General features: G+C 61.9%; 48 protein-coding genes, 5 tRNA genes and 2 pseudogenes (2 of these 55 only partly in view). 32 read left to right on the top strand and 23 right to left on the bottom strand.

Going from position 1 to position 57,671, the window contains the following annotated elements; translation table 11 throughout:
* Positions 1 to 637: the end of a TonB-dependent siderophore receptor gene (locus tag J3P82_RS08730; protein WP_434562289.1), read on the top strand. It extends 1,835 nt beyond the left edge of the window; the window shows 637 of its 2,472 coding nt (coding positions 1,836-2,472); its start codon lies beyond the left edge, outside the window; it ends in the stop codon at positions 635 to 637.
* Positions 638 to 853: 216 nt separating this feature from the next.
* Here the strand turns inward: J3P82_RS08730 and J3P82_RS08735 are convergent, their stop codons facing one another.
* The 5 genes from J3P82_RS08735 to pvdM form a co-directional block, all read right to left on the bottom strand.
* On the bottom strand, positions 854 to 5,011 hold the full coding sequence (locus J3P82_RS08735) for an amino acid adenylation domain-containing protein (protein WP_434562291.1): 4,158 nt from the start codon (positions 5,009 to 5,011) through the stop codon (positions 854 to 856).
* 37 nt (positions 5,012 to 5,048) lie between these two features.
* Positions 5,049 to 6,707, bottom strand: a complete 1,659-nt coding sequence (locus J3P82_RS08740; RefSeq protein ID WP_434562293.1) for a cyclic peptide export ABC transporter — start codon at positions 6,705 to 6,707, stop codon at positions 5,049 to 5,051.
* Positions 6,708 to 6,784: 77 nt separating this feature from the next.
* Positions 6,785 to 7,660: a dihydropyoverdine dehydrogenase gene (gene pvdO / locus J3P82_RS08745; protein WP_434562295.1), complete on the bottom strand. Its 876-nt coding sequence runs from the start codon at positions 7,658 to 7,660 to the stop codon at positions 6,785 to 6,787.
* A gap of 23 nt (positions 7,661 to 7,683) precedes the next feature.
* The gene (pvdN, locus tag J3P82_RS08750; protein WP_434562297.1) at positions 7,684 to 8,964 is read right to left on the bottom strand and encodes a pyoverdine-tailoring periplasmic protein PvdN; all 1,281 of its coding nucleotides are present in this window, start codon (positions 8,962 to 8,964) and stop codon (positions 7,684 to 7,686) included.
* On the bottom strand, positions 8,961 to 10,331 hold the full coding sequence (pvdM, locus tag J3P82_RS08755) for a pyoverdine-tailoring dipeptidase-like protein PvdM (protein WP_434562299.1): 1,371 nt from the start codon (positions 10,329 to 10,331) through the stop codon (positions 8,961 to 8,963). Before pvdM ends, pvdN begins: the two co-directional genes overlap by 4 nt.
* Positions 10,332 to 10,535: 204 nt before the next feature.
* On the opposite strand from pvdM, the gene pvdP reads away from it, so the two are divergent.
* Complete coding sequence (pvdP, locus tag J3P82_RS08760) at positions 10,536 to 12,152, top strand: pyoverdine maturation tyrosinase PvdP (RefSeq protein ID WP_434562301.1); 1,617 nt, start codon at positions 10,536 to 10,538, stop codon at positions 12,150 to 12,152.
* A 165-nt stretch (positions 12,153 to 12,317) separates the two neighbouring features.
* On the opposite strand, the pseudogene J3P82_RS08765 reads toward pvdP, so the two are convergent.
* The 4 genes and pseudogenes from J3P82_RS08765 to J3P82_RS08780 form a co-directional block, all read right to left on the bottom strand.
* Positions 12,318 to 12,515 (bottom strand): annotated as a pseudogene (locus J3P82_RS08765) (DUF6124 family protein); the annotation flags it as partial.
* Between the two features lie 11 nt (positions 12,516 to 12,526).
* Entirely contained in the window at positions 12,527 to 13,927 is a 1,401-nt protein-coding gene (locus tag J3P82_RS08770; RefSeq protein WP_434562303.1) for an efflux transporter outer membrane subunit, read from the bottom strand.
* A 10-nt stretch (positions 13,928 to 13,937) separates the two neighbouring features.
* Positions 13,938 to 15,908, bottom strand: coding sequence for a MacB family efflux pump subunit (locus tag J3P82_RS08775; protein ID WP_434562305.1), 1,971 nt, complete (start codon positions 15,906 to 15,908; stop codon positions 13,938 to 13,940).
* A gap of 1 nt (position 15,909) precedes the next feature.
* Positions 15,910 to 17,058 (bottom strand): efflux RND transporter periplasmic adaptor subunit, encoded by a 1,149-nt coding sequence (locus J3P82_RS08780; protein ID WP_434562307.1) that lies wholly within the window; start codon positions 17,056 to 17,058, stop codon positions 15,910 to 15,912.
* 420 nt (positions 17,059 to 17,478) lie between these two features.
* Here J3P82_RS08780 and J3P82_RS08785 point away from each other — a divergent pair, with 420 nt between their 5' ends.
* The 10 genes from J3P82_RS08785 (at position 17,479) to J3P82_RS08830 (ending at position 29,122) form a co-directional block, all read left to right on the top strand.
* Entirely contained in the window at positions 17,479 to 17,961 is a 483-nt protein-coding gene (locus J3P82_RS08785; RefSeq protein ID WP_434562309.1) for a sigma-70 family RNA polymerase sigma factor, read from the top strand.
* A 144-nt stretch (positions 17,962 to 18,105) separates the two neighbouring features.
* Positions 18,106 to 19,440: a lysine N(6)-hydroxylase/L-ornithine N(5)-oxygenase family protein gene (locus J3P82_RS08790; protein WP_434562311.1), complete on the top strand. Its 1,335-nt coding sequence runs from the start codon at positions 18,106 to 18,108 to the stop codon at positions 19,438 to 19,440.
* A gap of 200 nt (positions 19,441 to 19,640) precedes the next feature.
* The gene (locus J3P82_RS08795; RefSeq protein ID WP_434562313.1) at positions 19,641 to 22,919 is read left to right on the top strand and encodes a transporter substrate-binding domain-containing protein; all 3,279 of its coding nucleotides are present in this window, start codon (positions 19,641 to 19,643) and stop codon (positions 22,917 to 22,919) included.
* Positions 22,920 to 23,073: 154 nt separating this feature from the next.
* Positions 23,074 to 23,520, top strand: coding sequence for a response regulator (locus J3P82_RS08800; protein WP_434562315.1), 447 nt, complete (start codon positions 23,074 to 23,076; stop codon positions 23,518 to 23,520).
* A gap of 101 nt (positions 23,521 to 23,621) precedes the next feature.
* On the top strand, positions 23,622 to 24,236 hold the full coding sequence (locus J3P82_RS08805) for a response regulator (RefSeq protein ID WP_434562317.1): 615 nt from the start codon (positions 23,622 to 23,624) through the stop codon (positions 24,234 to 24,236).
* A gap of 114 nt (positions 24,237 to 24,350) precedes the next feature.
* Positions 24,351 to 25,217, top strand: coding sequence for a pirin family protein (locus J3P82_RS08810; RefSeq protein WP_434562319.1), 867 nt, complete (start codon positions 24,351 to 24,353; stop codon positions 25,215 to 25,217).
* A 96-nt stretch (positions 25,218 to 25,313) separates the two neighbouring features.
* Positions 25,314 to 26,756 (top strand): mechanosensitive ion channel domain-containing protein, encoded by a 1,443-nt coding sequence (locus J3P82_RS08815; protein WP_434562321.1) that lies wholly within the window; start codon positions 25,314 to 25,316, stop codon positions 26,754 to 26,756.
* Positions 26,757 to 26,892: 136 nt separating this feature from the next.
* A complete protein-coding gene (locus tag J3P82_RS08820; RefSeq protein ID WP_434562323.1) occupies positions 26,893 to 27,333 on the top strand; it encodes a carboxymuconolactone decarboxylase family protein in 441 nt (146 codons plus the stop codon).
* 180 nt (positions 27,334 to 27,513) lie between these two features.
* The gene (locus tag J3P82_RS08825; protein ID WP_434562325.1) at positions 27,514 to 27,936 is read left to right on the top strand and encodes an HPF/RaiA family ribosome-associated protein; all 423 of its coding nucleotides are present in this window, start codon (positions 27,514 to 27,516) and stop codon (positions 27,934 to 27,936) included.
* 10 nt (positions 27,937 to 27,946) lie between these two features.
* Entirely contained in the window at positions 27,947 to 29,122 is a 1,176-nt protein-coding gene (locus tag J3P82_RS08830; protein ID WP_434562327.1) for a hypothetical protein, read from the top strand.
* A 71-nt stretch (positions 29,123 to 29,193) separates the two neighbouring features.
* Here J3P82_RS08830 and J3P82_RS08835 read toward each other — a convergent pair whose 3' ends face one another.
* Positions 29,194 to 30,345 carry an MFS transporter gene (locus J3P82_RS08835; protein WP_434562329.1) on the bottom strand — a complete coding sequence of 384 codons (1,152 nt, stop codon included), beginning with the start codon at positions 30,343 to 30,345 and terminating at the stop codon, positions 29,194 to 29,196.
* A gap of 181 nt (positions 30,346 to 30,526) precedes the next feature.
* Here J3P82_RS08835 and J3P82_RS08840 point away from each other — a divergent pair, with 181 nt between their 5' ends.
* Positions 30,527 to 31,519 (top strand): diaminopimelate epimerase, encoded by a 993-nt coding sequence (locus J3P82_RS08840; protein ID WP_434562331.1) that lies wholly within the window; start codon positions 30,527 to 30,529, stop codon positions 31,517 to 31,519.
* A gap of 58 nt (positions 31,520 to 31,577) precedes the next feature.
* Here J3P82_RS08840 and codA read toward each other — a convergent pair whose 3' ends face one another.
* The 7 genes from codA to J3P82_RS08875 all read right to left on the bottom strand — a co-directional run bounded on the left by codA (position 31,578) and on the right by J3P82_RS08875 (position 37,445).
* Positions 31,578 to 32,825: a cytosine deaminase gene (gene codA, locus J3P82_RS08845; RefSeq protein ID WP_434562332.1), complete on the bottom strand. Its 1,248-nt coding sequence runs from the start codon at positions 32,823 to 32,825 to the stop codon at positions 31,578 to 31,580.
* Between the two features lie 10 nt (positions 32,826 to 32,835).
* Positions 32,836 to 34,107 carry a cytosine permease gene (codB, locus tag J3P82_RS08850; protein WP_434562334.1) on the bottom strand — a complete coding sequence of 424 codons (1,272 nt, stop codon included), beginning with the start codon at positions 34,105 to 34,107 and terminating at the stop codon, positions 32,836 to 32,838.
* Between the two features lie 186 nt (positions 34,108 to 34,293).
* Positions 34,294 to 35,124, bottom strand: a complete 831-nt coding sequence (locus tag J3P82_RS08855; RefSeq protein WP_434562336.1) for an alpha/beta fold hydrolase — start codon at positions 35,122 to 35,124, stop codon at positions 34,294 to 34,296.
* A gap of 92 nt (positions 35,125 to 35,216) precedes the next feature.
* Positions 35,217 to 35,573, bottom strand: coding sequence for a 6-carboxytetrahydropterin synthase QueD (gene queD / locus J3P82_RS08860; protein ID WP_003203918.1), 357 nt, complete (start codon positions 35,571 to 35,573; stop codon positions 35,217 to 35,219).
* 108 nt (positions 35,574 to 35,681) lie between these two features.
* The gene (locus tag J3P82_RS08865) at positions 35,682 to 35,969 is read right to left on the bottom strand and encodes a type II toxin-antitoxin system RelE family toxin (RefSeq protein ID WP_434562338.1); all 288 of its coding nucleotides are present in this window, start codon (positions 35,967 to 35,969) and stop codon (positions 35,682 to 35,684) included.
* Positions 35,959 to 36,246 (bottom strand): type II toxin-antitoxin system Phd/YefM family antitoxin, encoded by a 288-nt coding sequence (locus J3P82_RS08870; RefSeq protein WP_434562340.1) that lies wholly within the window; start codon positions 36,244 to 36,246, stop codon positions 35,959 to 35,961. Before J3P82_RS08870 ends, J3P82_RS08865 begins: the two co-directional genes overlap by 11 nt.
* Before the next feature lie 119 nt (positions 36,247 to 36,365).
* Positions 36,366 to 37,445: a patatin-like phospholipase family protein gene (locus J3P82_RS08875; RefSeq protein WP_434562342.1), complete on the bottom strand. Its 1,080-nt coding sequence runs from the start codon at positions 37,443 to 37,445 to the stop codon at positions 36,366 to 36,368.
* Between the two features lie 141 nt (positions 37,446 to 37,586).
* Here J3P82_RS08875 and J3P82_RS08880 point away from each other — a divergent pair, with 141 nt between their 5' ends.
* The 6 genes from J3P82_RS08880 (at position 37,587) to J3P82_RS08905 (ending at position 43,513) form a co-directional block, all read left to right on the top strand.
* Positions 37,587 to 37,895 carry a PepSY domain-containing protein gene (locus J3P82_RS08880; protein ID WP_434562344.1) on the top strand — a complete coding sequence of 103 codons (309 nt, stop codon included), beginning with the start codon at positions 37,587 to 37,589 and terminating at the stop codon, positions 37,893 to 37,895.
* A complete protein-coding gene (locus J3P82_RS08885; RefSeq protein WP_434562346.1) occupies positions 37,895 to 38,206 on the top strand; it encodes a PepSY domain-containing protein in 312 nt (103 codons plus the stop codon). The genes J3P82_RS08880 and J3P82_RS08885 overlap by 1 nt, the downstream gene beginning before the upstream one ends.
* On the top strand, positions 38,206 to 38,874 hold the full coding sequence (locus J3P82_RS08890; protein WP_434562348.1) for a response regulator transcription factor: 669 nt from the start codon (positions 38,206 to 38,208) through the stop codon (positions 38,872 to 38,874). Before J3P82_RS08885 ends, J3P82_RS08890 begins: the two co-directional genes overlap by 1 nt.
* On the top strand, positions 38,871 to 40,184 hold the full coding sequence (locus tag J3P82_RS08895) for an ATP-binding protein (RefSeq protein WP_434562350.1): 1,314 nt from the start codon (positions 38,871 to 38,873) through the stop codon (positions 40,182 to 40,184). The genes J3P82_RS08890 and J3P82_RS08895 overlap by 4 nt, the downstream gene beginning before the upstream one ends.
* Before the next feature lie 164 nt (positions 40,185 to 40,348).
* A complete protein-coding gene (locus tag J3P82_RS08900; protein WP_434563756.1) occupies positions 40,349 to 41,665 on the top strand; it encodes a Na+/H+ antiporter family protein in 1,317 nt (438 codons plus the stop codon).
* A gap of 168 nt (positions 41,666 to 41,833) precedes the next feature.
* Positions 41,834 to 43,513 carry a methyl-accepting chemotaxis protein gene (locus J3P82_RS08905; protein WP_434562352.1) on the top strand — a complete coding sequence of 560 codons (1,680 nt, stop codon included), beginning with the start codon at positions 41,834 to 41,836 and terminating at the stop codon, positions 43,511 to 43,513.
* 233 nt (positions 43,514 to 43,746) lie between these two features.
* On the opposite strand, the pseudogene J3P82_RS08910 reads toward J3P82_RS08905, so the two are convergent.
* Positions 43,747 to 43,917: pseudogene (locus tag J3P82_RS08910) on the bottom strand (U32 family peptidase); the annotation flags it as partial.
* A 145-nt stretch (positions 43,918 to 44,062) separates the two neighbouring features.
* On the opposite strand from J3P82_RS08910, the gene J3P82_RS08915 reads away from it, so the two are divergent.
* Complete coding sequence (locus J3P82_RS08915) at positions 44,063 to 45,124, top strand: AI-2E family transporter (RefSeq protein WP_434562354.1); 1,062 nt, start codon at positions 44,063 to 44,065, stop codon at positions 45,122 to 45,124.
* Here J3P82_RS08915 and J3P82_RS08920 read toward each other — a convergent pair.
* From J3P82_RS08920 to J3P82_RS08930, 3 genes are all read right to left on the bottom strand, one after another.
* Positions 45,121 to 45,303, bottom strand: coding sequence for a hypothetical protein (locus tag J3P82_RS08920; protein WP_434562356.1), 183 nt, complete (start codon positions 45,301 to 45,303; stop codon positions 45,121 to 45,123). The genes J3P82_RS08915 and J3P82_RS08920 overlap by 4 nt on opposite strands.
* Positions 45,304 to 45,391: 88 nt before the next feature.
* Entirely contained in the window at positions 45,392 to 45,586 is a 195-nt protein-coding gene (locus tag J3P82_RS08925; RefSeq protein ID WP_186614871.1) for a hypothetical protein, read from the bottom strand.
* 248 nt (positions 45,587 to 45,834) lie between these two features.
* Positions 45,835 to 45,910 (bottom strand) — tRNA-Asn (locus J3P82_RS08930).
* 236 nt (positions 45,911 to 46,146) lie between these two features.
* Here J3P82_RS08930 and J3P82_RS08935 point away from each other — a divergent pair.
* On the top strand, positions 46,147 to 46,374 hold the full coding sequence (locus J3P82_RS08935) for a hypothetical protein (protein WP_434562358.1): 228 nt from the start codon (positions 46,147 to 46,149) through the stop codon (positions 46,372 to 46,374).
* Positions 46,375 to 46,603: 229 nt separating this feature from the next.
* Here J3P82_RS08935 and J3P82_RS08940 read toward each other — a convergent pair whose 3' ends face one another.
* Positions 46,604 to 47,800, bottom strand: a complete 1,197-nt coding sequence (locus tag J3P82_RS08940; RefSeq protein ID WP_434562360.1) for an amino acid aminotransferase — start codon at positions 47,798 to 47,800, stop codon at positions 46,604 to 46,606.
* A 331-nt stretch (positions 47,801 to 48,131) separates the two neighbouring features.
* On the opposite strand from J3P82_RS08940, the gene uvrB reads away from it, so the two are divergent.
* The 11 genes from uvrB (at position 48,132) to J3P82_RS08995 (ending at position 56,105) form a co-directional block, all read left to right on the top strand.
* Positions 48,132 to 50,147, top strand: coding sequence for an excinuclease ABC subunit UvrB (gene uvrB / locus J3P82_RS08945; RefSeq protein ID WP_434562362.1), 2,016 nt, complete (start codon positions 48,132 to 48,134; stop codon positions 50,145 to 50,147).
* A gap of 165 nt (positions 50,148 to 50,312) precedes the next feature.
* Entirely contained in the window at positions 50,313 to 51,794 is a 1,482-nt protein-coding gene (gltX, locus tag J3P82_RS08950; RefSeq protein WP_434562364.1) for a glutamate--tRNA ligase, read from the top strand.
* A gap of 146 nt (positions 51,795 to 51,940) precedes the next feature.
* Positions 51,941 to 52,016, top strand: a tRNA-Ala gene (locus J3P82_RS08955).
* Positions 52,017 to 52,095: 79 nt separating this feature from the next.
* A tRNA-Glu gene (locus J3P82_RS08960) sits at positions 52,096 to 52,171 on the top strand.
* Positions 52,172 to 52,223: 52 nt separating this feature from the next.
* Positions 52,224 to 52,299: transfer RNA gene (locus J3P82_RS08965), tRNA-Ala, on the top strand.
* Between the two features lie 76 nt (positions 52,300 to 52,375).
* A tRNA-Glu gene (locus tag J3P82_RS08970) sits at positions 52,376 to 52,451 on the top strand.
* A gap of 178 nt (positions 52,452 to 52,629) precedes the next feature.
* Positions 52,630 to 53,169, top strand: a complete 540-nt coding sequence (locus J3P82_RS08975; protein WP_434562366.1) for a TetR/AcrR family transcriptional regulator — start codon at positions 52,630 to 52,632, stop codon at positions 53,167 to 53,169.
* Between the two features lie 27 nt (positions 53,170 to 53,196).
* Entirely contained in the window at positions 53,197 to 54,030 is an 834-nt protein-coding gene (locus J3P82_RS08980) for an alpha/beta fold hydrolase (protein ID WP_434562368.1), read from the top strand.
* A gap of 44 nt (positions 54,031 to 54,074) precedes the next feature.
* Complete coding sequence (locus J3P82_RS08985) at positions 54,075 to 54,509, top strand: acyl-CoA thioesterase (protein ID WP_434562370.1); 435 nt, start codon at positions 54,075 to 54,077, stop codon at positions 54,507 to 54,509.
* Positions 54,510 to 54,573: 64 nt separating this feature from the next.
* Entirely contained in the window at positions 54,574 to 55,533 is a 960-nt protein-coding gene (locus J3P82_RS08990) for a tRNA dihydrouridine synthase (protein WP_434562372.1), read from the top strand.
* Between the two features lie 119 nt (positions 55,534 to 55,652).
* Positions 55,653 to 56,105 (top strand): Hsp20 family protein, encoded by a 453-nt coding sequence (locus J3P82_RS08995; protein ID WP_434562374.1) that lies wholly within the window; start codon positions 55,653 to 55,655, stop codon positions 56,103 to 56,105.
* A 231-nt stretch (positions 56,106 to 56,336) separates the two neighbouring features.
* Here the strand turns inward: J3P82_RS08995 and J3P82_RS09000 are convergent, their stop codons facing one another.
* On the bottom strand, positions 56,337 to 57,671 hold the end of the coding sequence (locus tag J3P82_RS09000) for a PAS domain S-box protein (protein ID WP_434562376.1). It continues 1,944 nt past the right edge of the window; only the last 1,335 of its 3,279 coding nucleotides appear in the window; its start codon lies off the right edge, out of view; its stop codon occupies positions 56,337 to 56,339.

The following is a 57,671-nucleotide window of genomic DNA, read 5'->3' on the forward strand; positions in this document are numbered from 1 at the left end:
CCTAGATCCTAGCGGTTCGGTGCTCAAGCCCATCGTTGGTACCAACTATGAGGTCGGCCTCAAGGGTGAGTTGATGGATGGTCGGGTCAACACTTCGTTGGCTGTCTTCCGCTACGATCATGAAAACCGTGCCGTCAGAATTCCAGGCTGTACTGACTTGAACTGCTCCAGTGCCTCTGGGACCGTGCGCAGCCAGGGTATCGAGGCTGAAATCAGCGGTGAAGTGGTAGACAACTTGCAGTTGTTCGCCGGCTACACCTACAACACCACCAAGTACCTGAAAGACACCGCCAGTAACGAAGGCAAAGTCTTCAGCACCTGGACGCCAAAACACATGCTGCGCGTGTGGGGCAACTACCAGTTCACCGGCGACTGGAGCCGTGTCAGCACCGGCTTGGGCTTCACCACCCAAAGTCACACACTGGTTTACGACTATGATCGTGAAATCCCAGGTTACACCGTATGGAACGCCCGTGTCGGCTACAAGTTGACGTCGGAAATCGATCTGGCGCTCAATGCCAACAACCTGTTCGACAAGACCTACATCACGCCGGCTTACAACCAGCTCAATGGCAACAATAACTTTGGTGATCCGCGTAACTTGATGTTCACCGTGAAGTACACGCCGCAGTTCTGATCATCGCGAGAACAAAAAAACCGACCCGCCATGTGCGGGTCGGTTTTTTTATGGGGTTAGTCAGCCCGTCCAGCAAGTTGCCGGGAGAACGCAAAACCCTGTGGCGAGGGAGCTTGCTCCCGCTTGAGTGCGAAGCGCTCACAAAAAGGGCTGCTGCGCACCCCAGCGGGAGCAAGCTCCCTCGCCACGGGTTATGTGCTGTTCTTCTTTGCGGTGCTATGGCTGTTGTGCCGTGCCGGCCAAAAACACCTCGACCAACGAATCCAGCAACCCCTCATCAAAGATCATGCCCCGATGGCGCAACGGCGAATGCACCGAGCACTGTAACTCGCCAGTCAAGCTATGTTCCCTGACCAACGCCTCGCAAAACGCCAGTTCCTCCGGCGTCTTCTCCGCCTGGGTCCACCAGCAGCTCGGCCTTACCCGTACCGGCTTGAAAGTGAACCCCTCAAAGGCCTCCAGCAACCGATCATGCACCGAGAACGCCTGGGCGTTCATGACCTCTTCCTTGACGCTCTGCACGATCGACAGCAAGTCGCCTCGCTCAGGCTCGATCTGGCCGGCGGCCCACTCATGGAAGGCCTTGACCGAGCTGTCAGGGTGTTCCCGTCGATAGGTCGCGGTACGTTCCGTAAGGGCAGGAAACAGCAGGTCGAAATACTCAATGGCCTCATGCAGATCCTGCGAAGCCGGGTCGGTTTTTTCCTGCGCAAGCAATTCCCGATGACGTTGCAACGTCACGGGATACAGCTGTTCCGGAATCGTGCTGTCCACCAGCCCCAGGAAACCCACCGTGTAACCCTGGCTTTCCAGCGTCGCCGCGATGTCCAGCGCAATCGTTCCACCCAAGGACCAGCCCATCAAGTTATACGGGCCCTGTGGTTGGGTCGCGAGGATTTCCCGGCTGTAGTCGGCGATCATTTCGTGCCATGCCTCGGGGCCTGCATGGGGTTCGCTGAAGCCGCGGTGCATGACGCCGAAGGTGCGCGCGCGGTTTTGCAGTTTGCGCGCCAATGGCTGGTAGCAGAACACAATGCCCCCGCTGGGGTGCAGGCAAAACAGCTGCGGGGCGCTGACGGGGGCGTTGTTCAAGGCGACCAGGCATTGTGTTTGTTCGCGGTGTTTGTGCGAGATGAACAGCGCCAGTTTGGCGACGGTCGGGTTGGCCAGCAGTTCTTGCAGGCGCACCGTGATATTGAGCTGTGCCTTGAGGTTGGCGATCAGTTCGATTGCCAGGATCGAATGCCCGCCAAGCTCAAAGAAACTGTCGTCGATGCCTACGCGCTCGACCTTGAGGGATTGTTGCCAGAGCTGCGCCAGGGCTTCTTCCAACTGAGTGCGCGGCGCCAGGTAATGCGAACGCCAAAGATGGGCACCAGGTTCCGGCAGGGCCTTGCGGTCGAGCTTGCCATTGGCGTTGAGCGGCAAGCGATCGATGAACAGCAGGTGGCTGGGCACCATGTAGTCTGGCAACTGCGCCTTGAGCGCGACCAACAGTTCATCGCGCAGCTCGGCGGTGGACGGTTGCGCTGCGATCACGTAGGCGATCAGTTGCAAGCCGCCCGCGCCTTCATGGGTCAGCACCACGCAATCCTGAACCGCTGGCAATGTTTGCAGGCGCGCCTGGATTTCCCCCAGTTCGATGCGGAAGCCGCGGATCTTGACTTGATGGTCCAGGCGCCCGATGTATTCGATGCTGCCGTCGCTGCGGTAGCGCGCCAGGTCTCCGGTGCGATACAGGCGGCCACCCGGCAGCGGGTCGAACGGATCGGGGATGAAGCGGCTGGCGGTGAGGTCGGCGCGCTGATGATAACCACGGGCCAGGCCGGCTCGGCCGACATGCAACTCGCCGGTGCAGCCCTTGGCGACCGGATTCAGATGCGCATCGAGCAAATACCAGGACAGGTCGATGATGGGCTCGCCGATAGGGCTGGCGGCCTCGCTGTGCAAATCGTTCATCGTCAGCGGACGCCAGGTGACATGCACCGTCGTTTCGGTGATGCCATACATATTGATCAACCGTGGCGCCTGGTCGCCGAAACGTTCGAACCAGGGGCGCAGGCTCTGCACATCGATTGCTTCGCCGCCGAAGATCACCTGCCGCAGCCGGTGGACGAGAGGCTGCCGAGGCGCGCAGGCGACCTGCAACAGCGACCTGAAGGCCGAGGGCGTCTGGTTGAGCACCGTGACGTTTTCCTGGCAGAGCAGGGCATAAAAATCTTGCGGCGAACGGCTCACGGCGTGGGGCACGATGACCAGCCGTCCACCGTGCAGCAGGGCGCCGAAAATCTCCCACACGGAAAAGTCGAAGGCGTAGGAATGAAACAGGCACCACACGTCCCGGTGATCGAAATTGAACCAGTGCTCGGTGGCCTGGAACAGTCGGCTGACGTTGTGGTGCGCGAGCAATGCGCCCTTGGGCTTGCCGGTCGAGCCCGAGGTGTAGATGACATACGCGAGGTTATCCGGATCCATCGGCACATTCGGATTGTGCTCCGGGTAGGCATTGTCGGTATCGAGCGGATCCAGCAGCAGGCACGTCACGCCAGCGGGCAGCGCCAGTGAATCGCGCAAGTGAGCCAGGGTCAGGACTAGCGTGACACCACTGTCCTGGATCATGTAGGCCAGGCGGTCGGCCGGGTACGCCGGGTCCAGCGGCACGTACGCGCCACCGGCCTTGAGAATCGCCAGCAGGCCAATGATCATCTGCGGTGTTCGCTCGACGGCAATGCCGACCAGTACGTCTGGCCCGACGCCTTGTTCGATCAGCCGATGGGCCAATCGGTTGGCCTGTCGGTTGAGCTCGGCGTAGCTGATGTGCTGCTCTTCAAAGGTCAGCGCGATGGCGTCGCCGGTGCTGGCGGCGTGGGTTTCGATCAACCGGTGCAGGCACTGTTCGCTGCGCAGTTGGCTCGGCTGGCGGTTCCAGTCGGCCAGGGTTTTTTGGTGTTCGTCGGCGCTCAACAATTGCAGTTCGCCAAGGGCGCATCCGGGCGTCTCGATCAGGCCTCGCAACAGGTTCTGCCAGTGCTCAGCCATGCGCTCGATGGTTTCTGCGCGGTACAGGTCTCGGCTGTATTCGAACGTTGCCAGCACCTGTTGCTGGGAATAATCGACGTCCAGCGACAGGTCGAACTTGGCCTGGTTGTCACCGGTATTCAAAAACTCCAGCGCCAGTTGACCCAAGCCTGGCGCCGACGGTGAGGACGAGCCCGTGCGCCAGTTGAACAAGACCTGGAACAGCGCACCGGCGCCCTGTGCACCGGGACGTTGCAGCTGATCCAGGATCAGCTCCAGCGGATAGTCGGCATGTTCCAGCGCGGCGAGCGACTGGGCGCGCAGGTCCCTGAGGAAATCCCGCGCGCCGCGGGTCGAGTCGATCCGCGCCCGATACACCTGGCTGCTGACGAAAAAACCCACCAGCTCCTGGCTTTCGTGGCTGTTGCGGTTGGCGTTGGGAACGCCGACGGTGAAATCGTTCTGGTTGCTGTACCGAGCCAATAACAATTGCCAGGCCGCCAGCGCCACGACAAAAGGCGTAAGCCCCTCTCGCTGACAGAACGTATCCAAGGCCTGGACCATCGCCGGGGTGAGAGACGCCTGCACGCGTCCGGCCATGTGTTGCTGATTCGCGGTGCGCGCAACGTCATGAGGCAGTTCCAATGCCGGCAAGTCATGGCCGAGGTAGTCGCTCCAATAGGCGCCACTGCGCTGGCAGGCTGGGCTGCGCACATAGTCGCCGCGCTGCCAGGTCGCGTAGTCGGCATATTGCAGGGGCAACGACGGCAGCGGTGACGGATCGCCCCGCAAGGCCTGGGCATAGGCCTGGGTCATGTCCTGCATCAGGATCGTGTTGGACCAGGCATCGGAAACGATGTGGTGCATGTTGAGCAACAACACATGCTCATCACTGCCCAGCCTGAGCAACGTTGCCCGCATCAGTGGCGCCTGGGTCAGATCGAACGGTTGCCGGGCGTGCTGTTCGATGCGCTGTGAAAGCGCCTGGTCCCGTGCCGGCTGATCGAGCGCGGCGAGGTCCTCCCGGTGCAGGGGCAGGCGGGCGTTACGCTCGATTACCTGGGTGACGGCACCGTCGATTTCAGTGAATGCGGTGCGCAGGATGTCGTGCCGGTCGATGACGCGGTTCAATGCCTGTTCCAAGGCGTCGGCATTCATTTCGCCGGTCAGGCGCAGGGCACGTGGCAGGTTGTAGGCAGATCGGAGCGGATCCCGCTGTTGCTCCAGCCACAGGCGTTGCTGGGCGAAAGACAAGGGCGCGCGGTCCAGCCTGCGGCGGTTGGACCGGGCGTGCATGTCATCAGCGGCCTCGTCGAGCAGCAGTGCCAGCAGATCATCGTCTAGCAGTTCGTTCATGGTGTTCTCGCGGTCAACAAACATTGCGTCGGCAGGTTCAGGCGAAGGCTGCCGGGGTCTTTTCACTGATGACCTGGCCGGCCTGCATCCGGACCAGTTGGTCGGCGATGTCGAAGTAACGATCATCGTGGGAAATGACGATGATGGTTTTGCCCAGGGCCTTCAGCTCCGGCAGCAGCTCGGTGTAGAAAACCCGCCGGAACACCGGGTCCTGGTCGGCGGCCCATTCGTCGAAGACCAATACCGGGCGCTCTTCCAACCAGGCGTTGAGCAGTGCCAGGCGCTTGCGCTGTCCGGTGGAAAGATCGGTGGTGCTGAACACGCCGTCGTGAATGCTGACCTTATGGGCGATCTCCAGGCGCTGCAGGTAGCGGTTGGCGTCTTCAGGCACCTGTTGATCGCCTTGCACCAGTTCATCGAACAGGTAGTAGTCGGCGAAAATCGTCGTGAACAATTGGCGGTAATCGTCGCGGCCGGCAGCCAGTACCGGCTTGCCGTCCAGGAGGATCTCGCCGCCCTGGGGCGAATAAAGCCCCAGCAGCAATTTGATCAACGTGGTCTTGCCTCCGCCGTTCTCGCCGACGATGAACACAATCTCGCCCTGGGCGATGGAGAGGTTGACCGGTCCGAGGGCGAAGGCCTGGCTGCCATCGACCGCTGGGAAGGCGTAATGCACGTCACGCAATTCAAGCTGCTGGAGCGTCGGCTTGGGGACGCCCTTGTCGTTGAGCAACAGGTGCGGCTCCGGCGAGGAAAACTGCTCGGCCAGTTCGGCGATGCGCTTGAAGGCAATGTTGGCGCGGCTGATCACCGGCAGGGTCATCACCAGGTATTCCAGCGGCCCCTTCATGTACAACAACACCAGCACAAAGCCGCTGAGCACCGCTTTGTCAGTGCCCAACCACAGCGATTGCAAGGCCAGGACCAAGCCGATGACCACGAAAAACAGCATCGAGCCGAAGGTCTTGGCGATCACGAAAGTGTTGACCGAGCGGATGTTGGTGTCGCAGATCTGGTCGGCGGTGGCTTCGATACGCTGGCTGAACATGCGCTGGCGGCGTGGGCGATGAATGCGCAATTCCTTGGCGCCGGCGGCGATTGCGCTGTAGTGCTTTTGCAAGGCGTCTTCGGCCTCGCGGGCCGCTTCGAACCCCCGGATGCCACGGGCCCGCGCCACGTATTGGATGACAGTGCCGATCACCAGCGCGACCAGCAACAGCGCAAACATCGGCAATGACAGGTAGGCCAGGTAGCCCAGGCAACCAAGCGTGACGGTGAAGGCGATGGCCAGTGGCGCAAAGGAAAACGCGAAGTTGCTGACCATGTTGACGTCGTGGGTCAGTATCGGGATGAGCCGATGACTGCGGAATCGCTCGATCTGCTCGATGGGCGCCAGCAGGACTTTCTGGCCGAGGGATTTGCGCAGGCTGGCGATGATGTTCTGGCCGACGTGGTTGGTGCCGATGTCCGACAGAATTGACGTCAGCAGCGCCGCCACGCACAGGCCGGCGAAGGTTGCCAACACCTGCGGCGTCGGCCCGGCATCGGCGTTCAAGGCGTCGTTGATGGTTGCCAGCAGGGCGGTGATGCTCAGTCCGCCCAGCATGCCGAGCAGGATCGACGCCACGACAATGAGCCGGAACGGCTTGAGCAGGCTGAGCACTTCACGCAGGGCACCGCGGGAGTTCGAGATCATGGGAGTTCCCTTTTCTGGGCCGGTGATGGCAATGGTTAAAGACACGGGCTAAGTGGCGCTAGGCGGGTAGGCACGGCTTACATATCCCGGGCGACCCGGAACCCCAGCCAATCGCCGCGTGCGTCGACATACACCGCATTGCGGTTGCCCGAACGGGAAAACACCGGCGCTTCGCCCCAATCGTTGCCACGAATGCGCCGTATCTTGCAGTTGCCTGTCAGCGCGGCGCGGCCATCGCTTGGGGCGCCGGCGTAGTTCTCGTTGAAGCAGTCGGCGGTCCATTCGTAGATGTTGCCGTGCATGTCGTACACGCCGAAGGCGTTGGGCGCGAAGCTGCCGGCCGGGGCGGTGAAGTTGTAGCCGTCGGCCGCGCCATAGGTGTTGGCGTGCTGAGCGATGCTGTAGTCCTTGCCTTCATCGAAGGGGAAGGGGAACGGGCCGGAGCTGCCGCCGCGTGCCGCGTATTCGCGCAGGGACTCGCTGACCAACCGGTACTGCTTGCCGGTCTTTTTCGACAGCCAGGCCACGTAGGCATTGGCCTCGGCGAAGTCCATGCACACCGCCGGGTGCCGGTCGGTGTACTGCTTGCGCGGGTCGCTGCCCTGATAATCCGGGACGCCGGCCTTGCAGGCGCGACCGGGACGCTTATCGCCATCGGGCATCACGTAGCCGCTGTCTTGAAGGAAGGCGAACCACTCGCCTTCAAGCACTTGGAAGCGGCTGATCGCCAGCGGCTTGGCGAACGTCACCGGATGCATCGGCCCCTCGTCGGGCTCGCGTCCCACTTCGTCTTCCGGGGTGCCCATCTGGAAGGTCCCAGTGGGCAGCACGACCATTTCCGGGCAATCCTTGCAGTCGCGAAAGACCTGGCCCGGTTGCGCGGCCTGGGCGCCGGAGGGCAGCAGGGCGGCGAGGGCCAGTGTCGGGAGTAGCTTCAACGAAAAACTGTTCATCCGTCTCTCTCGATAAGTCAGGTTCAGAGTGTCTTGCCCAGCAAGGTCATGAAGCGATCGATCTCGGCTTCGCTGTTGAGCAGCCCCGGCGCGGTGCGCACCACCGGCCCCGCGTCGCGGTGCACGGCGTCGGCGATCACGCGGTTCTGCATCAGGTAGGCGGCGATTTCGTCGCTCTTGCGCTTCTTGACACGGAAGAAGGTGAACCCCGCCGACAGTTCGGGGCTCAGCGGCGTGACCAGTTCGATTTGCGGCAGTGCCAGCAGTTGTTTTTTCAGGTAGCTGTTGAGGGCGTGAATGCGCGCCTGCACCTCGGCCTTGCCCAGTTGCAGGTGCAACTTGAAGGCCTCGTCCGCCGCCCAGCGATGTTCGAAGGCGTGGTAACCGCCAGGCGTCATGGTGGTGGAAAACGCCGTGGCCTCGGAGAAGGTCGGGATGATCGGCGTGACGTACCTGAGCTCTTCGCTGCGGCTACACACCAGGCCGGTACCGCGCGGACCGAACATCCATTTGTGGGTGCCGGCGATGAAGAAATCGCAATTCATCGCCGGAAAATTCAGGTCCTCGACGCCGAAACCGTGCACGCCGTCCACCACATGAATGATTCGCTGTTCATCGCTGCGGCCCTGGTTGTGCTTGTCCACCAGGGCGCCGATCTTGTCGATCGGCAGCTTCACGCCGCTGCCCGAATGTACCCAGGTCATGCCCAGTACGCGGGTTTCGGGGCGAATGTTGCGGTCGATGGCCGTGAGGATCTGTTCATGGCTGGCGTCGTGGGCGTTGTCGAACAGCTTGATCTTGCGCACCCGGGTGCCGTCCCGTTGCTTGCGCAAATCGAGAATGGTGTGGGTGGCGTAGTGTTCATGGGCGGTGGTGAGGATTTCCTGATCGGGCCGTACATGGACGCCGCCGTAAATCATCGCCAGGCCTTCGGTGGTGCTGCCGGTCAGGGCGATCTGTTTCGGGGTCGCTTGCAGGTAGCGACCGGCCCAGGTCCGTACGTTTTCCTCACGCTCTTGAGTGACGCCCAAGTCCCAGTCCATCAACAGCCCCGGGTTTTTATCCAGCGCGGCACGGTGCCGTTCGATAGCCTCGCGCACGGGGCGCGGGTGGGTGGTGATCAGGAAGTTGGAGAAGTGCAGGTAGTCCGGATCCTGGTTGAACAACGAGCGCAACTGCGCCCATTTGTCCTGAGACAGCGGCGGCAGTGGATCGGCCACGACTGTGGATGGCAGGCTGGCGGCTAACGGCAAGCCAGCGGCGAGAATCCCGGCCTGCTTGAGAAACGTGCGGCGTTCGTTCATGGCTGGCCGACCTTCTGGGTCGAGGCGATGGCGGGGCGGGCGGCTTTCTGGACCTGATCCCAGACCCGCAGGAAGTTGCCGCCCCACAGCTTGGCGATGTCGGCCTCGGAGTAGCCACGTGTCAGCAATTCGGCGGTGACGTTGCGGATGTCGCCGACGTTCTCCCAGCCTTTCACGCCGCCGCCTTCGTTGAAGTCCGAGCTGATGCCGACGTGGTCGATGCCGATCTTGCGCACGGTGTAGTCGATGGCATCGCCCAGGTCCTTGAGGCTGGCCTTGGGTTCGTCTTCGAGGATGCCGTAGAGCTGGCCGGCGTATTCGCCGAACTTCTGTTCCGGCCATGCGGCAATGATCGGGTCGCCCGGCATCAGCGCCATCGCCAGATTGGGCAGCGGCGGCAGGCCGAAGCGCTCGCGCAGGGCGTTGAGTTTGTCCTGAGTCTTTTGCGTCAGCGGGCGCAGGTATTGGGAAAAACCGACAATTTGCACCACGCCGCCGCTGGCCTTGATCAGCTGCATTTCCTTGTCGCTGAGGTTGCGCGGGATGTCGACCATCGCCCGTGGCGCGGAATGGGAGGCCACCAACGGCGTACGGCTCAGTTGCGCGACTTGCTCCAGGGCCGGGGTCGACATCTGCGACACGTCGATGATCACCCCCAGGTCGTTCAGGCGTTTCACCGCTTGCTTGCCGATGTCGGAGAGACCGCCGAGGGCGTCCGGCGAATCATTGAAGAACGGCAGCGGCCGCGAAGAGTCGGCCCAATCGTTATTGCCGATGTAGCTGAAGCCGAACATGCGCATGCCCCGCGCCGTCCAGAGGTCGAGCAGGTTCAGGTCGTTGCCCAGTGGATAGGCGTTGAGCATGCTGATGAAGATCGCGAACTTGCCTTCGCCGTGCAGGCGCCGGAAGTCATCCGGGGTGTAGGCGATGGCGACCTGGTTGGGAAAGTCCCGGACCATGCCGGTGATGATTTTGTAGCGCACTTCCTGCTGGTTGCGCGCCTCCTCGACGAAGCCGGCGGTGGGCTTGTGCGGGGCGTTGGGGCCGTTCCAAAGCTCGGGCCAGCCGAAGATGGTCAGGGCTGCGCCAGACAAGTGGCCACGATTGGCTTTCACCAGGTCGAACTGGCCGCTGCCGTCCTTGTCGGCTTCATTGCCGGCGGTGCCGAAATCCAGCGGCACGGTGATGTGGCTGTCGAAGGACAGCAGGCGTTCGTGCAACTCCCTGGCCTCTTTCATCACTTTGACCGGGTAGCCGGGATTGTCCCGCCACCAATGGTCCCAGGCCGCGAGCCCGCCACCGACGACCAGCGCCAGGGCCAGGGGCACGCCGATGAACAGAGCCTTTTTCGAACGTGGTGTTGTCATTGCCGATCTCAGTCTGGTTCGCCTTGGAAGAACAGGCTCGAGGGCCTTTGCTATCTGGGGGGAACGAGCGGTCGGGCGGGAAATTTAGGCGCCTGCATCATCGCCATCGTCAGCAGCCGAGCTGTTCTCTTGCCTTAAATTTGTCCGCTCAGCCAACGTTCTAGCTTGGATAAAGCCCGCCCCAGGGTGAACACAGGTAAGGCAATGACGATTTCTCGACGATGGTTCATGGCAGGCCTGGCGCTGACCGGTGCCGCCGTGCCTGCGGTGTATTACGGGCACCGTGAACTGACCCGGCCGGACCCGACCATCACGCCCGGCGAGGCTTCGTTCGAGGTGGCGGACGTGGCGGGTCAACGCCGTGCCAACACGCTGCGCGGCATCTGGACGATCCGTTTTACCGGACGCGATGCCGGGCTCGACGGGCTGCCGGACGATGGCCTGCAGGTGTTTCTCGACATTGCCCACAAGGGCCGTGGCTTGGTGGGTTGCCTCGACACCGCCGAGCGCCTGCGCGCCGGGGACGAACCGCGCTACCGCGTATTGGGCGACCTGGCCGGCAGCGATCCGAAGCAGCTGAGCTGGCGATTGATCGGCGCCGAGCATGACGCGCCGGATTACGAATTCATCATGACCCTGGACGAAGTCTGGGCCGGCTTTGGCAATGCCGGCACGGCCACGCTCAGCGGGCGGGTGTTGCGCCTGGATCGTCCGTTGGCGTCGCCCGAACTCGACCATCAGTTTGTTGCGGTCAAGCAGCGTTTCCCCGAAGCCCGGGAACGCATACCGCTGAGCCCGGCGTTGCTGGCCTGGCTGGTGTCGCCCGAGCACCGGCTGTTCCATCAGCTCTGGCATGCCTCGCGGGACAAATGGCACACCCTGGACGAAGACAAGCGTGATGCCTTGCGTGGCATCGGCTGGCAGCCCGGCCCGAGAGGTCAGGAACGTGACGCTCGCGGCAAGCGTAAGGACCGCAATGGCTCGGGCGTGGACTTCTTTTTCATGCACCGGCACATGCTGGGCACGGCCCGTTCGTTCCAACCGCTACCGGCGTGGCCACGCTTTCCGTTGCCGCAACCGGAGCTGGAACGTGATCGCCTCGGGTTTGCCCGGTATTTCGACAACGTCGATGGCACGGCGCTGCCGCCGACCTGGCTGGCCCGTGGTGATGAGCAGTACGCCCAGTGGGTCAGCGACATCAAGACCGCCGAGACCTATCACAGTAATTTCCAGGTCTGGGAATCGCGCTATCGTGACCCGCGCTACCTGTCGAAATTGACCTTGGGCCAGTTCGGTTCGGAAGTGGAACTGGGCCTGCACGACTGGCTGCACATGCGCTGGGCCTCGGTGCCGCGTGACCCGTCCAACGGGCACCCGGTGCCGTTCGCCCGCGATCCGGCGGACTTCGCCCAGCGTTGGTTCGAGCCGGAAAACGACTTTCTCGGTGACCCGTTTTCTTCCCACGTAAGTCCGGTTTTCTGGGCTTTCCACGGTTGGATCGACGATCGCCTCGAAGATTGGTATCGCGCCCACGAGCGTTTCCATCCGGGCGAAGTGAGCCGGCTCGAGGTCAACGGCGTGCCCTGGTTCGCGCCCGGTCGCTGGGTGGAAATCGCCGATCCCTGGCTGGGACCGGACACCCACGGTTGCAGCACCACGCCGGGGTTGCAGGGAGGACGCTCGGTAGAGATGGACCCGGAAACCATGAAGCTGGCGTTGCGCATTACGTTTGGCAGCGATGACGACAAGCTGGCGCAGCTGTTCCGCCGCGTGCCGCAACGGCCGTGGTATGCGCGTAATTTCAAGTCCAAGCCGGTATGAACCCTGGCTTGGACTGACCGAGCCTGGGCTCTGTGGTGACGGCTTTTGTGGCGAGGGAGCTTGCTCCCGCTGGGCTGCGTAGCGGCCCCAGAATCTTGCGGTCGCTGCGCAACCGAGCGGGAGCAAGCTCCCTCGCCACGGGTATCGTTTTATATTGAGGAGGTTCTAGCGCGGCGCGGCGATGTCCAGGGCGCGGTTGGCCAATAGCTCACCGAGTTCGATCATCTGCTGGATTGCCAGCGCGAAACTCCGTCGCGAGCCTTCCAAATCAAATGCCAATTCGCTGGCCATAACGTTGACCGAGGCGAGGGTTTCGCTGAGGTTGGCCAACAGGCATTCCATGTCCGCTCCTTCCGCCACGGTGATGCTCGGCTTTAGATCGGCGCCACCCGCCAACCCCCACCCAACGCCTTGTACAACGCCACGCTCGCCTGCACCCGCGCCAATCGCAATTGCACATTCATGTCCTGGGCGGCGTAGAGCGTGCGTTGGGTTTCCAATACGGTGAGCAGGTCTTCGGCGCCGGCCTGGTAGCGGCTTTGGGCGATGTCGAAGGCGGTCTGGGCCTGGTGCAGTTCTTCGGTCTGCCATTGCCGTTGTTGATCCAATCCGTTGATGCTGTTCAGGGCTTTTTCGACGTCGGCGAAGCCGTTCACGATCGCTGCGCGATAGGTTTCCAGCAATTCTTCTTGCCGGGCGCTGGCCCTGTCCCGTTCGGCCCGCAGGCGGCCGTTGTTGAAGATCGGTGCGGTCAGGCCGGCGCTGAGGTTGTAGACGTTGTTGCGCAGCAATTGATCGGCGATGTCGGCGCCAGTGGCCAAGCTCACGCCCAGGGTGACCGAGGGCAGCATGGCGGCGCGGGCCACGGTGATATCGGCCTGAGCGGCGGCGAGGCGTGCTTCGGCGGCGGCGATGTCGGGGCGGCGGCGCAGCAGCTCGCTGGGCACGCCGGCATTGATGGCGGGCCAGTGCAAGCGGTCGAACGGTTCATCGTCGAGCTGGAGTGACTGCACCGGTTGGCCCAGCAACGCCGCGAGGGTGATCAACGCTTCGCGGGCTTGTTGTTGCACTTGCGGCACGCGGCGTTGTTGGGTCGCCACCAGGCTTTTTTGCTGGGACAGCTCCAGGGCCGTGGCGCTGCCGGCGTCGTAGCGGGTTTGCACCAGCTTCAAGACGTTTTGTGCGTTGGTCAGGTTCAGTTCGGCGATCCGCTGTTGTTCGCGCAGCGATAAGGCTTGGGTGTAACTGTTGGCGACGCCGCTGAGCAAGGTCAGCTCCACCGTCGCCCGGTCGAACTGGCTGGCCGCCAGCGTGCTCAGCGCACTGTCCCGGGCCGCCCGCTTGCCGCCCCAGAAATCCAGCTCATAGCTGGCGCTGAGGTTGGCGTCGTAGTAGTCGATGGTGCGGTTGTCCCGGTCGACGTCCAGTTGGCTGTAGCCTTTGCCGCGCAACAATTCCTGGCGATTGCCGTTGAGCCCGGCCGTGACCGCGGGCAGCAACGGCGCGCCGGCGATCACCGCGCTCGCCTGGGCCTGGCGCACCCGGGCCATGGCCGCGGCCAAGTCGAAGCTACCCAAGCGTGCCTGTTCGATCAATTGATCGAGTTGCGGACTGCCGAAATGCGTCCACCATTGTTGGTTATCCGCTCGGCTGCCAGGGGTGTCGAGGCTCTGCCAGGCCTGGGGCGGCTGGATGCCACTGTCCGGTGCCGCCGCAGGAGTGGCGCAGGCGGCCAGCAACAGGCTGGCGGCCAGAAGGGTCAGGTGCGCTTTCATAGGGTGCGGTTCATTCACTGGTGAGGGCCGCGACCGGGTCGAGGCGAGCCGCCTTGCGGGCGGGCATGAAACCGAAGACGACGCCAGTGATCAGCGCGCAACCGAAGGCGCCGAACACCGCCAGCCATTCGAAGGCCACGGCGATCTTGCCCAGCAGCAATGCGCCGCCCACCAGCAAGGCCAGGCCGATGCCAGCCAGTCCACCGACCACGGAGAGCATCACCGCTTCAGTCAGGAACTGGCGCAGGATGTCGCGCTGGCGGGCGCCGGTGGCCATGCGGATGCCGATCTCCCGAGTCCGTTCGCGCACCGTCATGAGCATGATGTTCATCACGCCGATGCCGCCCACCAGCAGTGAAATCGCCGCAATGGCCCCGAGCATCAGCGACAGCGTGCCTTGGGTGCGGGCCTCGGCCTGGATCATCGCGGCGTTGTTGGTCAGCTCGAAATCCTGCTTGCCGTCATGCAGGCGCAACAGGGTGCGGGAAACGGCGTCCTCGGCTTCCTTGACCTTGCCGGCGTCCCGCGCCGCGATCACTACGTATTCCGGATGACGTGTGCCGAACAAGCGCACGCTGGCGGCGGAATAGGGCACCGCGATGCGATTGTCGGCGTCCGAGTCGCCAGAGCTGGCGCCTTTTTCGGCCAGCACGCCGACGACCTGGAACGGTACGTTTTCGATCAGGATGTAACGGCCGATGGGATCGACGACATCCTTGAGCAACTTCTGCCGGACCTTGTAGCCGATCACGGCTACCGCTGCTGCGCTGCGTTCGTCGGCTTCGCTGAAGTAACTGCCCTGGGCCACCGGCCAATTGAAAATGGTCGGGAAGTTGGTGTCGTTGCCGCCCACATAGCTGGTGTGGTCGAGGTTGCCGAAACGCACGTTGGCGTTGTTGCCGTTGACCGGCATGATGCGCTGCACTTCGGGCAGGGCGGCGAGGGCGGCAATGTCGTGTTCGCTGATGATGCCCTTGGTGGCGCGCGGATTGGGTGCCGTGCCGTTGAGGTAGATAATGTTCGAGCCGAAGGCGCCCATCTGGGCCATGACCTGGCGCTTGCTGCCTTCGCCCACGGCCAGCATCACCACCACCGAGGCCACGCCGATGACGATGCCGAGCAAGGTCAGGGCGGTGCGAAAGCGGTTGATCCACATCACTCGCCACGCCGCTTGTACCGCGTCGATCAGCTCACCTTTCCAGGCACCGTTGTGCTCGCTGCCGGCGCTCAGGCGCTGGCGCAGGTCCACCGCTTGCAACGCGTTCGGATTGGCTTGTGGGGCGGTCGGCGAAGCGGTGGCGCTGTCGCTGATGATCAGCCCATCGCGGATTTCGATGATGCGTTTGGCCCGCGCGGCCACGTCGCGATCGTGGGTGATCAGGATCACCACGTGGCCCTGGCTCGCCAGTTCGTCGAGCAACGCCATGACCTCGATGCCGCTCTGGCTGTCGAGGGCGCCGGTGGGTTCGTCGGCGAGGATGATGTGGCCGCCGTTCATCAAGGCCCGGGCAATCGACACCCGTTGCTGTTGCCCGCCGGACAGTTGATGGGGACGGTTACCGGTTCGGCTGGCCAGGCCCAGGCGCTCGAGCAGGGCGCTGGCCCGGGCATGGCGTTCGGCGGCGCAGGTGCCGGCGTAGATGGCCGGCATCTCGACGTTTTCCTGGGCGGTGCCGGAAGGAATCAGGTGATAGCCCTGGAACACGAAGCCGAACGCTTCGCGCCGCAGCCAGGCCAGCTCGTCACTGCCCAGGCCGGCGACGTCTTCGCCGGCGAAACGGTACTCGCCGCGGGTGGGGCGGTCGAGGCAGCCGAGGATGTTCATCAGCGTGGATTTACCGGAGCCGGACGCCCCGACAATCGCCAGGAACTCCCCCGCATGGATCGACAAGTCGATGCCACGCAAGACTTCCACCCGTGGGCTGTCGCCGCCGCCGTAGGCCTTACGAATGTCCCGCAGTTCGATCAGGGGCGTATCCATTTCAGCCTCCGCTGCCGCTGGCCGGGCCGATCAGCACCCGGTCGCCTTCGCTCAGGCCGTCGAGAATCTGCGTGCGCAGCCGATCGCTGACACCGGTGCGAACGGTGCGTGGCTCGACGTCGCCATTGTCGGCCAGCACCCGCACCTGGCCGGCGTCCTGCAAGGCGGCGATGGGCACGGTCAGCACGTCCATGGCTTGGGCGGCGACGAAAAACACCTGCGCGGTCATGTCGGTCATCAGCGCGCGGTCTGCGTTGTCCACATCCAGCAAGACGGTGTAGAGCACCACTCGCTCGCTGCCGCTGCGCCCACCCGTGGGGCTCCCGCCCTGGCTGGCCTCCAGCGGGCGTGGCGGCACCGGGAGGACCTGGCGAACGGTGCTGCTCCAGCGGCGGCTGCCGCCGGACAGGGTGGCGAAGTAGGCGGTCATGCCCGGCTTGACGTGGCCGATGTCGGCTTCCGAAACTTCGGCCCAGACCGTCATCGGCGACAGCCGGGCGATGCGCAGGATCAATGGGGTTTGCTGCTGGGCGTTGAGGGTCTGGCCTTCCCGGGCACCGATGGCGACGACGGTGCCGCTCATCGGCGCATAGATGCGCGTGTAGCCCAGCTCGGCCTCGTCGCTGCGCAGGCTGGCCTGGGCCTGGCGGATCTGGGCCTGGAACATGTCGATGCGCGCCTGGGTCGCCCGCACTTGCGCCAAGGCGGTCTGCACGTCTTCTTCGCGGGTGGCGCCGCCGGCCTTGAGTTGCTGCTGGCGGCGGAATTTCTGCTGCGCCAGGTCGTGCTGGGCGCGCTGTTCCTGGAGCTGGGCCTTGAGGTTCTCAATGGAAAAGCGCCCGGCGTCGAGCTTGGCTTTTTGCGTGGACGGGTCGATTTCTACCAATAGCTGGCCTTCGTGGACCTCGTCACCGGCTTCGACATGGATTTTCTGGATCTGCCCGGACGCCTGGGCGCCGACGTCGACATAACGCCGCGGTTGCAAGGTGCCCAGGGCAGTGACGCTGTTTTCGATATCGCCACGGGTGACCGGCGCGGTGACCAGGGGCACACGGTCGGGCACGACCGCCTGCCACGCGGCGAAGGCCACGGCCGGAAGCAGGGCGAAGGTCAGGAGCCAGGCGGGTCGGGTAGGGCGGGGACGTTTCATGCAGGGTTCCGGCCGGTGATATCGGGCCCGTCCCAGGAAGGGCAGGGACGGGGGCTGTTCTGGTAGACGAGCGTTCCGGGCAGGAATTTAGCGGGTGCCAGTTGAACGACATTAACCCCGTGGCGAGGGAGCTTGCTCCCGCTGGTCTGCGAAGCAGGCCCAAGGCAGGCAACACCTAAAAATTGTGCACTCAGGTTTTGGGGCCGCTTCGCGCCCCAGCGGGAGCAAGCTCCCTCGCCACCGAAGCGGGTCTGATGCGTCACCAGATGAACGAACCCGCCTTGATACAAACCAAAGCTTTAAATCTATATGAGAATTACTATAAATTACGCGATTGAATTTGCCATTATCGTGCCATGCCCTTTTCCGGCATGTCGGGTGGCACAGGGATAGCTGTCGCAGCCATTGCGCACGGGAGTCATGTTGGAAAACTACTATCGCGAACTGGTGTGTTTCCTGAACGCCAGGCTAGGCAACCGCCAGGCGGCCGAGGATGTGGTGCATGACGCCTACGTGCGGGTACTGGAGCGCGCCAGTGATACGCCCATCGAGCAACCCCGGGCGTTTCTCTACCGCACGGCGTTGAACCTGGTGATCGACGGGCATCGGCGCAACACCCTGCGCCAAGTCGAATCCCTGGATGTGCTGGACAGCGAGGAACGCTTCTTCACCCCATCGCCGCATACCAGCCTCGACCACGGCCAGCGCCTGGGCATGCTGCAACGGGCCCTGGCCGAGTTGCCACTGCTGTGTCGCGAGAGCTTCCTGCTGCGCAAGCTCGAAGGCTTGTCCCATGCGCAGATCGCCGAGCGCCTGGGCATTTCCCGGGCGTTGGTGGAGAAGCACATCGTCAACGCGATGAAGCACTGTCGGGTGCGCGTGCGGCAGTGGGACGCGCCTTGATTCACCTTCACTGATCGCGCAGCGGTAAATTTCCCCACACCGTCCTCGTTCCTCTCAACAGACGACTTGACGGCCTTACGCGGGCCGGGCGAGTCACCCAGGCTTTCGCGCCCTGTTGAGGGGCTTCTCCAGAGGACACTGGACATGACTCAGGCAATTGCTGCGCCCAACGTTCACGACTTGATCGGCATCGGCTTCGGCCCCTCGAACCTGGCGTTGGCCATTGCGCTCCAGGAGCGCGGCCCGGTCCAGGGCGAGCTGGATGTGCTGTTCCTCGACAAACAGGCCGACTATCGCTGGCATGGCAACACCCTGGTGACCCAGAGCGAGCTGCAGATCTCGTTCCTCAAGGACCTGGTGACCCTGCGCAATCCCACCAGCCCGTATTCGTTCGTCAATTACCTCAAGCACCATGGCCGCCTGGTTGATTTCATCAACCTGGGAACCTTCTATCCGTGCCGCATGGAGTACAACGACTACCTGCGTTGGGTCGCGGCGCAGTTTGCCGGGCAAAGCCGCTACGGCGAAGAAGTGCTGCGCATCGAACCGGTGCTGCACAACCAGCAAGTCGAAGCGCTGCGGGTGATTTCCCGTAGTGGCCAGGGTGAGGAATTCGTACGCATCACCCGTTCGGTGGTGGTCAGTGCCGGTGGCACGCCGCGTATTCCCGAAGCGTTCAAAGGCTTCAAGAATGACGCCCGGGTCTTCCACCATTCTCAATACCTGGAGCGCATGGCGACCCAACCGTGCGTGAGCGGCCAGCCAATGAGCATCGCCATCATCGGCGGCGGGCAGAGCGCGGCGGAGGCCTTCATCGACCTCAACGACAGCTTCCCGTCGGTGCAGGTCGACATGATCCTGCGCGGCTCGGCCCTCAAGCCGGCGGACGACAGCCCGTTCGTCAACGAAGTGTTCTCGCCGGAATTCACCGACCTGGTGTTCCAGCAACCCCACAGCGAGCGCGAGCGCCTGGTCAACGAGTACCACAACACCAATTATTCGGTGGTGGACATCGACCTGATCGAACGCATCTACGGGATTTTCTACCGGCAGAAAGTATCGGGCGTGGCGCGCCACGCGTTCCGCACCCTCACTACGGTGGAGAAAGCCACGGCCACTGACGCGGGCGTGGAACTGGCGGTGCGCAACAACGCCACCGGTGAACTGACGGTGCGCCGCTATGACGCCGTGGTGCTCGCCACCGGTTACGAGCGGCAGATGCACCGCACCTTGCTGGAGCCGCTGGCGTCGTACCTGGGAGATTTCGAGGTGGATCGCAACTACAAGTTGATCACCGACGAGCGCTGCAAGGCCGCGATCTATATGCAGGGTTTCTGCCAGGCCAGCCATGGCCTGAGCGACACCTTGTTGTCGATCCTGCCGGTGCGTGCCGATGAAATCGCCGGCTCTCTCTATGAACACGGCAACCATCGCGGGCAGAGGCATTCGGTGGGCGACCTGAAGCTGGCCACGGCGTAGGGCTCGGCAACGAAATAGCCCAATCCCACGCTCGCCGGGAAATTCCTCAGAAATTTCCTACACTCTCAACGTGCCTACTGGTTTCGGCTAGCGGGTACGTTGACGGTTCGCTGTTCCCTCGCTTTGGCAGTTCGAACCTATCAGCCGGTCGCTAGCCTGTAGCGCTCCGGGCCGATTTCGCCAAGCGAAACCCTGATCCAATGATGCTGTTCCTGCGCACAGGCCTGGCGGCGATATGGCTGGGCTTAGCATGTGTGGCGCCGCAGGTGGGTGCCGAACCCGAGTCGCTGCGCGTGCTCGGGCGTTCCACCGTGAGCGACTATTCCGCCTCCCTGGACGAGGCTGATCGGCGCTGGCTGCGGCAAAAGGGCAGATTGCTGCTGGGGGCCTCGGCGCCGGATTATCCGCCGTTCAGTCTCACCGCAAATGGCCGGGATTATGAGGGATTGACGGCCGATTACGCCGAGTTGCTGGGGCAGCTGCTGCATGTCGAGATCCAAGTGCGGCGTTACGCGTCACGGGACGCATCGCTCCAGGCGTTGCGCGATGGGGAGATCGATCTACTCGGCACCGCCAACGGCTTCGAGGCCAGCGATCCCGCGCTAGTCATGTCCCAAGCCTACGCCGATGACCTGCCCACCCTGGTGGCCCGCGTCGACGACAGCGAGGATGTGCCCACGGACCTGGCAGGCAAGCGGGTAGCGATGCTTTATCACTACTTGCCACCGGACCAGGTCGAGGCGTTCTATCCGGACGCCACTTTGCAGTTGTTCCCCTCGACCTTGAGCGCCATTGGCGCCGTAGCGTTTGGCCAGGCCGATGTTTACCTGGGAGATTCGATCAGCGCCCATTACCTGATCAGCAAGAACTACCTGAACAACGTCCAGTTGGTGGATTTTTCCCGTATGGAAGTGCAACCCTTCGCCTTCGCGGTCAGTCGCGACAATGCGCGGCTGTTGCGCATCGTCAACGCCGGCTTGCAAGCCATTCCCGTTGGCGAGCGCATGGGGATCCTGCGGCGCTGGAGCGCCGGCGGGGCGAGCGTGGCGGGTCAGCCAGCGGTACATTTCAGTGTCAACGAACAGCGCTGGCTCGACGCACATCCGCGGATCAAGGTGGCGGTCAGCGAACATTTCCTGCCGCTGACTTTTTTTGACGAGCAGGGCCATCTGCGCGGTATCGGTGCCGATGTGCTGGCCAGGATCAGCCTGCGTACCGGCCTGAAATTCGACATCCAGCGTGGCGACTCGGTTGACGCACTGATTGGCCTGATCGCCAGCGGCAAGGCCGACGTGCTGGCGACCGCCATACCCAGCGCCGAACTTGAGGATGAGTTGCGTTTTACCCGACCGTACCTGACGAACCCGTTCGTGCTGGTGGTGCCCATCAAGGCCAGGGACGCGCTGACGGTGGATCGGATGGCCGGCAAGCGACTGGCACTGGTGCGTGGCAACGTACTGCGTGAGTACCTGCTGGAGCAGTTCCCCGGTGTGCAACTGGTGTTGGCGCAAAACGCGGCCGACGCCATGGCCATGGTCGCTGCGGGCACGGCGGATGGCGCGATCAATTCGTTGATCAGCGCCCGCTATATGATTTCTCGCCAGTATCGCGACTCGCTGCAAGTCACCAGCACCGTGGGCACGGTGCCCGCGCGCGTTGCCCTGGCAACGAACCGGGACGCGCTGGAGCTGTATTCAATCCTGGACAAGGCGCTGCTGAGTATTTCCCCTGAGGAGATGGATGAGCTGACCAACCGTTGGCGCAGTGAAGTGGTGATCGACGACAGCTACTGGCTGCGCAACCGCACCACCATCGTCCAAGGGTTTGCCATCGCCGCGCTGCTGTTGTTGTTGACGTTGGGCTGGGTTGTCTACTTGCGGCGGCTGCTGGAGCAACTGCGCGTGGCCAAGGCCAGTGCCGACGATGCCAACCGGGCCAAGACCACGTTCCTGGCGATCATGAGCCATGAAATCCGCACGCCGATGAACGCCGTGATCGGCATGTTGGAACTGGCGTTGAAAAAAGCCGACCAGGGCGTCATGGACCGGCCCGCCCTCGAAGTTGCGTCGAGTGCTGCCCAAGGCTTGTTGGATTTGATCGGCGACATCCTCGACATCGCTCGCATCGAATCGGGACGGCTGTCGCTGGTGCCCGAGCGGGCCAACCTGCGGGCCCTGACCGAGTCGGTAGCGAGAATGTTCGAAGGCCTGGCCCGGCAGAAACAGCTGCGTCTGCAACTGGACCTGGATGCGGCAGGCAATCATGACGTGTCGATTGACCCGCTGCGCTTCAAGCAGATTGTCTCGAACGTTCTGAGCAATGCCATCAAGTTCACCGATCAAGGCTGCGTGCGCCTGAGCTTGAAAACCGAACCGACGCGTGACGGCAAGCGTCTGGACATTCACCTGCGGGTCGAAGACACCGGCGCCGGAATATCCGCCCAGGACCAGCGACGCCTGTTCAGTCCGTTCACCCAAGTTGGCGACAATACCGAAGCCGCTCGCGGCGGTTCCGGGTTGGGGTTGGTCATCAGTCGCACCTTGTGCGAAATGATGGGAGGCAGCCTGCGGCTCAGTAGCGTGCCGGGGCAGGGCACGCAGGTCGAGATCCTGCTGGAGTTGCCGTTGCTCGAAGCCGTGACCCAAGCGCCTGCGGTCAAGGACGAGACGGTGGCGCCGGCCCAGGTGCTCAACCTCCTGGTGATTGACGACTACCCGGCCAACCGCTTGTTGTTGTCCCAGCAGATCAATTACCTGGGTCATGTTGCGCATGAAGCTGAAGACGGCGCCCAAGGTTTGCGTGTGTGGCGCGCCGGGCACTTCGATGTGGTCATCACTGACTGCAACATGCCGCTGATGAGCGGCTACGAACTGGCGCGCGCCATTCGCAACGAGGAGCGGGTCCAAGGCTTGTCGCCAACGAAAATCCTCGGGTTCACGGCCAATGCCCAGCCCGAGGAAAGAGACCGGTGCCTTGCGGCGGGCATGGATGATTGCCTGTTCAAACCCATCAGCCTCAAGCAACTGGATGCCTGCCTGGTATCGATCACGGCCGGTTCCGCCGCGGAGCCGGCCGCGGCCACTGACGACTTCGATTTGACCAGCCTGGAACAACTGACTGGCGGCGACAGGATTTCACTCAGCAAGTTGATGCAAGCGCTGATCGATAGCACTGCGTTGGACAAGGATCGGTTGCAGCGATTGTTTTCGCATCACGACTTGCCCGGGTTGTCCGACCTGGCGCATCGGATCCAGGGCGGGGCCCGGCTCATCCAGGCACAGCGCCTGATCTTGGCTTGTGAGGCATTGGAAAGCGCCTGTCGGGCGGGCGACGTCTCGTCACTCGGCGACGCGGTGGACCTATTGCGCCAGGCGATGGAGCGCCTGGCCGAACGGCTGGAAACTCACATGGCGAGCACAGGCCTTGTCACCGGGGCGCAAAGTGGTGCGTTTGATCCTTCTTCGGGCAATCAGGACTGATCCGTGGCTCCCGGAACCGCAGGTCGTTTGGCGATTTTTCCGCCTGTTTTTAGGATTCGTCCTACAGCGTCGCTAAAAACCTTCCTCTAGCCTGACGCGACTTAACGTTCCCAAGCCGGTTCGTAACTGTCGCGTTGCCATTGGAATGCCTGCCATGCCAAATAAAGCACTACGTATCATGATTGCCGACCCATTGCATTTTCATCGAATGCAGCTGGAACGCCTTTTCAATCATCTGGGCTATTTCCGCATTGCGCCGGTGAGTGACGTGCACGAGTTCCTGACGTTGGTGGACTATGGCTGCGAGCCGTTCGACCTGGTTGTCGTCAACGCCAGTTTGGCAAAGCGCGCGCTGGACCTGCCTGGGTTCTGCCTCGATAACCTGCAAGTCCGTCATGGGCTGATCTATAACGCTCAGGAACCTCCGCTGGGGACGTTGCCCGCCGGTCGGCGAGCCTGTTTGCAGATGATGACCGCCCATTTACCCGATGCTGTTTCGCTGCGGCGCCTGATGAAGGGCGTCGATCCCGAGGCCAGCGAGTCGGCCCAACCCTGGGAGGCGCCGTCAGGCAGGGGCACGGCGGCTGATGTGCGCCGTTAGTCGGCACTGTCAGATCTGACAGGTGGCGCGACCAATCACCTGTGTAACAGTCCGGTGCAGTCATGGCGTCGGCGCCGTTTGCATTGACTCGGGGAGCTGTATTGAAAAAAGTACTGATTGTTGATGACCACCCTGTCATCCGAGGGGCGCTGCGGCTTGTCTGTCAGAACGAAGGATTCACTGAGGTTACGGATGTCAGCAGCACGACCGATGCCAGGACGCGCATCAAGGACAACGTTCCGGACGTGGTGATCCTGGACCTGGTGATGAACGGTTTCGATGGCCTGGACTTGCTGGCCTGGATCACTGGCCAGTATCCGGAGTGTGCCGTGCTGGCGTTCACCTCCCAGGATGCCCCGCATTTCTGCAATCGCTGTATCTCGGCCGGGGCCAGGGGGTTTGTGACCAAGAAAAGCGATCTGAAAGAGCTGATCAAGGCCATTCACGCCATCAAGTCCGGCTATTCCTATTTTCCCCAGATGGCCGTCAGGCTGGATTTCCAACAACAAACCGAGCAGCAAGCGCTGGAGAGGCTGTCCACGCGCGAGCTTTCCATTTTACGGATGCTGGCGATGGGCATGCGAGGCAAGGACATCGCCGAGGCGTTGTTCCTGAGCCCCAAGACAGTCAGCACCTACAAGACCCGCCTGTTGGAAAAGCTTGGGTTGAATTCCCTGGTGGGCCTGTCGGAGTTTGCCAAGCGCAATCAGCTTTGAAAATCACTGTTCTGTAGATAGAACGCTAAGACCGATTTTTGCAGTCTGGTGCACCAGCGGTATGGGTTTTAAGCTGTGTCCATCGAATCACAACACCTGATTTGGAGACGCAGCTTGAAACAGATCATTGGCCTCTACACCAGTCCAAGGCCGCACTGGGTCGGCGACGGCTTCCCGGTGCGCACGCTATTTTCGTACGACAACCTGGGCAAGCACATCAGCCCATTTCTCCTGCTGGACCATGCGGCCCCCACCGAGTTTGCGCCCACCCGTGAACGTCGTGGCGTCGGTCAGCATCCTCATCGCGGTTTCGAGACCGTGACCATTGTCTACCAGGGCGAGCTGGAACACCGTGACTCCACCGGCAGCGGCGGCAAGATCGGCCCCGGAGATGTGCAGTGGATGACCGCCGCCTCTGGGATCATTCACGAAGAGTTTCATTCCGAAGCGTTTGCCCGGCAGGGCGGCTTCATGGAAATGGTCCAGTTGTGGGTCAACCTGCCAGCCAAGGACAAAATGGCCCCGGCCGGCTACCAGACCCTTCTCAAGGGGGACATCCCGAACATCGTCCTGGAGGACGCCGCCGGCAGCCTGCGGCTGATTGCTGGTACGTTCCAGGGCCATCAAGGCCCGGCGAAAACCTTCACCCCCATCGACGTCTGGGATATCCGCCTGAATGCCGGCAAGGACCTGACGCTCGACCTGCATGAAGGCCGCAGCACCGCGCTGGTCGTGCTGCGTGGCTCGGTCCAGGCCAATGACCGCGAGCGGGTGGAGGCGGGGCAATTAGCCCTGTTCGAGCACGCTGGTGATCAATTGAACCTGCACGCCGACACAGACGCGGTATTGCTGCTGCTCAGCGGCGAACCGATCGATGAACCCATCGTCGGTCATGGTCCGTTCGTGATGAACAGCGAGCAGGAAATCCACCAAGCCTTCGAGGATTTTCATTCCGGGCGCTTCGGGGGTATGGACGGCTGAGGCAGCGCGCGCTCCTACAAGGTTTTTCGGCGATCTCTACAGCCGGCTGATTCTGTGCCAATCTTCCCGCCAACGACCTTCTGGAGCTGTCCCCTGATGCTGTCCCTGATCACCGATCACCCGCTGCTCAGCGCCCTGGCGTTGCTTATGCTCGACTTGCTGTTGTGGCGGCTGGTCAGTGTTGATCGGACCTATTGGAAAATCGGCGGGCGGCTGGTGATTTTTTCGTTGTTCAGCATGTTGCTGTTCAGCGAAGGGCTCAATCCCATGGAACCCGCGCAGTGGGTCGACGATGTGCCGCGGCACTTGGCCGCGACCGGTTTGCAGATTGCCTGGTGGCTGTTCGCCGCGCGGACCCTGACGGTCATGATCGGCGCGGTCATGATGCAACGGGTCGGCCATACCGGGCGATTGCTGCAGGATCTGCTCGGCGCGGTGATCTTCCTGGTCGCGGTCATCGCGGCGCTGGCCTACGTGCTGGATTTGCCGGTCAAGGGCGTGTTGGCGACGTCCGGTGCGATGGCGATCATCGTCGGCCTGGCCTTGCAGAGCACGCTCAGCGACGTGTTCTCCGGGATCGTGCTCAACACCACCAAGCCCTATCAAGTCGATGACTGGATTTCCATCGATGGCACCGAAGGCCGGGTCACCGACATCGATTGGCGGGCGACACGGTTGCAGACTTCCCAGGGCAGTATGGCGGTGATTCCCAACTCACTCGCGGCGAAGGCCAAGATCGTCAACTTCAGCCGGCCCAGCGATATGCATGGCTTGGCCGTGAGCCTGCAGGTCAGTCCTCACGCGCGTCCGCAAAAGGTCATCGACGCGCTGGAGCGCGCAATGATCGGCTGCCGCGCGCTGCTCGCCAGCCCGGCGCCTTGCGTGACGCTGAAAAGCACGGGAAGCGCTGGCGCGGAATACGAGATCAGCGGGTTCGTGGCTTCAATGGGGCAGAAGCGCGAGGTACGCAATCAATTGTTCGACTTGGCGTTTCGGCATTTGCAGGCGTCGGGCGTCAGCCTGTTGTCCACCGGCGAAAGCACCGCGGCGATGGGCGCATCGCGTCCCCGGGCGCTGTTGGAAAGCTCAAGCATTTTCTCTACGCTGCGCCCGGATGAAAAGGATACCTTCAGCCAGAACATGACGTTGCAGACCTTTCGCGCCGGTGACATGATCCTGCCCGCCGGTGAGGTCAGCGACCATTTGTTCATCATCGAAACCGGCGTGATCAGCGTCACCCTGATTCGCAACGGCCAGCCATTCGAAGCCGCGCGCATGGGGCCGGGCGAGGTGATTGGCGAAGCCGGAATTGTCTCCGAGCAGGCCACCCTGGCAAGTTTCTCGGCCAAGACCTTCTGTACACTTTATCGCATCGAGAACAGTTACCTCAGACCCTGCCTGGATGCCCGTCGCGACATCAACGACGCGATGAAAAACCTGCTGGACGTGCGCATCCACCTCGCCCAGAACCTGACCCGCGACGTGCCCAAGCCGATCGCCAAGAAGCGTTTTTTGCAATGGCTGCGCAGTCGGGTCTGACAAAAAAGCTTGCGGTCAATTCCATAGGTAAATCCCGGTCTCCATTGGCCACCCGAACTTCCCAACAATTGGCTATTTGTCCCGCGCCTGTGCAGGACTAACGTAGCGCCACACCTCAATTGTCCAGGAGTTCAAGATGCAACCACGTATCGATTTCTACGCCGCTTCCCCTGATGCCTACAAAGCCATGCTGGCCCTGGAAACCGCGGTCTCGAAACTGGGCCTGGAAAAGTCGCTGCTGGAGCTGGTCAGGCTGCGTTCCTCGCAAATCAACGGCTGCGCCTTCTGCATCGACATGCACACCGCCGACGCGCGCGAGAGCGGCGAGACCGAACGTCGGCTGTATGCCGTGACGGCCTGGCGCGAGGCGCCATTCTTTACCGGCCGCGAACGCGCCGCCCTGGCCTGGACCGAAGCCCTGACCCGTTTGAGCGACACCCATGCTCCCGACGCAGACTACGGATTGCTGAGCGAGCACTTTACGCCCAAGGAAATGGTCGACCTGACCGTGGCAATCAACGCCATCAATGGCTGGAACCGGCTGGCGGTGGGCTTCCGGAAAATGCCCGAGATGTAAGGCGCCCAATTGTTCACTGGAAAATTGCGGGAGCGCTCTGGAGCGCTCCCTTTTTTTTATCCATCGCCGCTGCGTTTGGCCAAGGCATTGGCCAGTCATCCCGCGCCGGGAACTTCACCCGTTTGATCTTCTTCTACCTACAACAGGCGGCGTCAGCCGTCTTTTGCAAAGGAGTCGATCATGCAAGTTCAAGTCAACAGCAACCATATCGAAGGCAGTGCCCGATTGCAGGAGTGGGTCGGCAGCACGGTGGTGGACGCGCTGCAGCGTTTCGAAGATCAACTGGCCCGCGTCGAAATCCACGTCAGCGACGAGAACGCCCAGAAGGGCGGCGCCGCGGACAAACGCTGCCAGATCGAGGCGCGCCTGCAAGGCGTTGCGGCCATCTCCGTTAGCCACAAGGCCGATAGCCTGGAGCTGGCGGTGGAGGGCGCCGCCGAGAAAATGCTGCATGCGCTCGATCATCAGGTCGGCAAACTCAACCCTGCCGTCGAATCCATGGGGCGCGTGACTGCCCCTGTGGATGAAGCTCCGCCGGAAATGGTAGACGCCATGTTGGAGGAGGATTTCCTCGAAAACCAAGAGGCTCGTGGCAAAGAATAAGGAGACAATCATGACCGCTCATCAACCCTTCAGCCGACAAGTGCTGGCCGAGCTCCTGGCGTTCGACGAACAGCCGAGCCTTTCGTTGTATATGCCCACACACCGCACATTCCCGGAGCGCAGCCAGGACCCGATTCGCTACAAGAACCTGGTGCGCGAACTGCAAACCCAACTGGAAAACCAGCACCCTGGCCTCGATTGCACGCCGTTGCTCGAGCCTTTTCATGCGCTGGTGGACGACCAGGCGTTCTGGAACTCCAATCGCGACGGCATCGCGGTGTTTGGCGCCCGTGACTATTTCAAAGTCATCGCTGTGAACCAGCGTTTGCCGCAATGCGCCTTCGCCAATAGCCATCCTTACCTCAAGCCGCTGCTGCGGCTGGTCCAGTCAACCGAGCGATATCAAGTGCTGTGCCTGACCCGTAATGAGGTCTGGTTGTACGAGGGCTCTTGCGAGCAGCTGGAAAAAGTCGAGTTGGCCGAACAGGTTCCGCGTAACCAGAACGAGGCCTTGGGCGACGACTTGACCTCGGGAGACCAGCAAGGCTTTCCCAACGGTTTCAGCCGCAGCAGCGAGCGCGGCGATCCGATGATGCATGAGTCCGCCGGCGGCGGTAAGCAAGATGAAATCAACCTGGACCGCGAGCGGTTTTTGCGCGCTGTGGACAAAGCCATCCTGCAATACCATTCGCAACCTTCGGGGCTGCCGATGATTGTCGTGGCCCTGCCGGAAAACCAGGCGGTGTTCCGTGCCGTCAGCCATAACCCGAACGTGCTGGCGCAGGGCATCGAAGGGGATCCTTCGCGGTTGGGCCTGGAAGAGTTGCGGGTCCAGTGCTCGAAACTCATGGCACACAGCCACGCTGACCGGGTGGTCGACAGCCTGAATCGTTACGGCGTCGCGGTGGGGCAGGGACGGGCGATGGACAACCTGGCCAACATCGCCAAGGCCGCTTGGGAAAGTCGTGTCGCGTTGCTGCTGGTAGAGGCCGAACGGCAGGTTCCCGGTCAGCTCGACCCGGACAAGGGCAGGCTCATCATCGACGAAACCGGCGACGAACAAGCCCCGGATGTGCTCGATGAACTGATCCTGGCCGTGACCCGGCAAGGCGGCGAAGTGGTGGTAGTCCCGCCCGAGCATGTCATGCCGACCGATAGCGGAGCGGCGGCGGTGTGTCGGTTCTAGCCGCCCTGGCGTTGCAATGTATCCCGTGGCGAGGGAGCAAGCTCCCTCGCCACGGGTGAATCTACAAGGCTTCAGACCTTCAACACTTTCCCGCTGACCGCCACCGCCACCAGCGACATCGCAATCAAACCGAACGCAATGCTCAGGCTGCTGCCATGGGCGACAAAACCGATCAATGCCGGCCCTGCGAGGATGCCGGCATAGCCGATGGTGGTAATGGCCGGCACCGCGATGGCTTCGGGCATCAGTGTCTGTTTGCCGACGGCGGTGTACAGCACCGGCACGATGTTCGAGCATCCGGCACCGACCAATGCGTAGCCCAATAGCGCTGCTTGCCACATCGGTGCGACGGTCGCCAACAAGAAACCCGCTGCTGCGATCGCCCCGCCGAAGATAATCACGCGCTTGGCACCCAGGCGATGCACCACCGAATCGCCCGTCAGCCGGCCGACCGTCATGGTCAAGGCGAATGCGGCATAACCCAGCCCGGCGTAGGCGCTGTCCACGCCGCGCTCGGCGGTCAGGAACACCGCGCTCCAGTCCAGCACCGCGCCTTCGGCCAGGAACACGATGAAACACAGGATACCGATAAACAGCACCACGCCATGGGGGATGGCAAACGCCGGTCCCGAGCTTTCACTGCCGTAGGGCAACAGGTGCGGCGCAGCCTTGAACAGCGCCACCAGCAGCACTGCGTTGACCACCAGCGTCGCCCCTAATGGCGAAAGACCCAGGCCGAGCAAGGCGCTCACACCCGCCGCGCCGATGATCCCGCCGAGGCTGAACATGCCGTGGAAACCCGACATCATGGTCTTGCCGCTGGCCCGCTCGACGATCACCGCCTGCAGGTTCACGGTCGAGTCCACGGTGCCGAGCCCGGCGCCAAACAGGAACAACGCGGCCACCAACCAGGGCAGGGAGGTCATCGTTGCCAGCAACGGCAAGGCCAGGCAGATCAGGATCGTGCCGCCGCTGAGCACCCGACGGCAGCCGAACCGCGTCGCCAGCGCGCCGGAAATCGGCATCGCCAGGATCGACCCGACCCCAAGGCACAGCAGCAGCAACCCGAGGGTGCCTTCATCCAGATTCGCCCGCACCTTGGCGTAAGGCACCAACGGCGCCCAGGCGGCGATGCCGATACCGGCGATGAGATAGGCGATGCGGGTGGACATCTGTTCCAGGCGTCCGGGAACAAAAGTGGGAGGAGGTGTAATTGCGGTCATGAAACGTCCTTGGCTTTCGTGCGGTGCGGTGATGCAGGCGGGGGCCTATGCTTGCATATCCACTGACCTCGCTGCGACCCCAAGGTGCCGACGCGATGTTCGCACCCACCACAAGCTTTGCCCCTGTGGGCCCAGCCGGCATAAAGTGGCGATCCTTTCGCTGATTGACCGGATCAGGTGCATGACACGATTTTATGATGCGCGCGGCAATATTTATGGCGTGGTTTCACCGCGGCAGGTCCGTGCCCATGGCATTGACTTGCCGCTGTCTGCCGCCCAGGCCGCGCAAACGCGTGAAGCCTGGAGCACCACCGCCGTGCAGGCCTTCTGCGGTTGGGCAGCGGGAAAGGCGCCGCCGGACGCCAAGGCCCATCGTAGCGACGGCCTGCTGGTCGGCCCGTTCCAGGACGCGCCGCCCTTTGATCTGCTGATCGTCAATACCGACGGCACACTGGCCGAGCGCAGCGGCAATGGCCTGACGATTTTCTCCCTGTCCCTGCAAGAACGAGGGTTGCTGCCGGAGGATGATGGCTGCGTGCTACAGGTTCATCACGACAAACACGACGGTGGCTCACCCCTGCAAACATCGGTTCGTGTCGCTGAGTTCGAAGGTGTCCAAGGCTTCTGGCTGGACTTGGGCGCACCGTCGTTCGGTCCCCTGGCCGTCGATGCCGACGGCACGGAAAACGTGACGTTCAACCAGTGCGACGTGAGTCGCGTGCCATCGCTCCATGCATTGAACCTGGCCTGGCGCTACAGCCAGTTCGTGCGCATCGGCAATCCTCATTGCGTGACCTTGGTGGATGACGCGGCCGCGCTGCCAAGCCTTGCACAGATGCGCGCCGAGCCGCTGTCGCAAAACCTGACTCGTATTGCCTATGCGGCGCCCGGCGGGACGGGGATGCCTTGTTGGGCGGGGGTAAACCTGCAGTGGGCATCGCCCGCGGCCGAGGGACGGATCGACGCTCGGGTGTTCGAGCGGGGCGAAGGTCCCACCGCGTCGTCTGGCACCAGCGCCAGCGCCGTGGCCAGTGCTGCTTGGCGGGTGGGCTGGGTGAAGGCCGGGCCGGTACGCGTCGTGATGCCCGGCGGCACTGCGCCGATCCTGCTGGAGGAACAGGCGGGTGAATTGGTCCGGGTCAGCCTGTTCGGCACGGCGCGGCTTCTGCCATAGCGTATCAGCGCGCCCATGACGTTTTCACTGGCAAGCTCCCGCTCGCCGACTTTGCACTTCAGCCCAACTGCGGTCCAAATTCCACCGCCGGCATCTGCCGTTTCATCAGCACTTCGCCGTTGCGGATCGAGTAGACGGGCAGGCCTTGGCTGCGGATCACTTCGTAGTCACTGTCGGCTGAGAGGATCAGCAGGTTCGCCGGGCGCCCGGGTTCCAAGCCGTAGCGCTCGCCCAAAGCCATGGCCTGGGCGCTGTTGTCGGTGACCAGGTCCAGGGCGCTTTGCAGGTTGCGGTAGCCGAGCATGTGGCAGATATGCAGGCCGGCTTCGAGCACTCGCAGAATATTGCCGTTGCCCAGTGGATACCACGGATCGACGATGGAGTCCTGGCCGAAGCACACGTTCATTCCGGCTTCGAGCAGCTCATTGACGCGGGTGACGCCGCGGCGCTTGGGGAAGTTGTCGAAGCGCCCTTGCAGGTGAATGCTTTCGGTGGGGCAGGATACGAAGCTGATGCCCGAGTGTCCCAGCAGGCGGAACAGTTTGGCGCAGTAGGCATTGTCGTAGGAACCCATGGCCGTGGTGTGGCTGGCGGTCACCCTGGCGCCCATGTCGCGGCTGCGGGCTTCTTCGGCGAGCACTTCCAGGAAGCGCGAATGCGGGTCGTCGGTTTCGTCGCAATGCACATCCACCAGGCAGCCGGTGCGCTCGGCCAGGTCCATCAGGAATTTCAGCGAGCTGACGCCCTGGTCGCGGGTGTATTCGAAATGCGGAATGCCGCCCACCACGTCGGCGCCCATGCGGATCGCTTCTTCCATCAGCTCGCGGCCGTTGCGGTAGGACTCGATGCCTTCCTGGGGGAAAGCCACGATCTGCATGTCGACCAGATGACGACTTTCCTCGCGCACTTGCAACATCGCCTTGAGCGCGGTAAGCGCCGGATCGGTCACGTCGACGTGGGTGCGCACATGCTGGATGCCATGGGCGGCGAGGGCCTGCAGGGTTTTCTTGGCGCGGGTCTTGGTGTCTTCCTCGGTGATGGTGGCCTTGCGTTCGCCCCAGCACTCGATGCCCTCGAACAGCGTGCCGCTCATGTTCCAGCGCGGTTCACCGGCGGTGAGGGTGGCGTCCAGGTGGATGTGGGGTTCGACGAAAGGCGGCACCACCAGGTTGCCGCCCGCGTCGAGGTCTTCGGCCGCCAGGGTGGGGGCCTCGGTCTGGCGGGCGATGTTGGCGATCAGGCCGTTTTCCAGGTGCAGTTCATGCAAGCCTTCGCGGTTGCGCAGGCGGGCGTTGATGATGTGCATCGGACAATCCTTATAGGTCTTGGAGTGGCGCGGTGGCGGTGCGGCTACCCAGTACGCCGATCAATAGCACATACGTTAGCGCGCCGGTGGCGATTCCTACCAGTGGCGCGATCCATGGCGAGTTGAATGCCGCGAGGGTGCCGACGCCGTAGGCACATAAGCCTGGCCAATTGAACGCCGGCAGTTGCGCCTCGGCCAATCGAGGATAGCGACCACGCCAGCGGAAGAAGAAATCGGCCATGATCACGCCGCCAATGGGCGGGATGACCGTGCCGAGCAGAATCAGATAAGGCACCAGCATGTCGTACATGCCCAGTAGCGCGAGCAGCGTGCCGATCACCGCGCCGGCCAGTGTGACCGTCCTGCGGCGACGGGTGCGCAGCAGGTTGCAGCCGGCCACGGCGAAGTTGTAGATGGTGTTGTCCTGGGTGCTCCAGATGTTGAGCAGCAACATGGCCATTGCGGCCATGGCGAAACCCTGCAACAACAGGACTTCGACCACGTCCGGCTGCTGATAGACGATGGCTCCGTAGGCACCGATCAGGACCATCAGGCCATTGCCGATAAAGAAGCCAATCAGGCTGGCCAGGACCGCGACCTTCGCCGAACGGGAAAAACGTGTCCAGTTGGTCGCCTGGGTGGCACCGCTGACAAAGGTGCCAAACACCAGCGTGATCGCGGTCGACCAGTCCAGGCTGCCCGTAGGTACCACCGCCAGCAGGCCATCAAGGCCGCCGACCATAACCGTCGCTACCCACATGGACAGCATCAGCAGCAACATCATCGCTGGCACGGCGATGTAGGACAGGATTTCCAGCCCGCGATAGCCAATGTAGGCCGTGGCGCAGAACCCCAGCCCGAACAGCACCATCAGCCCCAGCACGGTCCCCTGGCTCAGTTCGAAATACTTGCCCAGCACCACCGCCGCGGTGGCCGTGCCCCAGGCGTACCAGCCGATTTGAGTGAAACCCAGGATCAAGTCGCTGAGCTTGCTGCCCACCTCGCCGAAACAGAAGCGCCCCATCAACACCGAATTGAGCCCGCTCCTGAAGGCGATGTAACCCAGGCCTGCGGCATACAGGCCCAGCAGCAGGTTGCCAATGACGATGACGCTGAGCATCTCGGCGAAACCGAACGCCACGCCCAGCTTGCCTCCGGCAAACATGGTCGCGGTGAAAAAGGTGAAGCCCAACAGCACCATGGCCGTGGAGGCCAAACCCTTGCGCGCATGCATCGGCACTTCGCTCAAAGGATAGTCGTTGCCCGGATCGTTCTGAGTCATGTGGCGGTCCTTGCGGAAAAAGGAAAAACGCAAGCGTGCAGCGGCCGTGCCAAACCAGCGATCGCCGGTTATGTATAGCCAAGTTGTGGATCCGGTGGGGTTCAAGGAGCAAAAGCGGAGCAGGGATGATTCAAGTTGGAACACGGACCGTCCGGCTCAGAGGCCCGCTTCCACGAAACGATGCGTTCAGGTCTGAACGTGCACCAATAAGAATCGCAACAGCGCCGCGACGATGGCTTCCGGCGCGTCTTCCTGGACCAAGTGCCCGGCGTTCGGCACCGGGTGAAACTGCGCGCCCGGAATCATGGTGTGCAGCGCCCTGCCGCGTTCGATGGGGATCCATTGGTCGTCCTCGCCCCAGAGTATTTGCGTCGGGCAGCGCACTTGCGGGTACAAGTCCTGGACCTGATCGGTGTAGCACTCGTCCATCTGCGCAATCTGCCGATAGAGCGCGGCCTGGCCGGTCTCGCCGAGCCATGGCTGTACATAGGGCGCCAGTTCTTCGTCCGGGATGTCTCGTTTTATTGCGCCGCGGATATACGTCGGCACGATGGCTCGCTGGATATAATCGGGCAAGCCGCTGAACGCCGCTTCATGTTGGCGCACATGCTGGACAAAAGGTGAACCCCAGGGCGATAAGGCCACCGGGTCGATCAGCGTAAGGCTTCGGTAGTCCTTGCCATCGAGCAGATGCGCCCGCAGGGCGGTGGCACCACCGAAGTCATGGGCCACTACGTCTGGACAGTCCAGGTCCCAATGCTCAAGCAGCCTTTCGAACAAGCGGTTTTGCACGCCGAGAGACACATCGGCGTCAGGTTGCGCGGACTGGCCGTAACCCAGCAGGTCGAAGTAATGGACTTTATGCGAGGCAAAGAACAACGGGGCGATCCGGTGCCATACATAAGAAGAGAATGGTGTGCCGTGGACAAACACCAGCGGCGGGCCGTCGCCTTGGACGGCGTAGCGGATGGGATGTCCGTCGAAGTTGTAGACCTGATCCAGCGGCCAGTGGGTCATGATTGTGTCCTCTTGGCATGTTCGAGCCAGAAAGCATAGACACAAAACCCTGACGTGAGTCTGCCAACAACAACCTGTGTGAGGGGACTTGTCTACTCGCCGTGATAGATGCAACCGCTGGTGCAGGTCTCGTGGATACGAATGGCGCTGAGTTCCGGCAGCAACGGCTTCAACTCGTTCCAGATCCACTTGGCCAAGACTTCGCTGGTGGGGTTTTCCAGGCCTGGGATGTCATTAAGGTAGTTGTGGTCCAGGCGCTCGTAGAGCGGCTTGAAGATCGCCTTGATTTCCGAGAAGTCGCGAATCCAGCCGGTGTGCGGATCGATGTCGCCACTGAGGTGGATCGCCACCTTGAACGAGTGACCATGAAGGCGACCGCACTTGTGGCCATCCGGCACGTGAGGCAGGCGGTGGGCGGATTCGAATGTAAATTCCTTGAAGATTTCCACAGATTTGGCTCTTTGAATGGGCGGGCGCGAGGCAGGCGGCGCAGTTTATCAGTTTGATCCAGGTGTTGCGCGAGCGTGCTGACTAAAGGGTCAGCAAACGCACCTGTCTTAGCGGGTCTTGGCCGAATCGTAGACGCTGCTGCGCTCGCGCTTACCGACTGCTATGACCAGAATGACAATTCGCTCATCTTCGATGCGATATACCAGTCGATAGCCAGCGCCGCGCAATTTGATCTTGTAGCAGTCTTTCATTCCATGAAGGGCGTCGCCCGGCACGCGGGGGTGCCCTTGCCGTTCCTGAAGTTTTTTCAAAAACTGTAAACGGACGACACCGTCCAGTTTCTTAAGCTCTTTGAGTGCCTTCGGGTTCCATTCGACAGCATAATCAGTGCCCATTGGCGATAGCAGCCTCAGCCTCGCCAATGAGATCGTCCATCGACACGCGCACGGGCGTGTCGTTGGCCTCAAGCCGGGCCTTCACCACCTGGGCCAGCTCCAACTCATCCAGGCGCTCGATCATTGCTTCGTAGACGCTTGCCGGCACCATGTAGCCCATCACGCGATTATGGTTCAACACGGCCACTGGCGAACCGTTAGCACCGTTGAGGACGGCGGACGGATTTTTTTTCAGTTCCGATACGCTGACGGCCACATCAGCCAAGACGATTTGCATGGGTAGGCTCCTATAATGGACTTTATTCTGGTCTTTTTTGGGTCGTCCAGGCAAGCGCAGCTCATCGCAACATCCGACTCTAGGCGCCCACGTACCTCTGTGTTGCGCGAGCGTGCTGACTAAAGGGTCAGCAAACGTTCGCCCAATCCACCATTGGCGGTCAGCTCGAGGAATTCGTCACCCAGCCGGCGGCTTTCGTCCATCGCTGTGCTCCAGTATTTGCGGCGGCTCGCGTCATCGCCCATGAAACGCTTGAAGTCGTTGCGGTCCGGCAGTTTGCCGAACGGCAGGCGGGACAGGTATTCGCGCGACGGCGCCAGCAGCAACACGTCCTGCAGGCGCTCGATGTTGCCGCGACGCCACGGCAGGCCCTTGTCGAACCAGCCGGGGATGACCCGATCGGTAAAGTGCGGATACAGGACGATGTCCTCGCCGCTGTAGGGCAGGTCGAGGTGGTAATCCAACAACCCGCCATCGCGGTAGGTCCCGGCACCGGCGCCAGGCAAGTCGCGCACGCCTTCCATCACCATCGGGATCGAGCCCGACGCCAGCAACGCCTGGCGCAGGTTGCCGGCCACCAGCGGCACGAAGCGCGACGGGAAGTCGGTCAGCGGATGCAGCGGTGGCGCCAGGCGGGGATCGTGCACGATCAGCCGTTCGAAATGCCGGGACAGCCGCGCCCGGCCGCGCAGGTTGTCGGCAATCACCGACGACAGGCCCAGACCCAGCCGTGCGCGGTGATCCAGTGCCAGGCTGCCGTGGCTCTTGACCACCATGATGTTGAGCCGGTAATGCGGGTTGTCGAGAATGCTCAGGTCGCGACCGTCAAGCAAGTCATCGAGCATGCGTTGCGAACTCTGGCTGACCCCAGCCATGGTCACGCCTTTGGCAAAGCTCTGTTCGTTGTACAAGCTACCCAGGCGGCGGATTCCTTCTGCAGCGTCCGGCAGGCAGGCGCTAGCAAAGCGCCATGAACCCACCGAAGCGCCGATCAACGAACGCTCTCGCGGGGCGGCGGGCAGCCATTCGCCGAACAATGCCAAGTCAAGCCCCTGGATACCCAAGGCCTTCGGACCACCGGCGGCGCCCGGAAGGATGCCGACGTCGGCGGGCTTGAGGCCGGCCTGGCGGATGCGCAGGAAGGCGCGAGGGCCGGCCTTGAGCGTGAGGGCAGGGTACTTGATGTGAATGGCGGTCATACCGATCTCGAATACAGGCAAGCGGGTGATTATAACGACACACCTCGCAGATTTGGCTTGGGTCCAATGATGGCAATTCAGTTTCAGTTAAGTTCCTGCCGATACAGTTGTCCGGTGGAGATTATAAGAAGGAGATAACCCGTGAACCGTCTGACTGCCTTTTCCATCGTGACGCTTCTGGTGATCAGTACCGGGCTGGCTCAAGCGCGAGACCTCAGCGCCGCCGAAGCCCAAAACCTGTTGGACGCTGGTACCATCCAGCCTTTCGAAAAACTCAACGCCGCCGCCCTGGCCGAACACCCTGGCGCCACCCTGACCGATACCGAGCTGGAGGAAGAGTATGGCAAGTATCGTTACAAGGTGGACCTGCGGGATGCCAAGGGCATCGAGTGGGACCTGGAACTCGACGCCGTCACCGGCAAGGTGCTCAAGAATCATCAGGATACGTAATGAAGTTTAATCAACGCACCCGGGGCCGCTGGGCGCTGGTGCTGCTGACATTCTGTTCGCTGGCCGTGGCGCGGGACCTGGATCAGGACGAAGCCTTGCAATTGCGCCAGCAGGGCGTGATCTTGCCGCTTGAGCAACTGCTGCAGCAGGCGCTGGACCGGCATCCGGGCGCGAAACTGTTGGAGGCCGAGCTGGAAGAAAAACACGGCGTCTACATTTATGAAGTCGAGTTGCTGGACACCGATGGCGTTGTGCGCGAATTGGACCTGGAGGCCGCGACCGGCCGTTTACTCAAAGATAAGGAAGACTGATGCGCCTGCTTTTGGTGGAGGATCACGTTCCCCTGGCCGACGAACTGATGGCCGGGCTTGCCCGACAGGGCTACGCCGTCGATTGGCTCGCCGATGGTCGCGACGCGATTTACCAGGGCAGTAGCGAGCCCTATGACCTGATTATCCTCGACCTTGGCCTGCCAGGGGTGCCCGGGCTTGAGGTCCTGGCCCAATGGCGTGCCGCAGGCTTGACCGCCCCGGTGTTGATTCTCACCGCCCGCGGATCCTGGGCGGAGCGTATCGAAGGGCTCAAGGCCGGCGCCGATGACTACTTGACCAAGCCGTTCCATCCCGAGGAGCTGCACCTGCGGATCCAGGCGCTGTTGCGTCGATCCCACGGCCAGGCGAACCAACCGACGCTCCAGGCGGCTGGGCTGCACCTGGACGAAGGCCGGCAGTGCGTGATTCGTGACGGCGCGGAAATCCAGCTGACCGCCGCCGAGTTTCGCTTGTTGCGCTATTTCATGCTCCACCCCGAGCAGATCCTTTCCAAAAGCCATCTCGCCGAGCACTTGTACGACGGTGAGACCGAGCGAGATTCCAATGTGCTGGAGGTCCACGTCAATCACCTGCGGCGCAAATTGGGGCGCAGCGTGATCGAAACCCGTCGCGGCCAGGGGTACCTGTTCGGCGGGCAGGCGCAGTGAGATCCATCCAGCGGCGCTTGAGCCTGGGCTTGATCGGCGTGATGGTCGTGGTCGGCCTGGTCCTGGCGCAGACCAGCCTGTGGCTGTTCGAACTGGGTTTGCAGCGCTACCTGGAAGCGGGATTACGTAACGACAGCGAGAATCTGCTGGTGGCGCTGGTCCGGGGTCCGCAAGGTTTGCAACTGGACGAGCGACGTTTGTCTCCGGCTTATCTTCGGCCCTTTTCCGGGCATTACTTCCGCATCGATTTTGCCGACACGCATTGGCGCTCCCGCTCCCTATGGGACCAGGAGCTGCCGCGGCTCGATCATCCGGGGCTGCACAGCAATCTGCAGCTGGGGCCCGAGGGCCAGAAACTGCTGGTGCTGCGCACCGACTATCGGCGCCTGGGCCAGGCGATTTCCATCAGCGTGGCCCAGGACTACACGCCGGTCCGTGACAGCTTCCTGCGGATGCAGCAGATTGGCGTTGGCCTCGGCTTGGCGGGTTTGCTGCTGATCCTGTTGTTGCAGCGCTTCACCGTGCACCGCGCCCTGCGTCCTTTAGAGAAGGCCCGGGAACAGATTGCCCAATTGCAGCGCGGGCAGCGCTCGCAACTCGACGAACAAGTGCCCAGGGAACTGGAGCCGCTGGTGGCGCAGATCAACCATTTGCTGGCCCATACCGAGGACAGCCTCAAGCGTTCACGCAACGCCCTCGGTAACCTGGGCCATGCCTTGAAGACGCCGTTGGCGGTGCTGCAAAGCCTGGCGTCGAACGAGAAGCTCGATCCGTATCCCGAGTTGCGCAAGCTGCTGCTGGAACAACTTGAGCAGGTTCGCCAGCGCCTGAACCGCGAACTCAACCGCGCCCGGCTGTCCGGCGATGCCTTGCCCGGCGCGCACCTGGATTGCGACGCCGAACTGCCGGGGCTGCTGGCGACCCTGAACATGATCCATGGCGAGCATCTGCACCTGGCTTACATCGCACCGCCCGGCTTGCACCTGCCTTGGGATCGCGAAGACCTGCTGGAGTTGTTGGGCAATCTGCTGGACAACGCCTGCAAATGGGCCGACGCCGAAGTGCGCCTGAGCGTGATCGAAACGGCCGAGGGCTTTAGCCTGCTGGTGGAAGACGACGGTCCCGGTATCCCCGAGGATCGCCGCGACCAGGTCTTCAGCCGCGGCACGCGCCTGGATGAGCAGACCGACGGCCATGGCCTGGGACTGGGCATCGTGCGCGACATCGTTGATACCTGGGGCGGCACGCTGGCGTTGGGCGACAGCGAGTGGGGCGGGTTGAAGGTCGTGATCCAACTGCCTCGGCGTTGATCCGGGTGCAGGGCGCCTTTGTGTGAACAAGCAAGCCCGCACACGGGACATCTGGAATGAATGCAAAACCCGCCGCATGACCCTTGCAGCTTGCCGCCGCTTGCTGCAAAGTCGCGACCTTTTTGTCCGGTGGCTTTCCATCGCTGTGCTCTGAGGTAACGATGATAAATGCAGTAATTGCCGCGGTTGGCGTCATGCTGGTGCTCAGCCTGTCCCGCGTGCATGTGGTGATCGCGCTGATCGTGGGCGCACTGGTGGGCGGCTTGATGGGCGGCCTGGGCATCGAGGCGACACTCAAGGCGTTCAATGCCGGCCTTGGCGGCGGCGCGACGGTGGCGTTGTCCTACGCCTTGCTCGGCGCTTTCGCGGTGGCAATCGCCAAGTCAGGCATGGCCCATGCCCTGGCCGACAAAGCCCTGGCTATGGTCGATCGTCAGGACGCCGCGGGCGGTTCGGGCGTCAAGTGGGTATTGATTGGCCTGCTGGGCACCGTTGCGGTCGCTTCCCAGAACATCCTGCCGATCCACATCGCCTTCATTCCGCTGCTGGTGCCGCCACTGCTTTATGTGCTGACCAAGCTGCAACTGGATCGTCGATTGATGGCCTGCGTCATGACCTTCGGCCTGATCACGCCCTACATGTTCCTGCCGGTGGGCTTCGGCAACATCTTCCTCAACGAAATCCTCTTGGCCAATATCGCCCGCAGCGGTGTGGACGTCAGTGGCATCAACGTCACCCACGCCATGGGCATCCCGGCGCTGGGCATGGTGTTTGGCCTGGTGCTGTCGTTTATCACGTATCGGAAGAAACGCGTCTACGACCTGAAGAAAATTGCCAAGGCCGAGCAAGTGGCCGTGCGCTACAACCCGCTGAGCCTGATGGTGGCGGGTCTGGCAATTGCGGCGGCGTTCGCCATTCAATTGTTGTTGGACTCGATGATCATCGGCGCCTTGGCTGGCTTCCTGATTTTCTCGGTATCGGGCGTGGTGCGCTGGCGCGAGACGGACGACCTGTTTACCGAAGGCATGAAAATGATGGCGATGATCGGCTTCATCATGATCGCCGCCTCGGGGTTCGCCGAAGTGATGAAGGCCACCGGCGAAGTGCAGAGCCTGGTGGAAACCTCCGCGGCCTGGATCGGCCACAACAAGGGCGTCGGGGCATTGCTGATGCTGTTGGTGGGCTTGCTGGTGACCATGGGCATCGGCTCATCGTTCTCCACCGTGCCGATCCTGGCGACGATTTTCGTGCCGTTGTGCCTGCAGCTGGGCTTCAGCCCATTGGCGATCGTCTGCATCGTCGGCACCGCCGGTGCCTTGGGCGATGCCGGCTCGCCTGCGTCGGACTCGACCCTCGGCCCGACCTCCGGCCTGAACATCGACGGCCAGCATCACCACATCTGGGACACCGTGGTCCCGACTTTCATCCACTACAACCTGCCGCTGCTGGCGTTCGGTTGGGTGGCGGCGATGGTGTTGTAACTCACGTCGCAGTCCGCTCCTTCGCCAGCAGGCTCGCGAAGGAGCCTCCAAACCCAGCGTCCCGGTTTCTCGCCCGCTCGGCGTACCGTCTCACCTTGTCCTACAGTTTTCCCGCGTAGTGCCGTTAACAGGTCTAACCACGCCATAAAACTTACAAGAGTGAACAGCATGCGCCTGAGCTTGAAGGCTAAAGTCCTGTCCCTGGCAATACTGCCGGTATTGCTGTCCGCGGTGATCATCAGTCTAACCACTGCGTTCATCTTGAAGGAACAGGCCAGCAAAGAAGTCCAGCAGACCCGCGAACGCCTCCTCAGCGAGGCCAAGGCTACGCTGCAGAATTATGTCGCGGTCGGCCTTACCGCCATCAAGCCGCTCTACGACGCCGCCGCACCCGGTGATAACGAAGCGCGCGCCCAGGCAATCAAGCTGCTGTCGAATATCAGCTATGGCAAGGACGGCTACTTCTTCGGCTACGACTCCGAGACCATTCGCCTGTTCAAGGCCAACAGCCCCGATGGCGTGGGCAAGAGTTTCAAGGACAACCGCGACCCGAACGGTGTCTATGTCAACCGTGACCTGGTGAAGGTCGCCAAGGACGGGACGCATTACCTGGAATACAGCTCGCCGCTGCCCGGCAGCAAGGACCTGGTGCCCAAGCTCGGCTACACCGACTACCTGTCCAAATGGGACATGGCGGTCGGCAGTTCGGTCAACCTGGACGGCATCGAAGCCCAGGTGGCGCTGGTGGAAGCCAAGGTCCACGATCGCCTGCAAGGCGTGATCCTGAGTATCGTCGGGATCGCCGCCGTGGTGTTGCTGGTGATCGCGGTGGTGGGCCTGGTGCTCGCCAATACGATCCTGCGTCCTCTGCACTTGATGAAAGCCAACCTCGATGACATCGCAGCGGGCGAGGGCGACCTGACCCGGAGGTTGACCATCACCAGCCAGGACGAACTGGGCCAACTGGCCGGCTCGTTCAACCGCTTCGTCGACAAGATCCACGGCCTGGTAAGGCAGATTACCGACATGACCTCGCAACTGACCGGGCTGGTGACGCAAGTGTCCGAGCAGGCCCAGCGTTCCGAGCAGGCCATGGAGCGCCAGCGCCACGAAACCGACCAGGTCGCCACGGCGATCAACGAGATGTCGTCCGCTGCCCAGGAAGTCGCCCGCAGTGCCCAGGGCGCCGCCGTCGCGGCCCAGCAGACCGACGAAGAAGGCCAGTCTGCCAAACGCGTGGTCGCCGGCAGCATCCAGCAAATTCATGCGCTGGTGAACGATATCCGCAGCAGCGGCGTGTCTTTGGACAGCCTGCAGCAGGACGTGGCGTCGATCGTCAGTGTGCTTGGCGTGATTCGTTCGATCGCCGAGCAGACCAACCTGCTGGCGCTCAACGCTGCTATCGAGGCCGCGCGTGCCGGCGAGGCGGGCCGGGGTTTTGCGGTGGTCGCCGACGAAGTCCGCGCCCTGGCCAGCCGAACCCAGCAAAGCACCCAGGAAATCCAGGGCATGATTGACCGCCTGCAATCGGGTACGCATGCGGCGGTGGAAGCGATGCGTCGTTCCAGTGAGGCCGGCGATGGCACCTCGGAGCGGGCCAACGAGGCGGGCGCCTCCCTCGACACCATGGCGCAGCTGATCGGCACCATCAACTCGATGAACGCCCAGATCGCCAGCGCCGCCGAAGAACAGACCGCGGTGGCCGAGGAAATCAACCGCAGCGTGCATCAGATCGCCGTGGCCGTGGACAGCGTCGCCGACGAAACCCAACTCAGCGCCCAGACCTCCCGCAGCCTGGCCGACCTGGGCCAGCGCTTGGGCAAACTGGTGGGGCAGTTCCGGATCTGACATCGGTGCGGCGGGAGCTGCCGAAGGCTGCGATCTTTCGATCTCGATCCAGATGTTTTCACCCGGGCAACCGGGTCCTATCGGGAAAGAAGGATCGCAGCCTTCGGCAGTTTCTGCCGCAATTACCTTGCATCACCGAGGCGCACATCGCGCATCAACAACCCAAACCGCAAATCCACCGCATCCGGGATCGGCACGTACACCACGTGGCCATCCCCCGGCGCCACGTCGATGGCCTCTTCAATCCCCAGGGCCAGGTTGGCATGGTCGAATTCATTGTTGCGCACCCGCAGGCTATAGCGGGGCTGGCCGGCGTATACCGCGTCGGCGCCGTAGGCAAAGGCGTAGCGCATGTTTTTCAGGGTGCCGGCAGGGGCGAGGAGTTCGGAGGCTACGAGGGGCATGGTGGCGTCGAATCGCAAAAGCGCCGAGGGTACGCCGAGGCCTGCCGGACGGTATTGATCTGGATCAGTGCGGCGCAACAGACGCGACGGCACTCCGGCGAGTCCTGGCTGACTAACGTTTATCTGCCAAGGACATGGAAAGCAAATGAACCGCAAGAATCTCCAAGACAAATCCCAGATGCTGTTGCTGATCCTGGTCAGCATCGCCTTCGTCTGGATCCTGCTGCCGTTCTATGGTGCAGTTTTCTGGGCGGTGATCCTGGGCATCGTCTTCGCGCCGCTGCAGCGGCGCCTGCAACTGAAACTCAATTGGCCGCGTAACCTCACCACGCTGGTTACCCTGACCCTTTGCATGCTCATCGCTATCTTGCCGGTGATCGTCATCAGTACCTTGCTGGTTCAGGAGGGTGCGGCACTCTACAAGAGCCTGGAAAGTGGCGAGCTGGACGTCGCCGATTATCTGGCCCGCTTCAAGGATGCGCTGCCGCCTTATTTTCAACATTTGCTGGACCGTTTTGGCCTGGGCAACTTGAGTGGGCTGCGCGACAAAATCGTCAAGAGCGCGATGCAGGGCAGTGAATTCTTCGCCACCCAGGCGTTCAGTTTCGGCCAGGGCACGTTCCAGTTCCTGGTGAGCTTCTTCGTCATGCTCTATCTGTTGTTCTTTTTCCTGCGCGACGGTCCTGAACTGGTGCGCAAGGTCCGTTCGGCCATTCCCCTGGCGGAGCACCAGAAGCGCCGTCTTCAGCTGAAATTCAACCGGGTCGTCCGGGCGACCGTGAAGGGCAACCTGCTGGTAGCAATCACCCAAGGCGCTTTGGGCGGCTTGATTTTCTGGATCCTCGGCATTCCGACGGTCCTGCCCTGGGCGGTGCTGATGGCATTCCTGTCGCTGTTACCGGCCGTGGGGGCGGGCATCGTCTGGGCTCCGGTTGCGGTGTATTTCCTGTTGGCGGGTTCGATCTGGCAGGGCGTGGTGCTGACGTTGTTCGGCGTATTCGTGATCGGCCTGGTGGACAATTTCCTGCGCCCGATCCTCGTGGGCAAGGACACCAAGATGCCGGACTACATGGTTCTGGTCTCGACCCTGGGCGGCTTGGCGGTGTTCGGGTTGAACGGCTTCGTCATCGGGCCGCTGATTGCGGCATTGTTCATGTCCTGCTGGGCCTTGTTCGTCGAAGGCAAGCCGCGGGTGCAGCTGCCTTAGGCATTCAGCACATAAGGACCGATACGTTGCGACAAAGCCTGGGCGGCGGGTAGCGAAGTCAGCGGGCCGCTGATCGTCACGCCGTCCTGCACCAGATACCAGCAAGCCAACAGACCACGCTCCCTGAGCCGGGCGGGGACGGCACTGCCAATCACAGACATGATTTGAACCTTGGGCATGGGAACCTCCATCAATCGATGGGGTTACCTTACGACTCAACCGGGATGACAGAAAATCAACCGCTTCAATAGTAGGAATCGATGCCGCTCAATCGACGACCAGATCGAGCATGTGCACCACTTCCTGCTCATTGAGCACGCCCTTGCGGACCAGGTTTTCCGCTAGCAGGGAAAGGAACTTGGCGCTGCGGTGGCCTTCCAGGTGCTTGAGTTCGGTCAGCGCGTTGTACACCTTGCTGGAGGTGCAGATTCCAACGATGCGATGGGGATTTTGGGTTGGCATGGCTTCGTCCTTGTTGTTATGAAAGCTGTTCGGCGGACAGCGGCAGTTTGCGGCACTGCCATGACGCTCAGGTGACAGCTCGGTTTTCTGGAAAAAGAAAGCAGGATTCAGACCATAGTGCCTTGTTGGCGCCAAACTATTGTTCCGGTAGCGACCCCAGGCAGGCGGTATGCGGCCACTCCATCGAGACAACGCCCACAAAAAAGCCCCTGGACCTTTCGATCCAGGGGCTTTTTTATGTTGCTATCTGGCTCCACGACCTGGACTCGAACCAGGGACCCAGTGATTAACAGTCACTTGCTCTACCAACTGAGCTATCGCGGAATGGCGCGTATGTTACTGATTGGAAAAGAGAAGTCAAGCATCTATTGCCCGGCGGCACATTCCTTTCGCCTATCGAAGGACCCATCAACGATTGGCAGTTACTGCAATGGCGAGAGAGGGCTACCATGGTTGCCCGGAAGTGGCAGGATGCGCTGCCGGCCATTCGCCGACTTTAAGGTACGCACCATGAACCACCTGTTACCCTCTCACCCAGCCCACCGCGCCGAGGTGTGCCTGTGAGCATCGCCCAGATCAGTTTGCCCAAGGGCGTGGGACCTCACGCCGAGAAACTCTACGACGCCATCACCCAGGCCAGCACCGCCGAGGAACTGAACCGTGCCGGTGGCAAGGCCGAGGGTTTCGTCCTGGGGCTGGAAAGCACCAAGGCCATCAAGAGCCAGGTGGCCGAGTCGTTGTATGTCATCTACGACGATGCGGCGAGCCAGCGGGCGACGGAGCTGTAGCCCCGACAAGTGTCATGCCTGACGCTTTTGTGGCGAGGGAGCTTGCTCCCGCTGGGCTGCGCAGCAGCCCCAAAACAGTCAACTCACTCAGCCTGATGCACCGAGGCGTCTGGCTTCAGGGCCGCTTCGCGCCCCAGCGGGAGCAAGCTCCCTCGCCACGGGTTGTGCATGTGCTTAAAAAAAAACGGGAAGCCCAATGGCTTCCCGTTTTTTCATCCAGCCGAAACCGTCAGATCACCTGAACGATGGCCTTGGTCACCGCATCGATGTTGTTCTGGTTCAGCGCGGCCACGCAGATGCGGCCGGTGTCCAATGCATAGATGCCGAACTCGCTGCGCAGGCGCGTCACTTGTTCAACGGTCAGGCCGGAGTAGGAGAACATCCCGCTCTGGCGTGCGACGAAGCTGAAATCGTGATGCGGTGCGGCCTTGGCCAGCATGTCGACCATCTGGTCACGCATGCCGCGAATGCGCAGACGCATTTCGGCCAGTTCGGCTTCCCACTGCGCCCGCAGATCAGGGCTATTGAGCACGGCGGCGACGATGCTGGCGCCGTGGGTCGGCGGGTTGGAGTAGTTGGTGCGGATCACGCGCTTGACCTGGGACAGCACGCGGGCACTTTCTTCCTTCGATTCGCTGACGATCGACAGGGCGCCGACGCGCTCGCCGTAAAGTGAGAACGACTTGGAGAACGAGCTGGAAGCAAAGAAGGTCAGTCCCGACTCGGCAAACAGGCGCACGGCCGCGGCGTCTTCGTCGATGCCTTCGCCAAAGCCCTGGTAGGCCATGTCCAGGAACGGCACGTGGTTCTTGGCCTTGACCACGGCCAGCACGTTTTTCCAGTCTTCCGGGCTCAGGTCCACGCCAGTCGGGTTGTGGCAGCAGGCGTGCAGCACAACGATCGAGCGATCGGGCAGGGCGGTGAGGTCTTCTAGCAGGCCGCTGCGATTCACGTCGTGAGTGGCGGCATCGTAATAACGGTAGTTCTGCACCGCGAAGCCGGCGGTTTCGAAGAGTGCGCGGTGGTTCTCCCAACTTGGATCGCTGATGGCCACGACTGCGTCAGGCAGCAATTGCTTGAGAAAGTCGGCACCGATCTTCAATGCGCCGGTGCCGCCCACGGCTTGGGTGGTGATGATGCGACCGGAAGCGATGAGCGGGGAGTCCTTGCCAAACAGCAGGGTCTGGACGGCCTGGTCGTAGGCGGCGATGCCATCGATCGGCAGGTAACCCCGGGCAAGGTGTTGAGCCACGCGAGTCGTCTCGGCTTCAACCACGGCGCGCAGCAATGGAATACGCCCCTCTTCGTTGCAATAAACACCCACGCCCAGGTTGACCTTATTGGTACGAGGGTCGGCGTTGAAAGCTTCGTTGAGGCCCAGGATGGGGTCGCGTGGTGCCAATTCGACAGCAGAAAACAGGCTCATTATTGCTCGGCTCTGAATGGAGAGTGAGGGGACGTGTCGCGCTCCAGCCGAATGCACTAGAGCGGTGCACAAACGGGGAGCTAGTATAGAGGCCATCACGGGGCAGGGCGACAGGCTATTCGGTCTTTACCGTAAGTATTTTCGATTTTTTTCGACCGTTAGTCCCTTCTGCGCATCAAAGTCTTCAAAGCGTGTAGGACGTTCGTCTTGAAAGCGAAGGCATTCACCTCCACATTGTATGCATTCCAGCTTTTTCCTCGATCGACGTCAGTCGTTTCGGTCTTTCTCGTTCCTGTCGCCTGGCGACAGGAGTGAACCCAGGGGTTATGTCATGTCTGAATTCCAGCTAGTTACCCGATTCCAGCCGGCCGGCGATCAGCCGGAAGCCATCCGCTTGATGGTCGAAGGCATCGAGGCCGGCCTGGCGCACCAGACGCTGCTGGGTGTGACCGGCTCGGGCAAAACGTTCAGTATTGCCAACGTGATCGCCCAGGTGCAGCGCCCGACCCTGGTGCTCGCTCCGAACAAGACCCTTGCGGCGCAGTTGTATGGCGAGTTCAAGGCATTTTTCCCGAATAACGCGGTGGAGTATTTCGTCTCCTACTACGACTACTACCAGCCCGAGGCCTACGTGCCGTCGTCGGACACCTTCATCGAGAAGGATGCCTCGATCAACGACCACATCGAACAGATGCGGCTATCGGCGACCAAGGCGTTGCTTGAGCGCAAGGACGCGATCATTGTCACCACGGTGTCGTGTATCTATGGCTTGGGCAGCCCGGAAACGTACCTGAAGATGGTGTTGCACGTGGACCGCGGCGACAAACTCGACCAGCGCGCCTTGCTGCGTCGCCTGGCGGACTTGCAATACACGCGCAACGACATGGACTTCGCGCGGGCGACGTTTCGGGTGCGCGGCGACGTGATCGACATCTACCCGGCGGAATCTGACCTGGAAGCGATCCGCATCGAGCTGTTCGATGACGAGGTGGAAAGCATCTCGGCCTTCGACCCGCTGACCGGCGAGGTCATCCGCAAGCTGCCGCGCTTCACGTTCTATCCAAAGAGCCACTATGTGACACCGCGCGAAACCCTGCTGGACGCTATCGAAGGGATCAAGGTGGAGTTGCAGGAGCGCCTGGAGTACCTGCGTTCGAACAATAAGCTGGTGGAAGCCCAGCGCCTGGAGCAGCGGACCCGGTTTGACTTGGAAATGATCCTCGAACTGGGTTACTGCAACGGTATCGAAAACTACTCGCGCTACCTGTCGGGCCGTCCTGCGGGCGCGCCGCCGCCCACGTTGTATGACTACCTGCCGGCCGATGCCTTGTTGGTCATCGACGAATCCCACGTCAGCGTGCCGCAGGTCGGCGCGATGTACAAAGGCGACCGTTCGCGAAAGGAAACCCTAGTGGAATACGGTTTCCGCCTGCCGTCGGCGCTGGATAACCGGCCGATGCGCTTCGACGAATGGGAAAGCGTCAGCCCGCAGACCATTTTCGTCTCGGCCACCCCCGGCAACTACGAAGCCGAGCATGCCGGCCGCGTCATCGAGCAATTGGTCCGGCCGACCGGGCTGGTCGACCCGCAGATTGAAGTGCGCCCGGCGCTGACCCAGGTCGACGATCTGCTCTCGGAAATTACCAAGCGCGTGGCACTGGAAGAGCGAGTGCTGGTTACTACGCTGACCAAGCGCATGTCCGAAGATCTCACCGATTACTTGGCCGACCATGGCGTGCGGGTGCGTTACCTGCACTCGGACATCGACACGGTGGAGCGGGTCGAAATCATTCGCGACCTGCGCCTGGGCACTTTCGACGTGCTGGTCGGCATCAACCTGCTGCGTGAAGGCTTGGACATGCCGGAAGTGTCGCTGGTGGCGATCCTCGATGCCGACAAGGAGGGTTTCCTGCGTTCCGAGCGCTCGTTGATCCAGACCATCGGTCGCGCCGCGCGTAACCTCAACGGTCGCGCAATTCTGTACGCCGATCGCATCACCGGCTCCATGGAGCGGGCCATCGGCGAGACCGAGCGTCGCCGCGACAAGCAGATCGCCTTCAACCTCGCGAACGGCATTACGCCCAAGGGCGTGTTCAAGGACGTCGCCGATATCATGGAAGGCGCCACCGTGCCCGGCTCGCGCAGCAAGAAGCGCAAGGGCATGGCCAAGGCCGCCGAAGAAAGCGCGCGCTACGAGGCCGAACTGCGCTCACCGAGCGAAATCGCCAAGCGTATCCGGCAGCTGGAAGAAAAAATGTACCAACTGGCCCGGGACCTGGAGTTCGAGGCGGCGGCGCAGTTGCGCGATGAGATTGGCAAGTTGCGTGAGCGCTTGCTGACTGTCTGAGTTGGCGACGGCTTCGATGGCCCTGCCGCAAGCGTGCTTGCGGCAGGGCCATCCGGTTTGACGGTTACCGACTCATATCCGCTCTCACTGGAGCCCGCCCGCCATCGCCTGTTACCATTCGCCCCCTGTTTCATCTTCGCTTTTATATTCTTTCCGAGACATGCCATGACCACCGTCCGTACCCGCATCGCGCCGTCGCCCACTGGCGATCCCCATGTCGGCACCGCCTATATCGCCTTGTTCAACTATTGCTTTGCCAAGCAGCACGGCGGTGAGTTCATCCTGCGGATCGAGGACACCGATCAGTTGCGTTCGACCCGCGAGTCCGAACAGCAGATTTTCGACGCCCTGCGCTGGCTCGGCATCGACTGGAGCGAAGGCCCGGACGTCGGCGGTCCACATGGTCCGTACCGCCAGAGCGAACGTGGCGAGATCTACCAGCAGTACTGCCAGCAACTGGTGGACATGGGGCACGCCTTCCCGTGCTTCTGCACCGCTGAAGAACTGGACCAGATGCGCGCCGAGCAAATGGCTCGCGGTGAAACCCCGCGCTACGACGGCCGTGCGCTGCTGCTGTCGAAGGAAGAAGTCGACCGTCGCCTGGCCGCTGGCGAGCCTCACGTGATCCGCATGAAGGTGCCGAGCGAAGGCGTCTGCGTGGTGCCGGACATGCTGCGTGGCGATGTCGAGATCCCATGGGATCGCATGGACATGCAGGTACTGATGAAGACCGACGGCCTGCCGACGTACTTCCTGGCCAACGTGGTCGACGATCACCTGATGGGCATCACCCACGTCTTGCGCGGTGAAGAGTGGCTGCCGTCGGCGCCGAAACTGATCCTGCTTTATGAGTACTTTGGCTGGGAGCAACCGCAGCTGTGCTACATGCCGCTGCTGCGTAACCCGGACAAGAGCAAGCTGTCCAAGCGCAAGAACCCGACCTCGGTGACGTTCTACGAGCGCATGGGCTTCATGCCCGAGGCGATGCTCAACTACCTGGGGCGCATGGGCTGGTCGATGCCGGACGAGCGCGAGAAGTTCTCGCTGCAGGAAATGGTCGAACATTTCGACCTGTCGCGCGTCTCCCTGGGCGGGCCGATTTTCGACGTCGAGAAGTTGTCCTGGCTCAATGGCCAATGGCTGCGCGACCTGCCGGTGGAAGAGTTCGCCGCTCGCGTGCAGAAATGGGCGTTCAACCCTGAATACATGATGAAGATCGCTCCTCATGTGCAGGGCAGGGTTGAGACGTTCAGCCAGATTGCGCCATTGGCCGGCTTTTTCTTCGCCGGTGGCGTGACCCCGGACGCGAAGCTGTTCGAGTCCAAGAAGCTCTCGGGCGATCAGGTCCGCCAGTTGATGCAACTGATCCTGTGGAAACTCGAAAGCCTGCGGCAGTGGGAGAAAGACAGCATCACCGCGACCATCCAGGCCGTGGTCGAATCGTTGGAATTGAAATTGCGCGATGCCATGCCGCTGATGTTCGCTGCGATCACCGGCCAGGCCAGCTCGGTCTCGGTGCTCGACGCGATGGAAATCCTCGGGCCAGACCTGACGCGTTTCCGCCTGCGCCAGGCCATCGATCTGCTCGGTGGCGTGTCGAAGAAGGAGAACAAGGAGTGGGAAAAACTGCTGGGTGCGATCGCCTAAGCGGTCGGTGAGGCTGGACATGCCCCGGTTTTGCGGGGTATGTCGGTAAGTGATTGTTATCCCGGCAAAAAACTTTCAATTTCTTTGAAAATAAATTTGACAGCTCTCCGATACGCCCTTAAGATTCGCCCCGTCCTCAGCGATGAGGGGCTATAGCTCAGCTGGGAGAGCGCTTGCATGGCATGCAAGAGGTCGACGGTTCGATCCCGTCTAGCTCCACCAATTTACACTTCAAGGTCTGGCCACACCGGCCTTGGAGCGATCGACACTCAGTGTTGATCAGTTGTATAGAAGGGTTTGCGTCCCCTTCGTCTAGTGGCCTAGGACACCGCCCTTTCACGGCGGTAACAGGGGTTCGAGTCCCCTAGGGGACGCCAGTTTTACAGAAGCGATGTTGCAAAATGTCGCTCCGCCGCGAGGCGAAAATCCGGGGCTATAGCTCAGCTGGGAGAGCGCTTGCATGGCATGCAAGAGGTCGACGGTTCGATCCCGTCTAGCTCCACCAATTTACACTTCAAGGTCTGGCCACACCGGCCTTGAAGCGATCAGTCCTCAGCGCTGATCATGTTCAGAAGGTTTGTGTCCCCTTCGTCTAGTGGCCTAGGACACCGCCCTTTCACGGCGGTAACAGGGGTTCGAGTCCCCTAGGGGACGCCACGATTACCCGCTCTGCGGGATTTATAAGGGTCATTCAATTCTTGAATGGCCCTTTTGTTTGTCTGGCGTTCAGCCAATTTCCCATCCTCAACGAATATGTCTGACCAGCGGTCAAAGATTCCGCTTGCAGAAATTTATTACATGGATAATATTTCAATCGTAATATTCGGAGGCAACGATGAACGATAAAAAGGCACAAACCCGTGAACGCATTCTCAAGGCCGCCAGCGATGCGCTGATCCAGCGCGGGCCGGCCGAGCCGAGCGTGGGCGAGGTGATGGGCGCGGCAGGGCTGACGGTGGGTGGTTTCTATGCCCATTTCGAAAGCAAGGATGCCTTGATGCTGGAGGCGTTCAAGCAATTGCTCAGTCGCCGCCGTGGCTTGATCGCCGATATGGATGCCGAGCTGACCGGTGAGGAACGGCGCGCGTTGGTTGCAGCGTTCTACCTGTCGCGCAAGCACCGCGATTCCACCGAGCAAGCGTGCCCGATCCCGGCGTCGGTCGGCGAGCTCGGGCGGCTGCCGGATGCGTTTCGTGAAGTCCTCAATGAACACATCGAGCTGATGGTCGCGCAATTGGCTGCCAGCCCGGAAGAAGCCGACAAAGCTTTGTCCGACATCGCCTTGATGGTCGGCGGCCTGGCCCTGGCCCGGGCGTTGGGCCCGGGCGAGTTATCGGATCGTTTGCTGCGCGCTGCCAAGTCGGCGGTGCGCTGAGCTAAGGCGCAAGTCCTGGAGATGAGCATGGACAGGTTGAGCTGGATTCGTGGTGTCAATGGCACGCTTGGCCGGATAGCCCCGCGCCTGGTAGCGAAAAAAATGCGCAAGGTGTTCATGAGTCCTCGGGCCCTGCCACCGCGGGACTGGGAACTGCCATTGCTGGCCTCGTCCGAGCGCATCACTTTGCGCTTCGGCCTGTCTGCGTTGCGCTGGGGCAAAGGCCCGGCGGTGTTGCTGATGCACGGCTGGGAAGGGCGGCCCACTCAATTCGCGGCGCTGATCACCGCGCTGGTAGACGCCGGCTACACCGTGGTGGCGCTGGATGGACCGGCCCATGGACGTTCGCCGGGGCGCGAGGCCAATGTCCTGCTGTTCGCCAGGGCGATGCTTGAGGCCGCCGCCGAGCTGCCGCCGTTGCAGGCGGTGATCGGCCATTCCATGGGCGGCGCCAGTGCCATGCTTGCAGTGCAGTTGGGCTTGCGTACCGAGACGCTGGTCAGCATCGCCGCGCCGGCGCGTATTCTTGGCGTCCTGCGTGGATTCGCGCGGATGATGGGCTTGCCGCCCCGGGCACGTTCTGCCTTCATTCGCCAGGTGGAACAGGACGTGGGCATGCAGGCGTCGAGGATGGATGTGGCGCTATACCAGCTGGATATTCCAGGGTTGATTGTCCACGCCGAAGACGACAACTCAGTCTCGGTCAAGGAGTCGCAATTGATCCATGAAGCCTGGTTCGACAGTCGCTTGCTGCGCTTGCCCCAGGGTGGGCATCAGCGAGTGCTGGCCGATCCCCGTGTCATTGATGGTGTGTTATCACTGTTGGCCGGGCGCAGTCTGCAGGCGCGGCAATCGGCCTGAGCTTCCGTTACACTGCCCCGATCCATATTTGACAGGAGACGGGCATGGGCTGGGATCGGGCAACGCCGTTCATCATTGATCTTCAAGTGAGTGCCGAAGACATCGATGGGCTGGGCCACGCCAATAACGCGGTGTACGTCACTTGGCTGGAACGCTGCGCCTGGCGCCATTCCCAACGCCTGGGCCTGGATTTGGTGGAATACCGGCGGCTGGACCGGGCCATGGCGGTGGTGCGGCATGAAATCGATTACCTGGCGGCGGCCTACGAGGGCGACGAGTTGCAGTTGGCGACCTGGATCGTCGATTGGGACCAGCGGCTGAAAATGTCTCGGCATTTCCAACTGGTCCGCCCCAGTGATAACGCGACGTTGTTGCGCGCCCAGACTACTTTTGTTTGCATCGAACTCTCTACCGGCCGCCCCAAGCGCATGCCGCCGGAGTTCATCGAAGGCTATGGCCCCGCGCTTGTCCCTTGTTGAATTACCGATTTGGTAAGCGAAATCCGCTAAACTGCCGCACGTTTTTTCGTTGAGTGTGTTTTTCATGCAAATTGCCCTGGCGCCCATGGAGGGGTTGGTCGACAACATCCTGCGGGACGTCCTGACCCGTGTTGGCGGAATCGATTGGTGCGTCACCGAGTTCATCCGTATCAACGACCGCCTGCTCACACCGGCTTACTTTCATAAGCTCGCCCCGGAATTGTTGACCGGCGCTCGAACGGCGGCAGGCGTACCGCTGCGGGTGCAGCTATTGGGTTCCGACCCGGTGTGCCTGGCGGAAAATGCCGCCCTGGCCTGCGAGCTGGGCTCTGAAGTAATCGACTTGAATTTTGGCTGTCCGGCCAAGACCGTGAATAAATCCCGAGGCGGTGCGGTGCTGCTCAAGGAGCCGGAGCTGCTCAACCAAATCGTCGAGCATGTACGTCGTGCCGTCCCCGGGCATATCCCCGTCACCGCCAAGATGCGCCTGGGTTTCGACAGCCCGGACGGCGCGCTGGTCTGCGCCACGGCGCTGGCCGAAGGCGGTGCGGCACACATCGTCGTGCATGCGCGGACCAAGACCGATGGCTACAAGCCCCCGGCGCATTGGGAGTGGATCCCCCGCGTCCAGGAAGTGGTCAAGGTACCGGTGTTCGCCAATGGTGATATCTGGAGCGTGGAAGACTGGCGCCGTTGCCGCGAAATCAGTGGCGTGGAAGACATCATGCTCGGACGCGGCCTCGTTTCCCGTCCCGACCTGGCCCGGCAGATCGCCGCTGCCCGGGCCGGCGAGGAAGTGGTCGAGATGTCCTGGGCCGAACTGCAACCGATGCTCCAGGACTTCTGGATGCAAGTGGTCGAACAACTGACGCCACGCCAGGCGCCCGGTCGATTGAAGCAATGGCTGGCGATGCTGACCCGCAATTACCCCGAGGCGGTTGAGCTATTTACCGCCCTGCGCCGGGAAACCGATCTGGACGCAGTGGGGCATTTGCTGGGTGTGAAACGCACCGAAGCGGCCTGAAAAAAATTTCAGAAAAAGCTCTTGAAAAGTTTTTGGCGGTCCCTAGATAAGGGTTACGCGATGCCGAATTCGGGTCGCGGAGACAAAAAAACTTGCTGAACTTTCAGGAGATTTGAATCATGAGTACTGCATTTTCCTTGGCCCCTCTGTTCCGTTCCTCGGTGGGTTTCGACCGTTTCAACGACCTGTTCGAAACCGCGCTGCGTAACGAACCAGGCAGCAGCTATCCACCCTACAACGTGGAAAAACATGGCGATGACGAATACCGCATCGTGGTCGCCGCCGCCGGGTTCCGCGAAGAGGACCTCGAGCTGCAAGTGGAAAAAGGTGTGCTGACCATCAGCGGCGGCAAGCGCGAGGCCAGCAACGACAGCGTGACCTTCCTGCACCAGGGCATTGCCCAGCGTGCGTTCAAGCTGTCCTTCCGGTTGGCGGATCATATCGAGATCAGGTCTGCGGGCTTGAGCAACGGCCTGTTGAGCATCGACCTGTTGCGCGTGGTACCGGAAGAGGCGAAAGCCAAGCGCATTCCCATCAACGGTGCGCAGCAGAAACCTGCACTGGAAAACTGATGCATCGCAGTTGAAGAAGGGCGCCGAATGGCGCTCTTCTTTGTTTTTCGCAAGCAGTGAAGGATTAATTGTGGCGAGGGAGCTTGCTCCCGCTGGGTTGCGAAGCAGCCCTGAAACCAGTCACCTCGGTGTGTCAGGTTGGTCTTGTTCGAACATTTTATTTTTTGGGGCCGCTGCGCAGCCCAGCGGGAGCAAGCTCCCTCGCCACAAAAGCTACCCAAGCCACAACACCTACGGCAACAACCGCTCGAACGCCTCCAGCGGCAACGGTCGGCTGTGCAGGTAACCTTGGTACAAATGGCATTCAAGCCCCTGCAAAAACTGCAATTGCTCCAGCGTCTCCACCCCTTCGGCAATCATTTCCAGGTTCAGGCTGCGGGCCATGGCGACGATGGCGCGGATGATTTCGGCGTCGTTGGGGTCGCTGGTGGCATCGCGTACAAAGGACTGGTCGATTTTCAGCGTGTCCACCGGCAGCCGCTTGAGATAGGTCAACGATGAATAACCGGTGCCGAAATCGTCCATGGCGAAGCTCACGCCCATTTTCTTGAGGCGGCGCATCTTGCCGATGGTGTCGTCCAGGTTCTGGATCACGATGCCTTCGGTGATTTCCAGTTTCAGCATGCAATAGGGCAGGCCGTGGCTGGTGAGGCTGTTTTCGATGCGTTCGACAAAGTCGCTCTGGCGGAACTGACGAGGGCTGATGTTCACGCACAGCTTGAACCGTTGCGGGTCGACCTTGCCCTTGGCGATCAGCTGTTTGAAACCGTCGCAGGCTTCGTCGAGGATCCAGGTCCCTACCTCCAGGATCAAGCCGCTGTCCTCCAATACCTTGATGAATTCGTTGGGCGATTGCGCGCCCAGGTCTGGGTGATGCCAGCGCACCAGGGCCTCGGCGCCAACGATGCGGTTGTCGCGGGCGTCGACCTGCGGTTGGAAATGCACGCTGAACTCGTTACGGGCCAGGGCCTGGCGCAGGTCGGTTTCCATGCGCAGCCGCTCGCTGGCGGCTTTTTGCATCGTGGCGTGGAACATCTGCGAGGTGTTGCGGCCCGAGTCCTTGGCGCGGTACAGGGCAATGTCGGCGCGCTTGAGCAGGTCGGTAGGCGTGGAGCCGTGGTCCGGAATCAACGCCATGCCGATGCTCGGGGTCACTTGCAGCCGTTGGCCGTCTAGAAACATGGGTTCCGAGAGCAATTCACGCAGGGTATCGGCGAGGGTCTGGACCTGCTGGGTGACCGCGCCGCGCGTACCTTCCAGGCCGCTGAGCAGCACGACGAATTCATCACCGCCCAGCCGCGCCACGGTGTCCTCGAGGCGGACGCTGGCTTCGAGGCGCGCGGTGATGATTTTCAACACCGTGTCGCCGACCGGATGACCGAGCGAATCGTTAATGTGCTTGAAGTGATCCAGGTCGAGGAACAGCAGGGCCCCGCGCAAGTTATGGCGCTTGAGCAAGGCGATCTGCTGGCTCAACCGATCCAGCAGCAGCGCCCGGTTGGGCAGATTGGTCAGCGGATCGTGGTAGGCCAGGTGGCGGATCTGCGCTTCGGCGTTACGCAGCAG

Source organism: Pseudomonas sp. Z4-20, assembly GCF_051131955.1.
In the GTDB taxonomy this organism is placed as follows: Bacteria; Pseudomonadota; Gammaproteobacteria; order Pseudomonadales; family Pseudomonadaceae; genus Aquipseudomonas; species Aquipseudomonas marvdashtae.

Bases quoted from the DNA above. Each gene is read 5' to 3' on its own strand.
- J3P82_RS08735 (WP_434562291.1), bottom strand. From the start codon at position 5,011: ATGAACGAACTGCTAGACGATGATCTGCTGGCACTGCTGCTCGACGAG.
- J3P82_RS08740 (WP_434562293.1), bottom strand. From the start codon at position 6,707: ATGATCTCGAACTCCCGCGGTGCCCTGCGTGAAGTGCTCAGCCTGCTC.
- pvdO (WP_434562295.1), bottom strand. From the start codon at position 7,660: ATGAACAGTTTTTCGTTGAAGCTACTCCCGACACTGGCCCTCGCCGCC.
- pvdN (WP_434562297.1), bottom strand. From the start codon at position 8,964: ATGAACGAACGCCGCACGTTTCTCAAGCAGGCCGGGATTCTCGCCGCT.
- pvdM (WP_434562299.1), bottom strand. From the start codon at position 10,331: ATGACAACACCACGTTCGAAAAAGGCTCTGTTCATCGGCGTGCCCCTG.
- pvdP (WP_434562301.1), top strand. From the start codon at position 10,536: ATGACGATTTCTCGACGATGGTTCATGGCAGGCCTGGCGCTGACCGGT.
- J3P82_RS08770 (WP_434562303.1), bottom strand. From the start codon at position 13,927: ATGAAAGCGCACCTGACCCTTCTGGCCGCCAGCCTGTTGCTGGCCGCC.
- J3P82_RS08775 (WP_434562305.1), bottom strand. From the start codon at position 15,908: ATGGATACGCCCCTGATCGAACTGCGGGACATTCGTAAGGCCTACGGC.
- J3P82_RS08780 (WP_434562307.1), bottom strand. From the start codon at position 17,058: ATGAAACGTCCCCGCCCTACCCGACCCGCCTGGCTCCTGACCTTCGCC.
- J3P82_RS08785 (WP_434562309.1), top strand. From the start codon at position 17,479: ATGTTGGAAAACTACTATCGCGAACTGGTGTGTTTCCTGAACGCCAGG.
- J3P82_RS08790 (WP_434562311.1), top strand. From the start codon at position 18,106: ATGACTCAGGCAATTGCTGCGCCCAACGTTCACGACTTGATCGGCATC.
- J3P82_RS08795 (WP_434562313.1), top strand. From the start codon at position 19,641: ATGATGCTGTTCCTGCGCACAGGCCTGGCGGCGATATGGCTGGGCTTA.
- J3P82_RS08800 (WP_434562315.1), top strand. From the start codon at position 23,074: ATGCCAAATAAAGCACTACGTATCATGATTGCCGACCCATTGCATTTT.
- J3P82_RS08815 (WP_434562321.1), top strand. From the start codon at position 25,314: ATGCTGTCCCTGATCACCGATCACCCGCTGCTCAGCGCCCTGGCGTTG.
- J3P82_RS08820 (WP_434562323.1), top strand. From the start codon at position 26,893: ATGCAACCACGTATCGATTTCTACGCCGCTTCCCCTGATGCCTACAAA.
- J3P82_RS08825 (WP_434562325.1), top strand. From the start codon at position 27,514: ATGCAAGTTCAAGTCAACAGCAACCATATCGAAGGCAGTGCCCGATTG.
- J3P82_RS08830 (WP_434562327.1), top strand. From the start codon at position 27,947: ATGACCGCTCATCAACCCTTCAGCCGACAAGTGCTGGCCGAGCTCCTG.
- J3P82_RS08835 (WP_434562329.1), bottom strand. From the start codon at position 30,345: ATGACCGCAATTACACCTCCTCCCACTTTTGTTCCCGGACGCCTGGAA.
- J3P82_RS08840 (WP_434562331.1), top strand. From the start codon at position 30,527: ATGACACGATTTTATGATGCGCGCGGCAATATTTATGGCGTGGTTTCA.
- codA (WP_434562332.1), bottom strand. From the start codon at position 32,825: ATGCACATCATCAACGCCCGCCTGCGCAACCGCGAAGGCTTGCATGAA.
- codB (WP_434562334.1), bottom strand. From the start codon at position 34,107: ATGACTCAGAACGATCCGGGCAACGACTATCCTTTGAGCGAAGTGCCG.
- J3P82_RS08855 (WP_434562336.1), bottom strand. From the start codon at position 35,124: ATGACCCACTGGCCGCTGGATCAGGTCTACAACTTCGACGGACATCCC.
- J3P82_RS08865 (WP_434562338.1), bottom strand. From the start codon at position 35,969: ATGGGCACTGATTATGCTGTCGAATGGAACCCGAAGGCACTCAAAGAG.
- J3P82_RS08870 (WP_434562340.1), bottom strand. From the start codon at position 36,246: ATGCAAATCGTCTTGGCTGATGTGGCCGTCAGCGTATCGGAACTGAAA.
- J3P82_RS08875 (WP_434562342.1), bottom strand. From the start codon at position 37,445: ATGACCGCCATTCACATCAAGTACCCTGCCCTCACGCTCAAGGCCGGC.
- J3P82_RS08885 (WP_434562346.1), top strand. From the start codon at position 37,895: ATGAAGTTTAATCAACGCACCCGGGGCCGCTGGGCGCTGGTGCTGCTG.
- J3P82_RS08890 (WP_434562348.1), top strand. From the start codon at position 38,206: ATGCGCCTGCTTTTGGTGGAGGATCACGTTCCCCTGGCCGACGAACTG.
- J3P82_RS08905 (WP_434562352.1), top strand. From the start codon at position 41,834: ATGCGCCTGAGCTTGAAGGCTAAAGTCCTGTCCCTGGCAATACTGCCG.
- J3P82_RS08915 (WP_434562354.1), top strand. From the start codon at position 44,063: ATGAACCGCAAGAATCTCCAAGACAAATCCCAGATGCTGTTGCTGATC.
- J3P82_RS08920 (WP_434562356.1), bottom strand. From the start codon at position 45,303: ATGCCCAAGGTTCAAATCATGTCTGTGATTGGCAGTGCCGTCCCCGCC.
- J3P82_RS08925 (WP_186614871.1), bottom strand. From the start codon at position 45,586: ATGCCAACCCAAAATCCCCATCGCATCGTTGGAATCTGCACCTCCAGC.
- J3P82_RS08940 (WP_434562360.1), bottom strand. From the start codon at position 47,800: ATGAGCCTGTTTTCTGCTGTCGAATTGGCACCACGCGACCCCATCCTG.
- uvrB (WP_434562362.1), top strand. From the start codon at position 48,132: ATGTCTGAATTCCAGCTAGTTACCCGATTCCAGCCGGCCGGCGATCAG.
- gltX (WP_434562364.1), top strand. From the start codon at position 50,313: ATGACCACCGTCCGTACCCGCATCGCGCCGTCGCCCACTGGCGATCCC.
- J3P82_RS08975 (WP_434562366.1), top strand. From the start codon at position 52,630: ATGAACGATAAAAAGGCACAAACCCGTGAACGCATTCTCAAGGCCGCC.
- J3P82_RS08980 (WP_434562368.1), top strand. From the start codon at position 53,197: ATGGACAGGTTGAGCTGGATTCGTGGTGTCAATGGCACGCTTGGCCGG.
- J3P82_RS08985 (WP_434562370.1), top strand. From the start codon at position 54,075: ATGGGCTGGGATCGGGCAACGCCGTTCATCATTGATCTTCAAGTGAGT.
- J3P82_RS08990 (WP_434562372.1), top strand. From the start codon at position 54,574: ATGCAAATTGCCCTGGCGCCCATGGAGGGGTTGGTCGACAACATCCTG.
- J3P82_RS08995 (WP_434562374.1), top strand. From the start codon at position 55,653: ATGAGTACTGCATTTTCCTTGGCCCCTCTGTTCCGTTCCTCGGTGGGT.